Raw genomic sequence first — 54,958 nt, forward strand, 5'->3', positions numbered from 1 at the left:
CCCGATGCGCGCGGTTCGGTTGGGGTTTTTTATCTTTTTCTCTCAGAGGTTTTTTTTTGATTGCATGGGTCGGCGCGGTTCCGGCGCCCCCCCGTCTGTCAGTCGTTCCGCATCCTTCAGTTTTCCAGGACGCTGACACGCACGCTGTTTTCGTAGACGTCGACCTGGATCAGCGGCTCGCCATCGACGATGGCATGCTTGGTCGAGGAACTCATGGCGCCGCCGCGCTCCAGCATGCGTTGCAGATCGGCGCGCTGGTCATTGGTCCTGAACCAGCCATCACCCTCGTCGTCGCTGTCGCGGCGGTGGAACTTGTGCCAGTTGGCGCGGTCCTGCCGCACCATTTGCGCGGCATTGTCCAGCGCGTAGCCGTCACTCGCCTGATGGTCCCGATCGGAAATACGCGCGACATAGGATCCCAACATGTCGTCGGCATAAGCCGCACCGGCGCCAAGCAATGAAGCCAGCAGAAGCCCTGCCGCGGTAACGGCTTTGAATTTTCTCATGATCTAACCCCCTTGCCCCTAACGATGAAATCCCGTCTCCCGGGGCCGCTCGACGCGATAGCGTCCAGCGGCTGACATAAAACTGAAACGGCCTGGCAATGGTGCGCCGGGCGCCAGACGGCAGTCAAGCCACGCATCAATGCCAGGCGATCGTGAGCCGAAGCTATTTGGAATAGCCATTGGGAGGCATCCGCTGACCGGGCGCCGGCGCCGGGGCGTTCGGCGGAGCGGATTGGTTCTCGGCATTGCCCGACGGGGCTGCGGAGGCGGTGGCCGTTGCCGGCACAGTGCCTGCCGCTGGCTCGGTGCCTGTGGCTGGCGCAGCAGCTGCGGCGGGTTCGGCGGTTGGCGTCGGTGCCGAGAAGGCAGGACCGGCAATGCCGCCGCGAATGACCATCGGGCTTGGCTGGAAGCCATGCCTGGCCTCCGGCTTGTCCGGGATCGCCGCCACCTTTTCATCGGTGACGCCGGGCTGGGCATCACCGACCGCCACCACCGACTTTGCATCACTGGCCATAGGTGCGCCCAGCTTGATGATCGACGGTGTCGAGGATGACGCGCCCGGGAAAACGAGAGACGAGGCCTGAGCCCCGCCGGTTGCCACCGCAAGAACTATACCCAGCAGGATACGCACAGACACGATGACCTCTCCCTTTGCCCAGAGACGGCACAATAGCAGGCCCGAATTGATACCGGCTTTCGTGGAAGCATAGCATTTTAGGAATTGATAAATCGCCAAAGCCCAGGCTTGTCCGACAACCCTTGCCATAACAGTCGACTTGCCCAACGGCCGCCATCGTACTACGCACCCGCATCTGTGAGGTGACGAGAGTGGCTGAAATTCTTGCCGTCGGCGAGGCGATGGAGCAGGCGCTGGCGCTGCTCAGGGGTGGCGATGTCGTCGCCATCCCGACGGAAACCGTCTACGGGCTGGCCGGCGATGCCACCAACGGCATCGGTGTGGCGCGCATCTTCGAAGCCAAGGGACGGCCGCGCTTCAACCCGCTTATCGCCCACGTCGGCGATATGGCGATGGCAGAGCGCCACGCGCTGTTCGATCCGCTGTCGAAGAGGCTGGCGCTGACATTCTGGCCCGGTCCGCTGACGCTGGTGCTGCCGCAACGGCCCGGCAACGGCATCCATCCGCTGGTCACCGCCGGGCTCGATACGATTGCCTTGCGCATGCCGAGGGGCTTTGGCGCTGACCTGATCGCCAGGCTCGGCCACCCGCTTGCCGCGCCCAGCGCCAATTCATCCGGCAAAATCAGCGCAACGACCGCGCAAGCGGTGGCGGCGGATCTCGGCCCGCGGATCAAGCTGGTCGTCGATGGCGGCGCAACCCCGGTCGGGCTGGAATCGACCATTATCAAGGTCGAGGGCGCAGTATTGCGGCTGCTGAGGCCCGGTGGCATCGCCGCCGAGGAGATCGAGGCGGCCGTCGGCATGGAGCTGTTGCGCGGCGGTGCAACCGACATCGAGGCGCCAGGAATGCTTGGCTCGCACTATGCGCCGGGCGCTGCGATGCGGCTCAACGCCGGGACGGTCGGTGCCGGCGAAGCCCTGCTCGGCTTCGGCGGCCAACGGGCGGCAGGCTGGCGAAACGCCGCCGCTTTCCTCAATTTATCCGAAACCGGAGACCTGCGCGAGGCGGCGAGCAACCTGTTCGCTTTTATGCAAGAGCTTGACCGCAGCGGCGCGCGGACCATCGCCGTCGAGCCGGTTCCCTTCGACGGTCTGGGCGAGGCGATCAACGATCGGCTTTCGCGTGCCGCCGCGCCTCGTGACATCTAGCTGCCCACAACATAGTTTTCCGCATGACCGAAAATTCAGCCAAATTGGATCCCGCTCTCATTGATCGCTTCGCGGCGATCGTCGGTGACAAATATGCGCTGCGTGACGAGCAGGATATCGCGCCTTACCTCATTGAGCGGCGCGGGCTCTGGCACGGCGTGACATCGCTGGTGCTGCGGCCGGGCAGCGTCGACGAGGTCAGCCGGATCATGCGGCTGGCGACCGAGACAGGAACGCCGGTCGTGCCGCAAAGCGGCAACACCGGGCTGGGCGGTGCCCAAGTGCCGGACCGGTCCGGCCGCGAGATCATCCTGTCGCTTTCGCGGCTGAACCGCATCCGCGAGATCGACGTCCTGTCCAACACGGTGACGGTCGAGGCTGGTGTCATCTTGCAGACGCTGCAGGAGGCGGCCGATGCCGCCGAGCGGCTATTTCCGCTGTCGCTGGCCGCGCAGGGCTCCTGCCAGGTCGGCGGCAACCTGTCGTCCAATGCGGGCGGCACCGGCGTGCTTGCCTATGGCAATGCGCGCGAACTCTGCCTCGGCGTCGAGGTGGTGCTGCCGACCGGCGAGGTGTTCGATGATCTGCGCAAGCTGAAGAAGGACAACACCGGCTACGATTTGAAGAACCTGTTCGTCGGCGCCGAAGGCACGCTCGGTGTCATCACCGCCGCCGTGCTCAAACTGTTTCCGAAGCCGAAGGGTCGTGAGGTGGCCTTCGTCGGCCTGTCGTCGCCCGACGCCGCACTTTCCCTGTTCAGCCTGGCGATGGACCGCGCTGGTGCTGCACTGACCGCTTTCGAACTGATCGGCAAGCGGCCATATGATTTCACGCTCGCGCATGCCCAGGGCGTGACGCGGCCGCTGATCGAGGATTGGCCATGGTATGTGCTGATGCAGATTTCGTCGGGTCGTTCATCGGAAGATTCGAGAGCTTTGATCGAGGACGTGCTCTCGGCCGGCCTTGAACAGGGTTTCGTCGGCGACGCCGTCATCGCGGCGAGTCTCGGGCAGGGGGATGCGTTCTGGAATTTCCGCGAGGTGTTGCCCGAGGCGCAGAAACCAGAGGGAGCCTCGATCAAGCACGACATTTCGGTGCCCATCGCATCGATCCCGCGCTTCATCGAAGAAGCCGCCGCCGCGGTGGCGTCGGTGAGCGCCGGGGCCCGCGTGGTCTGCTTCGGCCATATGGGCGATGGCAATCTCCATTATAACATCTCGCGGCCTGTCGAGGGCGACGACGAGGCGTTTCTTGCCCTCTATCATCCGATGAACAAGGCTGTGCACGACGTGGTGCGCAGCCTGCACGGTTCGATCTCGGCCGAACACGGCATCGGCCAGTTGAAGCGCGATGAACTGATCGCCACCGCGCCACCGATAGCGATCGATCTGATGCGCAGGGTGAAGGCCGCGTTCGACCCGGCCGGCATCATGAATCCCGGTAAGGTTATCTGATCCTTTCAATATCTTGTGGCTGGTGGCATTCCGATAACCATCCCTGAGATCAGCAAAATTTAACCGACTTTCTTAAGCGGGGCGGTAAGGAGCCCACGCTACTGTCTCCATACAAGCGAGGCTGGAAAAACCGGCCCGGAGAGAACCGGACACCGGCTCTCAGGAGACAGACAGGAAGGCAATCCATGAACACCGGACTGAAGCCAGTCTGGGCGGGACGCAACATGCGTCTCGACCCATTTCGCCTGCCGCAAGTGGTGAGCTACGCGACCCGCGACGATTACGGTGACGTGACCTTCACCATCGATCAGCGTGGCGCCGTGATCCGCCGCATGCTCGAGATGAGCGGCTTGCCCGCGATCATCGTTCTGCCCGCCAATGCATTCCGCGGCGTTGCCGCCCGCGCCATGGAGGACCCGGACGGCAATGTCACGGTGACCCTGGAACTCCTGCACAACGATCCGATGCTGTCGGTGCCTCTGCTGGTTGCCGACGATCTCGACGATGTCGCCGCCGACTGGCGCGCCTGGGCCGACGCCTACCGTCTGCCGATGCTGCTGATCGAATCGGACGGCGTTGCCCGTACACTGGAAGAATCGCTTGGCGCCGCCATCAAGACGCTGCCGCCGCAGGATCGCCGCAAGGGCCGCGTTTCCAATACGCGCCGCCCGCGCTTCCTCGCTCGCCGCAGGGCAGGCGCCCTCGGTCTCAGGCTGGTCATCGACGGCCAGGAAATCATTTCGCGGGAGTAGGAAGGGACCCTTCCTCCTTCCACAAGGGAACGGAAAAGGTAAGAAGCCGCTACACCAGCGGCTTCAGCGCCACCCACACAGCGCCGCCGATCAGGCCGAGGAAGATCAGCCAGCCGACCTGGTTGTTCGACCTGAACAGCCGCAGGCATTGGTCCGGATTGTCGATATCCAGAACCGCGATCTGCCGGGCCATATGTGCACCGGCGGCGATCAGTCCAGCCAGCGCCACCACCGGAGCCTGCGCCGACGCGAAGGCGATGGCAAAGCAGATCAGCGCGCCGCCATAGAGTCCTGCCAGCCACGATTTGGTGTTGTCGCCGAACAAGCGTGCCGTCGAGCGCACGCCGACAATGGCGTCATCTTCCTTGTCTTGATGCGCGTAGATCGTGTCGTAGCCGATCACCCACAGGATCGAGCCGATATAGAGCATGATTGCAGGCCCATCGAGATCGCCGAACTCGACCGCCCACCCCATAAGCGCGCCCCAGGAAAAGGCAAGGCCGAGTACAAGTTGCGGCCAATTGGTTATCCGCTTCATGAATGGATAGATGGCGATGATTGCCAGTGAGCAGATGCCGAGCAGGATGGCGAAGCTGTTGAACTGTATGAGCACCGCGAGGCCGACCAGCGCCTGCAGCGCAACAAACAGCCACGCCCGCCGGCGCGTCGCCTTGCCCGACGGCAGCGGCCGCGAGCGCGTGCGTTCGACCTGGTTGTCGATGTCCTGATCGACGAGATCGTTGTAGGTGCAGCCGGCGCCGCGCATGGCGATGGCGCCGGCCAGGAACAGCACGAGATACCAAGGCGCCGGCAGCAGCGACAGCAGCGGGTCGCCGGGGCGCGGATAGGCGCTCGCCGCAAGGGCCGCAGACCACCAGCACGGCCACAGCAGCAACTGCCAGCCGATCGGCCTGTCCCACCGGGCAAGTTGCGCATAGGGCCATAACGAGCGTGGCAGCACGCGATAGACCCAATGGCCGTTCGGCGCATCGGCGACACGGCCCTGGGCCGCTTTCGACTGGATAGGTTCCATGTCCATGGAGTGGCAGCAGCGGCGGAAACCGTCAAGCGGCAAGCGCGGGAGCGGGGTCCGTCAGCCTTTCACGAGGCAAAGATGTCGCGGCTGGCGAACCACCCCTTCGCCACGTCGATGAAGGACAGCGCCGCATTCGACACGCGCTGATGCGAGTCATAGGTGAGCAGGATCCGCTGCATCGGCAGCGGATCGGACAGCGGCTTGCGGACAAGCGGCAGCCCGTCATAGCTGCGGTCGCCGTACGGACGGGTATAGCTGACCGCAACGCCGAAGCCGTTGGCCACCATGCTGCGCTGCAGTTCGAACGAGCTCGTCGTCATGTCGGCCACCGGCGACAGGCCGCGGCTGCGGAACAGGTCGAGCATGTGCTGCCAGCTGTGCGGCTGGTCCGTGGTGATCAGCGGATAGGCGGCCAGATCCGCAAGGCTGACCGATGGGCGATCCGCCAGGGCATGGCCTGCCGGCAACAGCGCATGCGGACGAAGTTCGCCCAGCAGGATGCGAGCGAAATGTGTCGGCAGGCTGAGGTCATAGGTGAGGCCGAGATCGATGGCCGCATCGCCGAGCCGTCGTCCCAGCGTCTCGAACGTCTCGTCGCGAACGACCACCTTGACGTCCGGATGACGTTCGGAGAAGGCGCGGAGCAGGGCCGGCGCGAAGAACGGCGCCAGGTCCTCGAAGCATCCCAACACCAGTTCTCCGCTGACAGCCGATTTGCCTGAACCCAGGCCGATGAGTTCGTCCGTCTCGGTGAGAACCTGTCTTGCCTTGGCCACGACGGCGCGACCGAACGATGTCGGTGACACGCCGCTTCCGCGCTGGCGGACGAACAGCTTCTGGCCGAAATTCTTCTCGACCGCGTCGATGGCCACCGAAATCGACGGCTGCGAGACGTTCAGCATCTTTGCCGCGCCCGTGACGCTGCCGTGACGCGCCACGGCGACAAGGTAGCGCAAATGGGTGAGGGTCACATTCATAGGTACAGTCTATGTGTCGGATGGAAAGTTATTATTTTACTGAATGAAGGCTGGTTGCGATAGTCGGTTCATTCCAAGAGGAGAACACCATGGCTTCCGCAATCGATACCCAGACAATCGATGCAAAGGTAACCGCCGACTATCAGCGTGACGGAGCGGTCTGCATCCGCGGCGCCTTCAAGGGCTGGGTCGACACGATTGCCGCCGGCATCGAGCGCAACATGCAGAACCGCAGCGCCGCCGCGTCTGACATCGCCAATGGTCGCGGCAGTTTCTTCGACGACTATTGCAACTGGGAGCGCATTCCCGAATTCGTCAGTGTGGTGCGGGAATCGCCCGCGGCGCAATGGGCGGCGGCGGTCATGCAGTCGCGCACCGCGCAGTTCTTCCACGACCATGTGCTGGTCAAGGAACCCGGCACGCAGAAGCCGACGCCCTGGCATCAGGATATTCCTTACTACTTTGTCGATGGCCAGCAGACGGTAAGCTTCTGGATTCCCATAGATCCGGTGAAGGAGGCGACGCTGCGGCTGATCGCCGGTTCGCACAAATGGAACAAGATGATCCTGCCGGTGCGCTGGCTCGACGACAGCAAATTTTATGCCGGCGATGGTGACTACCTGCCGGTGCCCGATCCCGACAAGGATCCGTCGATGAAGGTGCTCGAATGGGAAATGGAGCCGGGCGACGCAATTCTGTTCGACTTCAGGACCGCGCATGGCGCGCGCGGCAATCTGACGGCGGCGCGACGTCGGGCGTTGTCACTGCGCTGGGTTGGTGACGATGCGCGCTACGTCGAACGGCCGGGGCGCACCTCGCCGCCCTATCATGGCCATGGCATGCGGCCGGGGCAGAAATTGCGCGAGGACTGGTTTCCGGTCGTCTACCAGGGCTGAGTTCGAGCCAGAATATGGGCGCCGTGTTCGGCGCCCATATTCGGCTGGGGTAGCGTTCCCGTGCGCAAATTCCGATCAAAGCACCCTGATGCCTTGACCCGTCGTCCAGAGAGCAATAGCGGGTGCTCAAAGAGATCGGCATCAAGAGGTGGCCATGAACGTTCTTCTTCTCGGCTCCGGTGGCCGCGAACATGCGCTCGCCTGGAAGATCGCCGCGTCACCGCTACTGACCAGGCTCTACGCCGCTCCCGGCAATCCGGGTATCGGCGGCGAGGCCGAATTGGTGAAGCTGGATATAGCCGACCATGCCGCTGTAACCGTCTTCTGCAAGGAGAAAAAAATCGACCTCGTCGTCGTCGGCCCGGAAGGGCCGCTGGTCGCCGGCATTGCCGACGATTTGCGCGCGCAAGGCATTCGTGTCTTCGGCCCATCCAAGGCGGCCGCGCAACTGGAAGGTTCGAAGGGTTTTACCAAGGATCTCTGTGCTCGATACAACATCCCGACCGCTGCCTATGGGCGCTTCGGCGATCTCGCCTCCGCCAAGGCCTATGTCGAGAAGATGGGCGCGCCGATCGTCATCAAGGCCGACGGGCTCGCCGCAGGCAAGGGCGTCACGGTCGCTATGACGCTCGGCGAAGCGCAGGCCGCACTCGATGCCTGTTTCGACGGTTCCTTCGGTGCCGCCGGTGCGGAGGTGGTGGTCGAGGAGTTCATGACCGGCGAGGAGGCGAGCTTCTTCTGCCTCTGCGACGGCACTACGGCGCTGCCCTTCGGCACCGCACAGGATCACAAGCGCGTCGGCGATGGCGACACCGGCCCTAACACCGGCGGCATGGGCGCCTATTCGCCTGCCCCGGTGATGACGCCACAGATGGTCGAACGCACCATGCGCGAGATCGTCGAGCCGACCATGCGCGGCATGGCTGAACTTGGTGCGCCCTTCGCCGGCGTGCTGTTCGCCGGGCTGATGATATCGGACAAGGGCCCGAAGCTGATCGAATACAACACCCGGTTCGGCGATCCGGAATGCCAGGTGCTGATGATGCGGCTGAAGGACGATCTGCTGGTCCTGCTCAACGCGGCAACCGACGGGCAGCTTGCGCATACTTCGGTGCGTTGGCACGACGAGGCCGCACTTACCGTGGTGATGGCGGCCAGGGGCTATCCGGGCACGCCGGAAAAAGGGTCGGTCATCCGCGGCGTCGAAGACGCGGCGGGCGACGGTGTCCAGATCTTCCACGCCGGTACCGCCATCAATGGCGGCGCGCTGGTCGCCAATGGCGGGCGCGTCCTCAATGTCACGGCGACGGGAAGCACGGTCGGCGAGGCGCAGAGACGAGCCTACGCCGCGCTCGACCGCATCGACTGGCCGGATGGCTTCTGCCGCCGCGACATTGGCTGGCAGGCCGTGGCGCGCGAGCAGTCAAACTGAAGGTCTCTTTGGAGAGACGGCAGTCTACCGGTGGCCGCGGTCGATCTCGGTCGAAGCGGTGCTGAGTGGATCGGCGGCGGCAAAGGCGGCGTCGAGTTGCGCCGGAGAACGCTGTTCCGTCCGCTTCCAGGCGACATATTGGACAATGCCGAAGCCAGGCCGTCGCGGCACCGTCTTCACGACAGGCATGCGGAAGCCGCCGCGAAATTTCGTCCAGCGTGCGCCCAGTGCTGCCACCATCTCCTCGAAGGTCGGTGGCGCTGCTACCGAGGCGTAGGTGATGGTGACATTGCCGGCGAGGCCGGCCTCGCGTGAGACCGGCAGGGGTATCGAGGCGAGATAATCGGGCGGCACGTCGATGAGGCCGCCGAACGGCCATTGCGCACGCAGCGTGGCGGCGTCAGTCGGCGCGACATTGACGTCGATGTCCTTGGGCGTGCCGGCGACCCTGTAAGGGCAGCGGAACCGGCCGCAATTGGCTTGCGCCGAAAACTGCCACAGCGTGTAGCCCTGCCAGTTGCCCATCGGGAAATGCACGTCGATGTCGTTGACGTAGCGGGCGTACCAGAGCGGCAACCGCGACAGAAGTCTGTATCTGTAGCTGTTGTCGGCAATGTACTGGGCCGTCTTGCCGTTGGTGTAGATGACCGGGAAGCGGCCGATACGCCGATGCACCTGGCGCGCGAACTCCTCGGCATCGTCGAGCGACATCCATTGCGAAGGATCGTTGCCCTCGATGTCGAGGGCCATGAGATCGTCCGGTGCGGGCTCGGCGAAATCGAGGAAATTGTTGGCCTGCTCGACCGGATTGCCGGGGCGGGCGAGATGGTAGGCGCCCCATTTCAGGCCGAGTGACTTGGCGACCACCCGGCGGGTCTGGAACAGTTCGCGCGTCACTGCGTGGCGTTTCCACAATGCCTTGCAGAGTTTCACCTCGGTTTCGTCGCCCAAACAGAAATAGGGCGGCGGCATGCCGTCGGATGCCTTGCTGATGAAGCCAACGACCCGCTTGTCCGTGGCGAGCTGGGCCCAGTCGATGGAATTGTATTCGTAGGCGTCGACGACCAGGGCGCGATCGGCGTTCTTCCAGGGCTCGGAAAAATCCGAAGCCCTTGCCGCTATCGACAGCGCCATCGTCGCCGCGAAAGCGAGGAGCGCTGTGCGGCGAAGGAGGTGCGCCGTCCTTTGCAAACAGGGAATCCCCGTTGACCGAATACAAATCCTGGACCGCTATGGTTAAGGAAATGCTTTCAAGGCAATGCGGTGCGTCAGTCGAACAGCTTCAACGCCGTCGCTACCGATAGGAACATCGACAACGGGCGGTCGTGAAATGGCGTGAAACCATGTTTGCGATAAAAAGCCGCGGCCTTGTCGTCCTTGGCGTCGACGATCAGCGCGAAGCAGGCAGGAGCAGCTTGGGCGCAGCGCCGGAGCGCATCCACGATCAGTATCGATCCAACTCGTTGTCCCTGATATCGGGTATCGACTGCCAACCTTCCGATCAATATGGCGGGCAGGACTGGATAACGCGGCAGGCGTTTTGTCAGGTCTTGTGGCAGCGAAGCTATGGGCACGCTTGACGCTGCAAGAGTGTAATATCCGGCAATGAGATCGACATCACGATCTGCGGCGACAAAGCAGTTGCTGACTCGGCGTTTGACGTCCTGGCTCGCCTGCTCGCGTAGATAGTGGTCGAGTGCCAGCACGCCACAACTGAATGCCTTACGATCATACGATCCGCCCAGCGGCTCGATGATCAGATCTAGACTCACCGGGATTCGACGACAAGTCGCTTGTAGGCGTCGGCAGCTTTGCGCAGCGCTTCATTGGGTTCGGGTGGATTGAGAATGGCTTCTACCAGAGCGCGCTGGTCCTCAATGGACAGACGGATGATAGCAGTCTCCTCGATGGTGCGTTGTGCAGCTTCCTGCGCTGCGGAGACCACGAAGTCGCTGACGCTGCGGCCCTGGATTTCGGCGGCACGTTTCACCACACTCAGCATATCCGGTGAGATCCGAGCTTCGAGACGGGTGGTACGGGTCTGTTGGTTTGGCATCACGATCACCTCTAGCACGATATGTACGGGTTTTGACCGTACATATCAAGCGCCGCGTTCAGCGCCGGCTCCGGTCGGCTAGTTCTGATCTGTCGCCGGTTGATTTCATCCGGCATTGCTTGAATCTAATACGCGCCGCCGTGACTGCAAATCCGCGTGACAAAATTTGACGTTTACGTAAAAAGGAGATGGGAGACTCGCCCAGGAGCGGATGGTTTTGGGGCAGCACTGGCTGTAGGGTTCGCGCATAAGGAGAACGAACGGCATGTATCGGGCACCGGTCGAGGATATCGCGTTCACCCTGAAGCACGTGGCGGGCATGAAATCCGCCCTTGAGGCCGGCACCTTCGGCGATCTCGGCGAGGATCTGGTCGATGCCGTCGTTGCCGAAGCTGGCCGTTTCGCCACCGAGGAGGTGGCACCGCTCTACAAGATTGGCGACCAACAAGGTGCGGTGCTGAAGGGTGCCGCCGTCACCACGCCGCCCGGCTGGAAGGAGCTGTATCGCCGCTGGATCGACGGCGGCTGGAACGCGCTCTCCGGGCCTGAAGCCTATGGCGGCCAGGCGCTGCCCACCATGCTTGGCGTGGCGGCGCTCGAAATGTGGAACTCCGCCGCCATGGCCTTCGGCATCGGCCCGACGCTGACCATGGGCGCGGTCGAAGCGCTCGACAAACACGCCTCCGAAGACCTCAAGGCAAAATATCTCGAAAAGCTCGTGTCCGGCGAATGGATGGGCACGATGAACCTGACCGAACCGCAAGCGGGCTCGGACCTCGCCGCCTTGCGTGCCCGCGCCGAGCCGGCCGGCGACGGCAGCTACCGTATCTTCGGCCAGAAAATCTTCATTACCTATGGCGAGCACGATTTTACCGACAACATCATCCACCTGGTGTTGGCGCGGCTGCCCGATGCGCCGTCCGGCACGCGCGGCATTTCGCTGTTCCTGGTGCCGAAATTCCTGGTCGGCGACGATGGCTCGCTCGGTGCCCGCAACGACGTCTTCTGTTCCGGCCTCGAGCACAAGCTCGGCATCCATGCCTCGCCGACCTGCACAATGATCTATGGTGACGGCTTCCAGGGCGCGAAGCCGGGCGCGATCGGATGGCTGATCGGCGAGGAGAACAAGGGCCTCGCCTGCATGTTCACGATGATGAACAATGCGCGGCTGTGCGTCGGCATGCAGGGCGTCGCGGTCGCCGAGGCCGCAACGCAGAAGGCGGTTGCCTATGCCAACGACCGCCGCCAGGGCAAGGCGGCAAGCTACGTCGGTGCCGGCATGGCGCCGATTGTCCATCACCCCGACGTGCAGCGCAATCTCTTGACCATGAAGGCGCTGACGCAGGTCGCACGGGCGATCAGCTATTCCTGTGCCTACGCCATCGACCTGGCACGCATCTCGGACGGCGACGAGGCGGCGCATTGGCGCGACCGCGCCAACCTGCTGACGCCGCTGGCCAAGGCTTTCTCGACCGACGTTGGTGTCGAAGTTGCCTCGCTCGGCGTCCAGGTGCATGGCGGCATGGGCTTCATCGAGGAAACGGGCGCGGCCGCCCTCTACCGCGATGCTCGCATCGCACCGATCTATGAGGGCACCAACGGCATCCAGGCGATCGATCTGGTGATGCGCAAGCTGCCGCTCGGCGGTGGCGACCATGTGCATGGCTTCATCGCCGAACTGGCTGCGGTGGCAGGAGCGGTGCGAACCTCGAACCTGCAGGGTTTTGGCCGCACCGCCGATGCTCTCGACGCAGCACTTGCCGATCTGACGCAAGCGACGCGCTTTCTGCAAAAACTGTCGGCCGATGGCCGACCGGAAGAGGCGCTGGCAGGGGCTACGCCCTATCTCAGGCTGATCTCGCTTGCCGCCGGCGGCACCTATCTGGCGCAGGGCGCACTTGCCGATCAGGGCCGTATCGCTCTTTGCCGCTACTTCGCCGAAAACCTGATCGCCGAGGTCGGTGCCCTGAAGGTTCGCGTTGTCGAAGGCGCCGAGAGCCTTGCCGCCGCCGGCAAGACGCTGGTTTCTGCCTGACGTTCACAAGGAATAGACCGTGACAGACCACATCTTCGTCGAGCGCCAAGGCGCCATCCAGATCATCCGCATGAACCGGCCGGACAAGAAGAACGCGCTGACGCGCGCCATGTATGCGAAAATGTCAAAAACCCTGGCCGAAGGCGACGCCGATCCTGCGGTCCGCGTCCATGTCTTCCTGGGCGTGCCCGGCGCCTTCTCCTCCGGCAATGACCTTGCCGATTTCATGGTCGTCGCCACCGGCGGCGATGGCGGCACCGAGGTCTGGGACTTCCTGATGGCGCTGGCAAGGGTGGAGAAGCCCATCGTCTCCGGCGTCGACGGCATCGCGGTCGGCATCGGCACGACGCTCAATCTGCATTGCGACCTGACCTTCGCCACACCGCGCACAGTGTTCAGGACGCCTTTCGTCGACCTCGGTCTGGTGCCCGAGGCGGGATCCAGCCTTTTGGCGCCGCGAATCCTGGGACCGCAGGGAGCGTTTGCGCTGCTCGGCCTCGGCGAGGGCCTTTCGGCCGAACGGGCGAAGGTCGCCGGCTTGATCTACGAGGTGGTCGAGGAAGCAGCACTTGAAGCCGCAGTGCTGGCGGCGGCCGGCCAGATCGCGGCCAAGCCACCGCAGGCGCTGAAGATCGCCCGCGAGCTGATGCGTGGCTCGCGCGATGACCTCGTCGCCCGTATCGGCGAGGAGAGCGAGTATTTTCGCGAGCGGCTGAAATCGGACGAGGCGCGCGCCGCGCTGACGGCATTCATGACCAGGAAGAAGGCCTGAGCCTCTCTTTCACGGATAAAGCCTCGTCTTGCTCCAGCCGCCTTTCGCGTCACGGCTGAAGACGACACGGTCGTGTAGCCGGAATGGCCTGTCGTGCCAGAATTCGATCGTCTGAGGGACAATGCGAAAGCCCGACCAGTGCTTTGGCCTAGGGATCTCGCCGATTGCATGGCGCGCCGTGTATTCGGCCACCGCCTTCTCAAGGGCGAAACGGCTTTCCAGCGGCCGCGACTGTTTCGAGGCCCAGGCGCCGATGCGGCTGCCGCGCGGCCGCGTTGCGTAATAGGCGTCGGCCTCGGCGTCGCTGACGATCTCCACCGGTCCGCGAATGCGCACCTGCCGGCGCAGCGATTTCCAATGGAAGCACATCGCCGCCTTCATGCTGCCAAGAATTTCCTGGCCCTTGGCGCTCTCAAAATTCGTATAGAAGACAAACCCGCTCTCATCGAACCCCTTGAGCAGAACCATGCGCACATTCGGCATGCCGTCGGCATCGACGGTCGCCAGCGCCACGCCGTTGGGATCGTTCATTTCGCTCTTCGTGGCGTCCTCAAGCCATGCGGCAAAGAGGCGAAAGGGCTCCGCAGCCTCGGTAAAGTCACCGCTTGTTAACTCTGTGTCACTCATAGTTTTTCTCAATTTGTCACGTAGCCCAAATTATCACGAAGCCAGGGGGAGGTTGCCGATTGTCGCGTATTGCGCGAGCTTTTGACAGCAGGCAATGGGGCGTTATCGCTTCGGCCAGCACGAAAGTCGCGATCGTGGCAGTCGCGTTGCCGCTTGCCGCCTGTGGCGCCGGTGGCTTCAGCCTGGAAAAGGCCGAAGTCGACCGCTCCATCCTGACCAGCAGCACATCTGTCTCGGCCGTGCCAGCGAATTTGGATCGCGATTCCGACCAGACGACGATCGGCAACGCGGTGTCCTCGGCCGACATCGAACAGCTCGGCGGACAGGCAGTGCCGTGGGCCAATGCCGGCACCGGGTCACGCGGTTCCATCACCGGACTGGCGGAGTTGAAGGACAAGGGCCAGACATGCCGCCGTTTCAAGGTCTCACGCGAAAGCTTTGACGGCGTCGCCATGTTCGAAGGCGAACTGTGCCTGGCCAGCGCCGGCGGCTGGCGCATGCAGGACTTCAGGGCGCTCTGAGCGTGTTCTGAAAGTCGATTGGATCGGGCTCGGCGAATCTTTTTCGTCGCCCGGCGCGTTGCCAATCTTGCCGATATCCCGATATCGGCTGCGATCGGTTCCTTCCGGATCGACAAAAAACCCTCGCCAATCCTCAACCGCCGACTTTTGGAACAAGCTATGATCTTCCGCTTTTGATATGCTGCTCGAGCACTGGAATTTCTTCCTATGCGAGCGCAATATAGGGAGCAACCAGAGACTCAACTCTTCTCCAGGGCAGTAAGCATGCGCGACCCCTATGAGGTGCTGGGCGTTGCCAAGAACGCATCGGCCAAGGACATAAAATCGGCGTATCGGAAACTCGCCAAGAAGTATCATCCGGATCAGAATCCGAATGATCCCAAGGCGAAGGACCGATTTGCCGCGGCCAACCAGGCCTACGAGATCGTCGGCGACGAGAAGAATCGTGTCGCTTTCGATCGCGGCGAGATCGACGCCGACGGCAAGCCGCGATTCCAGGGCTTCGAGGGCGCTGCCGGTGGTGGCGATCCCTTCGGCGGATTTCGCCGGCAGCAAGGGCCTGGCGGTTCGCGATTCGAATTCCGCTCCGGCCGCCCGGGCGGCGATCCGTTCGACGGCAACAGCGACATCTTCAGCCAGATTTTCGGCGATGCTTTTTCTGGCGTGCGTGGCGCCGGGATGGGAGATCGCCGCCAGCCCGCGACCGCTGCCGATCTGAACGTGACGCTCGACGTTACCATCGAGGAGGCGGCGACCGCCGAAAAAGTGACGGCGATATTCCCCGACGGCCGCAAGGTGGCCGTCAAATTGCCGGCCTATGTCGAGGATGGCCAGACCATCCGGCTGAAGGGGCAGGGCGAGCAAGGGCCAGGCCTGCCGGGCGACGCGCTGGTCAAGATCCATCTTCGCCGGCATCCGCGCTACCGCATCGAGGGCCGCGACCTGCACGCCGATCTGCCGGTGACGCTGGCGGATGCCGTGCTCGGCGCCAAGGTTCCCGTCGATACACCGACCGGCCGGCTCGCGGTCAACATCCCCGCCTGGTCGAGCTCCGACAAGGTCCTGCGGCTGAAGGGCAGGGGCCTGCCGGAAAAGGCCGGCGGCCACGGCGATCTCTACGCCCATGTCCGGATCATGCTGCCGGAGGGCGGCGATAGCGCACTCGAAGCGCTGTTGCGCAGTCAAAAAGGCTGATCGGCGGCTCTTGTCCCCCGAACTGTCCAGTTTGAGCGCTTGAAGGGGCTCTGTGCCTGTGCGATAGGGCACTCCACAAAGCAGAAATCTTGCGGAGAGCGCTCACATGGCGGGTGGACAGGGCCTAATGGCCGGCAAGCGCGGCCTTATTCTTGGCGTCGCCAACAACAGGTCGATCGCCTATGGCATCGCCAAGGCCTGTGTCGACCACGGCGCCGAGATCGCGCTGACCTATCAGGGCGAGGCATTCAAAAAGCGTGTCGAGCCGCTGGCGGCGGAACTGGGCGCCTTTGTCGCCGGCCATTGCGACGTGACCGATCCGGCGAGCCTGGACGAGGTTTTCGCCAATGTCGCCAGGCACTGGGGCAAGCTTGATTTCCTCGTCCACGCCATTGCCTTCTCCGACAAGGACGAACTGACCGGCCGTTATGTCGAAACGACGCGCGACAATTTCCTGCGCACCATGGACATTTCGGTCTATTCCTTCACCACCATTGCCAAGCGCGCCGAGGCGCTGATGGCCAATGGCGGCTCGCTGCTGACCCTGACCTACTACGGCGCCGAAAAGGTGATGCCGCATTACAACGTCATGGGTGTCGCCAAGGCGGCGCTCGAGGCCAGCGTGCGCTACCTGGCCGTCGACCTCGGCGCAAAGAAGATCCGCGTCAACGCCATCTCGGCTGGCCCGATCAAGACGCTTGCCGCTTCCGGCATCGGCGATTTCCGCTACATTCTGAAGTGGAACGAGTATAATTCGCCGCTGAAGCAAACGGTGACGCAGGAGGAAGTCGGCGATTCCGGCGTTTATTTCCTGTCCGATCTGTCGCGCGGCGTCACCGGTGAAGTGCATCACGTCGATTCGGGCTACCACGTCGTCGGCATGAAGGCGGTCGATGCGCCTGATATCTCGACGGTCAAGGACTAACCCACCAACCGTCATCCGTCCCGATCCCGCACCGGAAGACTTGATGTACCCGCTGGTTTATATCGTGCGCCACGGCCAAACCGCGTGGAACGCCGAATTCCGGCTTCAGGGGCAGGCCGACACCGATCTCAACGCTCTTGGCCGCGAGCAGGCGACCCGAAACGGTCGTCGGCTAGCCGAACTGGTCCAAAATCCCGAAGATTTCGATTTCGTCGCCAGCCCCATGAAACGGACGCGCGAAACGATGCAGCGCATCCGCGTCGCGATGGAGCTTGATCCAGGCGCCTATCGAACGGATCCACGCCTCGTCGAAGTCAATTTCGGTGATTGGCAGGGATTTACCTTCCCCGAGCTCGAGGCGCGATATCCCGGAGCGGGCAGGACGCGCGCTCTGGACAAATGGAACTTTCGGCCACCCGGCGACGGCGCGGAGAGTTACCAGATGCTGCTCGAACGCGTGAGGCCATATTTCGACGCGATCGAACGCCAGACGATCTGCGTTACCCATGGCGGCGTCATGCGCGCCTTGTTTCGCTTCGTGCTCGATGTGGCAGAGGACGAGGCGGCGAACCTGGAAATACGGCACGATCGTTTGCTCAAGCTCGAAGGCAAGAGCCTGGAGTGGCTTTAGGGCACCAATTCCCTAGTTCGTGTCGCTGTCCGGTAACTGCATATCGGTGACGACATTCTCGCCATTGTTCACGTCATAAGCGATGACGATGTCCATGCCCGGCTTCAGCGCGTCTAGATAGGTCTCGGCATTCAGCTTGTAGGACTTGCCGTCATCCAACGTCAGCGTCAGCGCGTCCTTGTCGACCTTCTTGATCAAACCTTCGGTCTGGCCAGCGAAAGCAGCGGTTGAAAGCAGCAGTGTGGCGGCAATGGCGCCAATCAGGGTACGCATAGTCGTTCCTCTTTGTCATTGCACCGGCATGGCGGCGGGCGTTCAACGGCGGATGGAGCAGAGCAGAAACCAACCGAATGTGTCAAAACTAAATCCGCCAGATCACAGTTTGACCCCTGTGAAAAACGCCAATAGAAGCAGACTACAGCGCCGCGCGGCCTCATGGACGCGCAAAGGACGCTGTAGCACTTTTGATTGCGCATGATCCTTTCCGAACATCGCTTCGATTTCGGGGTCATGCGTCAAGCCGGCTCCGCTGCCGGGCAGGGTCATTCTATGTCTCACAACACGTTCGGTCACCTTTTCCGCGTCACCACCTGGGGTGAAAGCCATGGCCCGTCGCTCGGCTGCGTCGTCGATGGTTGTCCGCCCGGCATCCGCTTCACCCAAGCCGAGATTCAGGCTGAACTCGACAAGCGTCGGCCGGGACAGTCACGTTTCGTGACGCAACGTCGCGAACCAGATGAGGTGAAGGTGCTGTCCGGCTTCATCCTCGACGAGGACGGCGAGACCATGATCACCACCGGCACGCCGGTGTCGATGCTGATCGAGAATGTCGACCAGCGCTCGAAGGATTATGGCGAGATAGCCCGCCAATATCGGCCCGGCCATGCCGATTACACTTATGACGTCAAATACGGCGTGCGCGATTATCGTGGCGGCGGCCGCTCCTCGGCCCGCGAGACGGCCGCGCGGGTGGCAGCCGGTGCCTTGGCGCGCAAGGTTGTGCCCGGCGTGGTGGTGCGTGGCGCGCTGGTGTCGATGGGCGAAAAATCCATCGACCGCGCCAACTGGAACTGGAATTTCATCGGCGACGCGGAAAATCCGTTCTTCACCCCCGATCCGGCTTCCGTTCCCGTCTTCACTAGATATCTCGACGGCATCCGCAAGGCGGGGTCCTCGGTCGGTGCCGTGATCGAGATCGTCGCCGACGGCGTTCCGGCAGGCCTGGGCGCGCCGATCTACGCCAAGCTCGACCAGGACATCGCTTCTGGCCTGATGTCGATCAACGCGGTCAAGGGCGTCGAGATCGGCAACGGCTTCGAGGCCGCCCGCATCACCGGCGAGCAGAATGCCGACGAGATGCGCATGGGCAATGATGGCAAGCCGGTGTTCCTGTCCAACAATGCCGGCGGTATCCTTGGCGGCATCTCGACCGGCCAGGCGATCGTCGCCCGTTTCGCCGTCAAGCCGACCTCCTCGATCCTGACGCCGCGAAGATCGATCGACAAGGACGGCCACGACGTCGAGATCATGACCAGGGGCCGCCACGATCCATGCGTCGGCATCCGCGCCGTGCCGATTGGCGAGGCGATGGTTGCCTGTGCGATCGCCGACCACTATCTGCGGCATCGAGGACAGACGGGAAAGGGAATAGGGGAATAGGGGACTATGTTGCGCTCTTAGCCCGGCCAGCCAAATCTTTTTGCTTTTCCCTACTCCAGTACTGCTCTACTCCCTTATTCCCTGCGAGCGAAGCGAGCATTTATGCCTTACGACCAGAAGAAAATCGTCGAAGCCCTGCGCGCTTTCGAACGGGGCGAGATCGTCGTCGTCATGGACGATGACGGGCGCGAAAACGAGGGCGACCTGATTGTTGCCGCCGTCCATTGCACGCCGGAAAAGATGGCGTTCATCGTTCGCCATACCTCCGGCATCGTCTGCACGCCGATGCCGCGCGAGGAAGCCAAGCGGCTGAACCTTGCGCCGATGGTCGCCGACAATGATTCGGCCCACACCACCGCTTTCACGGTCAGCGTCGATTTCAAGCATGGCACCACCACGGGCATTTCGGCCGACGACCGCACGCTGACCGTGCGCAACCTCGCCAACGGCAATGTCGGCGCCTCCGATTTCGTCCGCCCAGGCCACATCTTTCCGCTGATCGCGCGCGAGGGCGGCGTGCTGATGCGTTCGGGTCATACCGAAGCGGCGGTCGATTTGTGCAAGCTCGCCGGCCTGCCGCCGATCGGCGTCATTTCCGAACTGGTCAATGACGACGGCACCGTCAAGCGCGGCCCGCAGGTCGCGGCCTTTGCCGAGGAGCATGGCCTGAAGCAGGTTTCGGTCGCCGACCTCATAGGATATCGGCAGCGCAAGGAAACGCTGGTCGAGCGCGTCGCCTGCTCGGAAATCGACACGCTCGGCGGCAAGGCGCAGGTCTTTACCTACACGCTGCCCTGGGACTCCATGCATCACGTTGCCATCGTCTTCGGCGACATCCGTGACGGCGAGGACGTGCCGGTGCGTCTGCATTCCGAGGATGTGGTGACGGATGTCTTCGGCACCAGCCATCGGCTCGACGCCATCATGAAGGCGATGGGCGAGCGCAGGCGCGGCGTTATCGTCTATCTGCGCGAAGGCTCTGTCGGCGTCGCCCATCAGGAGCGCAAGCGGCCGGCGAGCGGCGACCGCGAGGATCACGAAGAGGCCCGCCGCCGCGAAAACGAGTGGCGCGAGATCGGGCTCGGCGCGCAGATCCTTAAGGATCTCGGCATTTCCTCGATCAACCTGATCGCCTCGCGCGAACGCCACTATGTCGGCCTCGAAGGTTTCGGCATCCATATCGCCAAGACCGAGATTCTCTGATCCTTCGCCCGACAGCGCCCGGTTCCAAACCGGGCGCTCGACGATTATTCCGCAGGGATTGCGGCAGCTTCGCATCTGTCCAGGTCGCATTCCTGAGTGGCAAGCCTGCGCTGGCCAAGCAGCACCGTGGCCAGCGCGACTGTGCCTGAGGCAACCGAGACCCAGAACCCGTTCTGGGCGCCGAATGCGTCCACCACCGCACCGGCGGCGAAGGAACCAAGCGCCATGCCGATGCCGATCCCGGTCATCACCCAGGTGATGCCTTCGGTCAGCATTGCCTCCGGCACGTGTCGTTCAATCAGGCCGAAGGCGGTTATGAAGGTCGGCGAGATCGCAACGCCGCTGATGAACACGGTCAATGCCAGCAGAGGCACCGTGTCGGCGGTAAGCGGCAGCAGCGTGCCAAGCGCGACGAGGGCGACTGCGATGGCCAACTGGCGTTGCAGCGGCGTTTTTACGTTGAGTGCCCCGACGATGATGCCAAGCACGAACGACCCGAGCGCATAGACGCCGATGACCAAGCTCGCGGCCGCCGGTTGCCCCAGCTCTTTGGTGATCGCGACGGTACTCACTTCCGTCGTCGCGAAGGTTGCGCCGACGAAGATCAGGGCGAAGGTGATGATCTGAACCGGTCGCAGGCGGATTGCGGAGCCGCCAGAGCCCTGTTCCACCGGTCGCACTTGCGGCTCGGTCGAGCGTTGCAGAATGAAGGCTATCGATCCGAATACGAGAAATAACGTGCTCGCCACCATGCCCGCTTCCGGGAACAGCGCGGCACTCAAGCCCACCGACAGCGATGCCCCGGCTATGTAGACCAGTTCGTCGGCCGCCGACTCGAAGGCGAACGCGGTGTTCATCTGAGGCCGCCCGCGAAAAATCTCGGTCCAGCGCGCGCGCACCATTGCCGGGATGCTTGGCATCGCCGCCGCCAGCAGTGCCGACACGAACAGCATCCACACCGGCCAGTCTTGGTTGGCGGCCGCAACCAATACGACGAAAGCCAGCACCGAAATGATGGTGGTGGGCACTACGATCCGCGTCTGGCCAAGGCGATCCACCAGTCTCGATATCTGCGGCGCCAGGAAAGCGTTGGCGAGCGCGAATGTCGCGGCGACGGCGCCGGCCAGCCAATATTCGCCGCGCGTCTGCGACAGCATTGCCACGATACCGATTGGCGCCATGGCGATCGGCAGGCGCGCTATGAAGCCTGCGGCGGCAAAGCCCTTGGTTCCGGGGGCACGAAAGATCTCCGAATAGGGATTTTGCATGGGTTGGTTCCTCGACAAAGCACGATTCGACAATTACATACGATGCGTATGAATGTTAAATAGAGCATACGCCGCGTATGTCAATTGGCATACGGTTCGTATGTGGATAGGGCCAGGAGCCATGCACAAACCCCGCAAGGAGATGATTGCCGAGACGCGTGCCAAGCTGATCGCGGCAGCCCGCCATGCTTTCGGCACGATCGGCTATGCCGAAGCCTCGATGGATGATTTCACCGCATCGGCCGGGCTGACTCGCGGCGCGCTCTATCATCATTTCGGCGACAAGAAGGGCCTGCTGCAGGCGGTCATCACCGAAATCGACGGCGAGATGGCGGCACGCATCGATGAGGTCGCGTCGAGAGCGCCGACCCGCTGGCAGCATTTTGTCGACGAATGCACGACCTATATTGAGATGGCATTGGAGCCGGAAATCCAGCGCATCATGTTCCGGGATGGCCCGGCCGTTCTGGGGGATCCGGCACAATGGCCGAACGCCAATGCGTGCATCGCTTCAATGACCGGCCATCTGACGGCGCTTCAGGAGGAGGGGGTCGTAGTCTCCAGCCTCGACCCCGAAACTGCCTCGCGGCTGATCAATGGGGCGAGCAGCCAGGCGGCGCAACGGATCGCCAATTCGAACGACCCCGAAGCGACGTCGAAGAAGGTGGTGGTGGCGTTCAAGCAACTGCTCGAAGGCCTACTCAAAAGGCCAGGTTCGCAACCGAACTGAAATCCCATCGGTGGCCCGGCGCCGCGGCCGGCAATTGACAATCGCCGGGTTGGGTCCATCCTCTTTCACCACCTCTGAGGGGGAGATTCGGGGCATGTGGGATTTCGATATCGGCAGGTCGGTGTCCATCATGATGCGGACCTGGCCGTTCATTGTCTTTCGCATGATCGTCTATTTCGGCATCACACTGGCCTACATCATGGCGACCGGCACGGGCGCCTCCGTCGGCTATGGCGTCGGCCACATCTCCACCGATCCCGACGGGCCGATGTCCTTTGCCTTGTGGGGCGGGGTGGTCGGTTTCGGCATCGTCTCGATCGCCGTCTACTGGATCCGCGAATACATCCTCTATGTCGTCAAGGCCGGCCACATCGCCGTGATGGTCCATCTGATCGACGGCCGTGACATTCCCGGCGGCCAGGACCAGATCGCCTACGCCAAGGATATCGTCACCCAGCGTTTTGCCGAGGCCAACATCCTTTTCGTCGTCGATCAGCTGGTCAAGGGCGCCATCCGGGCCATCACCGGCCTGCTCGGCGGCATCGCCGCCTTCCTGCCGATCCCGGGTTTGAGCGGTCTGGTCTCCTTCATCAACACGGTGATCCGCCTGTCGCTGACCTATGTCGACGAGATCATCCTCGGCTACAACATTCGCATCAATTCGTCCTCGCCGTTCGAGACGGCGCGCCAAGGCGTCGTGCTCTATGCCCAGAACGGCAAGGTGATGGTCAAGAACGCCGTCTGGCTGGCGGTCATCATGTGGGGCGTATCCTTCGTTATCTTCCTGCTGATGCTGGCGCCGGCCGCCGCCATTCTTTTCCTGATGCCAGGGCAATTGGCGGGCTGGGCCTTCGTGCTAGCCATCGTCTTCGCCTGGGCCTTCAAGGCGGCGTTCATCGAGCCCTTCGCCATCGCTTGCCTGATGCAGGTCTATTTCAAGACCATCGCGGGCCAGGTGCCAGATCCGGCCTGGGACACCCGGCTGGCGGAGGCGTCGTCGAAGTTCAGGGAACTCAAGGACAAGGCGCTGGCCTCCTTTGGCGGCTCGCCCTGGGGACCGGCCGGCGCGACACCCTGATCAGCGAGGGCTCGACGGCGCGGCAGAAACGGTGTTGAGGCGCGCCACGGTCGATTTGAGCAGCACTTCACCTTGCCCGGAAAACGTCTCGCTCATGATCAGTTCCGGCAGCGGCAGCCGCCGTCCCCAGCCATGCGTTTCAAGGTCAGGTTTTGGCGCGAACTCCGAGACGCGGCCGACGCAGAGATAGGCGACCGGGGTCACATGCTCCGGAATTGAAAGCAGGCCTTTCAACGCTTGCGCCTCGATGATGCTGACCCAGCCGACACCGACGCCTTCGGCGCGCGCCGCCAGCCAGAAATTCTGCACCGCGCAGACCGTGCTGTAGAGGTCCATCTCCGGATTGTGCGAGCGTCCCAGTGGCGAACCCTTCGAACGCTCGCGATCGCAGGTGATGCAGATGTTGAGCGCGCTTTCGCAAATGCCTTCCAGCTTGAGTTTGCGGTAGAGCGCCTGCCGCTCTTCCGCAATGGCCGGCAGTTCCTGCTGGCGCGCCGCCAGGAACAGGTCGCGCACCTTTTCCCGTCGTTCGGCATCGCGAATGACGATAAAATTCCAAGGCTGCATGAAGCCGACCGACGGCGCGTGATGAGCGGCAAGCAGCAACCGCGCCAGCACCTCATCGTCGAGCGCGGTGGGCAGGAAATGGCTGCGGACGTCGCGCCGCGTGAACATGGCGCGATACACCGCATCGCGTGCATTCCGGTCAAATCCATCGCCAACAGCAGCGGTCGTGTGTTCAGGCATCGCTTGTCCCCTTGCGATTGCAATCGATGCCAACCGCCTGACCATGCGGATGACGATGCCTGCCAGGCCGGTCTTCTGGCTCGGGATCAACCCGCGTCCGGTGCCTTCCCGTCATCGACAGTGGCATATACCGGCGCGGTCCCCCTTACAGCGTTGGGCACGCCACGGAATTCAACCGTGTTCCCGATTCTCCCGCTTGCGGCGGGCACCAGGCAGTGCCACGGACCTTACGCCGAAGCGCGGACGACGCCAATGCCTGCAGCGACGCGAATGGACGCAGGCGCGATTTTCCCCAGTCATCGGCCGCCCGTGCATGGCCTTTGTCGATCCGGGTCACTAGATTAGGACGATGGCTACCCGTCTCTATACCCATCCGATCTTCCTTGAGCACCTCACGCCGCCCGGCCATCCCGAGCGGCCGGACCGCTTGCGCGCCATCGAGCGCGTGCTGGACGACGAGGCTTTTGCCGCGCTCGATCGTATCCAGGCGCCGGAAGGCGACGAGGCCACCATCCTCTATGCTCATCCCGCCGATTTCGTCGCCCGCGTGCGCGCCGCCATTCCTGACGAGGGAATCGCCCGCATCGACGCCGACACCACGGCCAGCCCGAAGAGCTGGCAGGCGGCGATCACCGCAATCGGTGCGGCCAACGCCGCCGTCGACGACGTCTTTGCAGGCCGCGCCGACAATGTCTTCGTCGCGGCGCGGCCGCCCGGCCACCATGCCGAAAAAACCACGGCGATGGGTTTTTGTCTGTTCAATACGGCGGCGATCGCGGCGCGTTATGCGCAGAAGAAGCATGGTATCGAGCGTGTTGCCGTCGTCGACTGGGACGTGCATCACGGCAACGGCACGCAGGATATTTTCTGGGACGATCCGTCGGTGCTCTATTGCTCGACGCACCAGATGCCGCTCTATCCCGGCACTGGCGCCAAGAACGAAACCGGTGCCGGCAACATTGTCAACGTACCGCTGGCGCCGCAGACCGGCAGCGAGGTGTTTCGCGATGCCTTCCTGTCGCGCGTGCTGCCGGCGCTCGACAATTTCGCGCCCGACCTGATCATCATTTCGGCCGGGTTCGACGCACATCACCGCGATCCGCTGGCCGAGATCAACCTGACCGAGGACGATTTCGACTGGGCGACCGGCCAGCTGATGCAGCGCGCCGCGCGTCACAGCGGCGACCGGCTCGTCAGCCTGCTCGAGGGTGGCTACGATCTGCAGGGATTGGCATTTTCGGTCGCCGCCCATGTCGGGCGACTGATGAAAGGATGAATGATGGCTGGTGAGATCAACGACGATGTCAAGGCGATGAGCTTCGAACAGGCACTCGATGCGCTGGAAAAGATCGTCGATGATCTTGAGCGTGGCGACGTGCCGCTCGACCAGTCGATCAAGATCTATGAACGCGGCGAGGCATTGAAGGCGCATTGCGACCGGCTGCTGAAGGCCGCCGAGGACAAGGTCGAGAAGATCAGGCTGTCGCGTGACGGCAAGCCGGTTGGAACAGAGCCGCTCGACGCGGACTGAGGCACCCAGCCGTCTCACCGATTTTTGGACACGATCATGATTGAACATAGAGTTCGTCTTGATTGAAACAGCTCGGGACAAGAGGAGATACGGAAACGATGTGCAGAAACATCAAGACCCTGTTCAATTTTGATCCGCCCGCGACCAACGACGAAGTTCGCGACGCGGCACTTCAGTTTGTCCGCAAGCTGAGCGGAACGACGCGGCCTTCGAAGCAGAACCAGCATGCCTTCGACCACGCGGTCGAAGCCATCGCGGCATCGGCGCGCGAACTGCTCGATTCACTCGAAACTCATCAGCATCCTCGCAATCGCGAGGAAGTGGCGGCCAAACTAAGGGCGAAATCGGCGATCCGGTTTGCCTGAAGCGTCCAGCTGCCTCTGGCGCTGACAAGGAGAGTGCATGAGCTTCTTCCCGGGGAAAGACCCAGAGGCCGGCGACGCCTTCGCCAGCGACCAGATCGAACTGATGGTCATCCCCAACGCCAAGGATATTGGCGGTTTCCAGGTTCGCCGCGCCTTGCCGACCGCCAAGAGGCGGTTGGTCGGCCCGTTCATCTTCTTCGACCGCATGGGCCCGGCTATCCTGCGCGCCGGCCAGGCGCTCGACGTACGCCCGCATCCGCATATCGGCCTGTCGACGGTCACCTATCTGTTCGACGGCAATATAAGGCATCGCGATTCACTCGGCACCGAAATGGTCATCCAGCCCGGTGACGTAAACCTGATGACCGCCGGCCGCGGCATCGTCCATTCTGAGCGCACCCCTGAAGAACTGCGCGGCGCGCCGATGTCGATTTCCGGCCTGCAGACCTGGTTGGCGCTGCCGGACGGCAAGGAAGAAGTAGCCCCGGTTTTCGAGAACACCACAGCACTCCGGTTGCCCGAGATCGACGCCGAGGGCGTTAGCGGCCGCATTGCCATTGGTGATTTCCAAGGGCTGCGATCCCCGGTCAGGGCCGACACAGAGACACTCTATGCCGATCTGCGCCTGGCGCCAGGCGCCAGCGTGAAGATCCCGGCCGATGCGGAAGAACGAGCCATCTACACACTGGAAGGCGAGGTCTCGATCTCGGGCGACGTTTTCCCGGCCGAACGGTTGCTGGTGTTTCGGCCCGGTGACGAGATCGTCGTATCGTCGCACACCGCAGCGCATTTCATGCTGTTCGGCGGCGCTTCGCTCGGCTCGCAGCGCTACATCTGGTGGAATTTCGTCTCATCGTCGAAGGAACGCATCGAGCAGGCCAAGCAGGAATGGAAGACGGGACGCTTCGATATTGTTCCAGGAGACGAGGAAGAGTTCATTCCGCTGCCGGAAAGCTGATGCATGTTGCCCAAAAGTGGCCCGGTTCTGGGAGAACGGCATGCATCAAAACAAGAACCACAGCCTGATCCGCGTCACTGACGTGCATTTACATTCTCCGGCCGGCGGCCTATTTCGCCAATGAACAGAAAGCCTGAGCACCCGTGAACGCAACGCCGCATACGCCGCTTCTCGACAAGGTCCGCATCCCAGCCGACCTGCGCACGCTTGCGGAAAGCGAGCTGCCGCAATTGGCGTCCGAGCTTCGCGCCGAGCTGATCGACGCCGTCTCCCACACCGGCGGCCATCTTGGCGCCGGCCTTGGCGTGGTCGAGCTGACGGTGGCGCTGCACTATGTCTTCAACACCCCCGATGACCGGCTGATCTGGGATGTCGGCCATCAGGCCTATCCGCACAAGATCCTGACCGGCCGCCGTGACCGCATCCGCACATTGCGCCAGGAGGGCGGCCTCTCGGGCTTCACCCGCCGCGCCGAGAGCGAGTACGATCCCTTCGGCGCCGCCCACTCCTCGACATCGATTTCGGCCGGCCTCGGCATGGCTGCCGCTCGCGATCTCTCCGGCGGCCGCAACAATGTCATCGCTGTCATCGGCGACGGCGCCATGTCGGCCGGCATGGCCTACGAGGCGATGAACAATGCCGGCGCGCTCGATGCGCGGCTGATCGTCATCCTCAACGACAACGACATGTCGATCGCGCCGCCGACCGGCGCGATGAGCGCCTATCTGGCGCGTCTGGCTTCGGGCAAGGCCTATATCGGCCTGCGCGATTTCGGCAAGAAACTGACGTCCTATCTCGGCAAACGCGCTGATCGCGCGATCACAAGGGCGGTCGAGCATGCACGCGGCTACGTTACCGGCGGTACGCTGTTCGAGGAGCTCGGTTTCTATCACATCGGCCCGATCGACGGTCACAATCTGGAGCATCTGATCCCGGTCCTGAAAAATGTCCGCGACAATGGCGAAGGCCCCGTGTTGATCCATGTCGTCACTCAGAAGGGCAAGGGCTACGCGCCGGCGGAAGCCGCCGCCGACAAATATCACGGCGTCAACAAATTCGATGTCATCACCGGCGCGCAGGCCAAGGCGCCCGCCAACGCGCCTGCCTACACCAAAGTGTTCGCCGAAAGCCTGGTAAGGGAAGGCCGCGAGGACGACCGTATCGTTGCCGTCACAGCCGCCATGCCGAGCGGCACCGGCCTCGACCTGTTCGGCGAGGCATTCCCGTCGCGGACCTTCGATGTCGGCATCGCCGAACAGCACGCGGTGACCTTCGCAGCCGGTCTTGCCACCGAAGGCTATAAGCCGTTCGCGGCGATCTATTCGACCTTCCTGCAGCGTGCCTACGACCAGGTCGTCCACGACGTCGCCATCCAGAAATTGCCGGTGCGGTTTCCCATCGACCGGGCTGGCTTCGTCGGAGCCGACGGCGCCACCCATTGCGGCGCTTTCGACACTACCTTCCTGGCAACCTTGCCGGGGTTTGTCGTCATGGCCGCTGCCGACGAGGCGGAGCTGCGCCATATGGTGCGCACCGCGGCGAGCTATGATGACGGCCCGATCGCCTTCCGCTATCCACGCGGCAACGGCGTCGGCGTGGACCTGCCGGAGCGCGGCTCGATTCTCGAAATCGGCAAGGGCCGCATCCTCAAGGAGGGCACCAAGGTGGCACTGCTGTCCTTCGGCACGCGTCTGCAGGATTGTCTGATCGCCGCCGAGGAGTTGGGTGCGGCCGGGCTTTCCACCACGGTCGCCGATGCCCGTTTCGCCAAGCCGCTTGACGAGGACCTGATGCGGCGGCTGGCCCGCTCGCATGAGGTGCTGGTGACGGTGGAGGAGGGCGCCGTCGGCGGCTTTGCCAGCCACGTGCTGCAGTTCCTGGCCCACGAAGGTCTCCTGGAAAGCGGCTTGAAGGTGCGCCCGCTGGTGCTGCCCGACGCGTTCACCGACCACGCCAAGCCGGAAAAGATGTACGCCGATGCCGGGCTCGACGCGGCCGGCATCGTGCGCACGGTCTTCGTCGCGCTCGGGCACAGCACCCACGCCCAGCGCGCCTGAATCAAAGTCTCAAAGACTTGATTCAGTTTGCCGGTCAACGATGTTAAGGCATTGTTTACGCTGCCGTTTGGCTTTTCACTTACCGTGTCTCTTGGCCGTTTTTCAACGGCGCCCTGCTAAACCGTTGATCAGGCAGGGAGACAACAACAATGAAAACGCTTCTGTGCGGCGTAGCGCTTTGCGCCGTCATCGTCGCGCCGGCCGCCGCCGAAACGCGCTATGATCGCAACCTGGAAAAGGCGGCCATGGGCATCGTCGCCGGCAAGATGGGCGACATCCGCGGCGGCTTTTCCTACAAGCAGGTGCCGCAGCTGGTGGTCGTGCCGGGCGTAGCGCCGGCCATGAGTGAACGCCCACGCGAGGAAGCCACGGGCAAGCCGGACGACGGTCTGTCGCCCGCCGTGGAACGGCAGGTTTCGCGAACCATTTTCTAAATTGGAGGCCAGAGGGCCTGGAGTTGCTAAAGAAGGCACGACGGGTGTCAGTCCATCGGCAGATGCCTTTCCATGGCGCTTGCCGTTATGCAGCCGATCTGAAAAGGTTATTCCTCGGCCAATACCGCTTGTTTCGACGGCTTCCCGGAGCGCCATGATTTCGTGGCGTGGCGGGCGCGGTCGGCCAAGATGGCGAGGCGTCCGCGCAGGCTTCGCCCACCCATCACTGATGACAAGATCACCGAATGCGTCGAAAAGCGGCGCTTGAAATCCTCGCCGCCGCAGAGAAAGTCGACCGTGGTCAAGCCCTGGTCAAGCGACCACTGGATATAGTCCATCATCAAGACCATTCCCGGCGAGGCTCGCTCGAAGGACGGGTCATAGGTCGTGACGAAAGCCATCATCGTCCCGCGCTGCTCGAAATTGATCGAGACGGCGATGATCGCGTCGTCACGTTCGAGCACGAAGATGCGCAGCAATCCGAGCTCGGCCAGGACGGAGACGAGTGCCGCCAGAGCGGTGGAGCCTTCGTCGAAGAGATCCGAAGCGCGGCCGTGCTTTGCCAGCCACAGCCGCTTCAGCGCCGCGACGCGCTCGAGCACCTGCTCGCGGTCTTCGTGCGCATCCATCAGGCGGAAGCGCAGCTTGCCGCCTTCCTCCATGAATTTGCGGCCACGGCGGTAGTTTTGCCGGGTTTTTTTCGATTGGCTTTCGAACCATTGCGCGCCGCCTTGCCAGGTGCCAACGACACGATGGCTGATCTCGCTGCGGTGGTTTGGCTGCAAGATCGTGCCGCGGCCTGGGACGGCGGAACCGAGCAGGGCGTGGAATTGGGCATCCGGCAACAAACGATTCAGATAGACGAGGTCGAAGCCACCATCGTCGAGAATGCGTTGCCAGAGCTGCGATAGAATCAACGGGTCGCAGTCGGGGGCGAGCAACACGTCGCCATAATCGCTGTGATCTTTCGCCGCCCATTCCAGGATACGGACACCGGAGCGCTTGAAGGTCGCAAGTGCAATGACGGCCTCGAGGCGCTTGCCGCTCCAGACCAACCCGATCCTGAGGCCGCGCCGGTCCTGATGCGGCGTCGTGCGCCACCAGGCCGAGATCCAGTCCGGATGCTGGAAAACAAGGCCGCCGGCGCGTTGCCAGAGCGCCGCCCAGGCCGGCGCTATTTCTGCCAGGCGCGCGGCCGAAGTCGCGACTTCGATCTGGTGCGTTTGCGGCAGCCGGCACACGACAGGCCCGTTCAAGGCTTGCCCCTTTGCGGCGATTGCCGTGACTCCGGCTTTTCAGTGCGGAGGTATCTGGCGATCAGCCGCCAAATCCGCTTCAGCGGCAGGATATAGAGGCCTGAGAGCGACTGGTAGTCGCGCACGTTGCGTTCGATCAAACCGAACTTGAAGTCCTCGTCCGGTTTGGGGACGCATAGCGTTCCGAACAGCCGGTCCCAGAACGAGAAGAGCAGCCCGAAGTTCTTGTCGTAGTGGCGCGGGTCCGTGCTGTGGTGCAACTGATGCCAGTGCGGGCATAAGATCAGGTTGTTCAGCGGCCCAAAGGAAATCTTGAAATGCGTGTGCCTGACGAAATCCATCATCAGGATGTTGCGTATGATGTAGACGTTGACGCCGAAGATCGTCAGTTCGACGAGGTTCAACGCGACCAGCGACCAGATGCCGAAGCAGATGCCGGGAATGACGCCGTCCCAGGCCCGGTTCATCAATTCGTCGAGCGGGTGGACGCGGTCCTTGGTTATGCCGACCATCACTTCGGCCGAATGGTGCACCTTGTGCAGTTCCCAGAGCACCGGATAGCGATGCTGGGCGACGTGATAGAGATAGTAAGAGATGTCGTAGGCGAGCAGCATTGTGATGGTGAATATCGCTACCGTCACCGGTCCTGCCGGACCGTCGATCAGAGGCGATTGGATCGGAAGGAAGGTCGTGAGGAGCCAGTTCGTCGCATAACCGACGGCGCTGACGAAGACGATGCCGGCAGGCAGCATGAGGAACGGCATCAGGGCCTTCCTCGTCACCCAGAACAGAAGGTCGGCTCTCGCCGAGGGATGAGTGACGACCTCGTGCGGGATCGCGAACTCGAAGAATTCTTTCCAGCTCTTTTTCTCGACCGTGCGCCAATAGGCGACGAGGGCGCTGACCAAAGCGGTCAGCAACAGAAGTCCGGTCGCCAGCAGACCGGCGCCGGAAATCCGGTCAAGCACCTTGTAGACGATTTCGCTGGCCATTTCCAAGATTGCCGCCTCTTCATCCCGTTTTGCGGGCTGTCGCAGTCATAACATTTTAGTCCTCAAGCAAGTGCGACGAGAACTGGTTAACGATCCATGAAATTTCCGGTGGCTTAAGACGAGAGAATTTCTGTCATGCCCATCTTCCTTGAAGTTGAGGCGCGTGATTGCCCAAGCACGAAGCGCCGTTTGCAGATCATTGTCGGAGGCGACATGCTTTCCTTCAATGCCGGGCAGTGCCCTTGCCATCGTCGTCGGCTTTCGCCATGAAGGCCGATGAATTCGCCTCTGCCAGCCAGCGCCCGCCAGCGGCTTGACGACCTGCTCGTCGAGCGCGGGCTGTTTGCCAGCCGCTCGCGTGCCCGCGACGCGGTCGAACGCGGCACGGTGACTGTCGACGGCGTCCTTGCCCGCAAGCCTGGTCAGAGCGTTTCGCCGCAATGTCTCATCGCCATCGACGACCCGGCGCAAGGCTATGTGTCGCGCGCGGCGCTCAAGCTGATCGGCGGGCTCGACCATTTCGGCCTCGATCCCGCCGGCTGTGAGGCACTCGACATCGGCGCCTCGACAGGCGGCTTTACCCAGGTCCTGCTGGAGCGCGGCGCTGCTCATGTCACCGCCATCGATGTCGGGCATGGTCAGGTGCACCCTGATGTCGGGGGAGACCCGCGTGTGACGGTGATCGAAGGCCTGAACGCCCGCGATCTCACCGCCGCCGATCTTGGCGGTCGTATACCGGATTTCATTGTCTCCGATGTCAGCTTCATCTCGCTGAAACTGGCGATGCCGCCGGCGCTTGGCCTTGCGAAGGCTGGCGCCAAAGCCATGTTTCTGGTCAAGCCTCAATTCGAGGCTGGTCGCGAAGCGATCGGCAAGGGTGGTCTGTTGAAAGATCCCTACGACGCCTCCCGTGTCGCCGGCCTGTTGCAGGATTGGCTCGATGCCGTCCCCGGCTGGCGGGCGCTGGGGCTGCATCTGTCACCGATCGAGGGCGGCGACGGCAATCGCGAATTCCTGCTCGGTGGGATCAAGGATCGATGAGCGCGCGCTTCAGCATCAGGAAACTTGGCGCTCAGGGGGACGGCATCGCCGAGACCGAGACAGGCGATCTGTTCATCCCCTTCACATTGCCCGGCGAAACGGTCACCGCTTCGCGCGAAAGGGATCGCGCCATGCTGGTGGCGGTGCTGGAAGCCTCGCCGTTGCGCATCGATCCCGCCTGCCGCCATTTCACCGAATGCGGCGGCTGCGCCCTCCAGCATTTCGAAGCCGAAGCCTATCGCCAGTGGAAACGCGAAAAGGTGGTGCACGCCTTGAAGGGTAAGGCCATCGATTGCGAGATCGGCGAACTGGTCGCCTGCGCGCCGCACACGCGCCGCCGTGTGGTGCTTGCCGCCCGGCGCACGAATGCAGGCATGCTGCTCGGCTTCCATCGCCATCTGTCACCGGAGATCATCTCCATCGAGGAATGTCCGATCTCGCTGCCGGAGATCGTCGCCGCGCTCGATCGCTTGAAGGCACTCGCCGAATTGGTCTGTGCCACCACCAAATCGTTCCGGATGACGGTCACCGTGACCGGTTCAGGCCTCGATGTCGCCGTCTATGAATCAGGCAAACTGGGCGAGAACCAGCGTCGGGTCGCTTCCAATTTCGTCATGGCCCAGGGATTTGCGCGGCTTTCGATCGACGACGAGATCATCATAGAGCCAAAAAAGCCGACGGTCATGTTCGGCGGCGTTGCCGTTGCCATTCCGCCGGGCGCCTTCCTGCAGGCCACCGAGGCCGCAGAACAGGCGATGGCCGATATCGTCGGCGGCCATCTGAAGCGTGCCAAGAAGGTGGCGGATCTCTTCGCCGGTTGCGGCAGCTTTGCCTTGCGGCTGGCAATGAAATCGGAAGTCCATGCGGTGGAGGGTGATACGGCAGCCCTTTCGGCGCTCGACCGGGGATCGCGCTTCGCCACCGGGCTGAAGCGGGTGACGGGCGAACGCCGCGACCTGTTCCGCCGGCCGCTGACGTTCAAGGAGTTGAATGGCTTCGACGGCGTGGTGTTCGACCCGCCGCGGGCGGGCGCCGAAGACCAGTCGAAGCAGATCGCCCGCTCGGATGTGCCGTACGTCGCTGCCGTGTCCTGCAATCCGGTGACGCTGGCGCGGGATTTGCGCATCCTGCTCGACGGTGGCTACACCTTGAAAAGCGTGACGCCGATCGACCAGTTCCTGTGGTCGCCGCACGTCGAGGCGGTGGCGCTGCTGGAGAAGCCGAAACGGCGACGGTAGATCATTCGCTGGTTCGGCGACGCCTTGCTTCCGCGAGCACGCCCGTTTCCATTTCTCTCAATGTTTTCGGCTTGCCACTGCTGGGCAGCGACCCGAACACATCCTCTGGCCGCATTGAGGGAAAGACCGGAACAGGCCGTGTGACCTGATCATCGGTTGAACTGGTGGCAACGGACTTTTCTCCAGTGGCCATCGCATCAGACCCGCGTGCCGCCCACCGTCATCTGGTTCATGCGCAAATGCGGCTGGCCGACGCCGACAGGCACGCCCTGTCCGGCCTTGCCGCACATGCCGATGCCGGTGTCGAGCTTCATATCGTTGCCGATCATCGAAACGCGGTGCATGGCATCCGGCCCGTTGCCGATCAGCATCGCGCCCTTGATCGGCTGCGTCACCTTGCCGTTCTCGATCATGTAGGCCTCGGTGCAGCCGAAGACGAATTTTCCCGAGGTGATGTCGACCTGACCACCGCCGAAGGAGACGGCATAGATGCCGTTCTTGACCGAGGCGATGATTTCGTCCGGCTCCATGTCGCCTGCCGTCATGTAGGTGTTGGTCATGCGCGGCATCGGCTGGTGGGCATAGCCTTCGCGCCGGCCGTTGCCGGTCGCCTTCATGCCCATCAGCCGGGCGTTCTGGCGATCCTGCATGTAGCCGACCAGTTTGCCGTCGTCGATCAGCACATTGCGGGCCGAAGGCGTACCTTCGTCATCGACTGTGAGCGAGCCGCGTCGCTCGGGCATGGTGCCGTCGTCAACGACGGTCACTCCCTTGGCGGCGACCTGCTGGCCGAGCAGGCCGGCGAAGGCCGAAGTCTTCTTGCGGTTGAAGTCGCCTTCCAGCCCATGGCCGACGGCCTCGTGCAGCATGACGCCCGGCCAGCCGCTCGACAGCACGATGTCGAAGGTGCCGGCCGGCGCCGGTATCGCCTCGAGATTGACCAGCGCTTGCCGGAGCGCCTCCCTGGCGGCGTGCTTCCAGCTGTCTTCGACCAGGAATTCGCCAAAGGCCTTGCGGCCACCCATACCGTAGGAGCCGCTCTCCTGGCGGTCGCCATTGCCGACCACGACAGAGACGTTGATGCGGACCAGCGGGCGGATATCGCGCACCACCTGGCCGTCGGCGCGCACGATCTCGACATGTTGCCAGGAGGCGGCAAGCGAGGCCGAAACCTGGCGCACGCGCGGATCCTCGGCGCGCAGCCAGGCGTCGATTTCCTGCAGCAGCTTTGCCTTGGCCTCGAAGGAAGGCGAGGGGATAGGGTTCTCCTCGCCATAGAGATGGCGGTTGGTGCGGGCGGGTGCGGCGGCAAGCGTGCCGGAATAACCACCCTTGACGGTTGAAACGGCGTCGGCCGCACGCAGCAGCGAGGCCTCGGAAAGATCGCTGGAATGCGCGTAACCGCTGGCTTCGCCGGCGACGGCACGCAGACCAAACCCCTGGTCGGTGTTGAAGTTGGCGGTCTTCAGCCGGCCGTTGTCGAACATCAGCGCTTCGCTCTCGCTGTATTCGAGAAACAGCTCGCCGTCGTCGGCGCCGCTGATGGTCTCAGCGACGATCTGCTTTATGCGATCGTCTGAAATGTCGAATTGGCCGATCAGGCTGTTCATGGCGCGTCCGTTCACAGGAGGAATGGGTCTTTGCCCCGATGTAGGCGCGAAGGCGCGTCGAGACAATCGTCCCGTCGCATTGCGAAGACAAATGCGCTCGCCGACAGGTCGGTCGACGTCACTTTTGGTGGATGAAGTCCTTGCGGTCGCTGGCCAACGAATCCCAGTTAGAAAGGTTTGCAGCAAGCACCAGCCTGTCAGGGCAGGGCGGCAAAACCGTCGGCGAACCCCTTGAGATCGACCGGGATGCCGATGCCTTCTTCCGGAGTCTGGAAAACGATGAAGGTGGCCGACGTGCCGGTCTTCAGCGTGTCGAGCAGCGGCTTTTCGAGAATGACCTCGGCATAGCAGCCGTCCTGGAAGCAGCGTACGAAATAGGCGCGGCCGATATCCTTGCCGTCGACATTGAGGCCGAGCCCGTTGGGCAAGAGTACGCCGAGCGGCGCCAGCACGCGCAGGATCTCCGCCTTGTTATCGGCGGTGCGCAGCACGACGACCGATAGCCCCATCTCCGGACGATCCTCGGCGACGACGTTCTGCATCATCACGCATTGTTCCGAGGTGGCGCCGGCTGGGGTGTCGCAGATGATCGACCACGCGCCATGCGTCGAGCGCACCGTGCCGCTCGGTTGCGCGGCGTTGGCCGTGCCGGACGAGCCGATACCAGACAGGGCGGCGAGAAAGATGACCTTCGCCCAGTTTCTCGAAAACCGAGAGTTTCTCGAAAGCCAAGGGGTCATGACGGCTCCATTGCGAATCACGGCACTTTAAGCCGCGCCAAAGCCAAGTAAAGGACGGGACAGCACCCGGTCTGCCCCGAAAAGGCCAATGCGGCGCTTTTCCCTGCCAATTTCGCCCGAATTGCGACGCCCGGCACGAGCGGTCCGCAGGAATGCTACCGTTGGCCCACCATAGGCGATTCGGGGCCTCCGCTGCTGCCTTCAAAGGCACTTCCGGGCTTGCGCGCAAAAATGCCGCACGGTTTCGCCCGCTCCTTTCTTGCGGAGGGAAAAAGAGTATGGTTTGAACCAGCTTGAGACTGTCGGGATTCCCGTCCCGGCATTGGCCGTTATTCTCGTGGGTACCGCAGCGAGAAACTGGGAGACGATGAGGGCGATGAGAAATTTCCTGGCAAGCGCCACGTTTCTAGCAAGTGCCAAGCTTCTAAGTGCTTGTGCCGCTATCACGTTTTTCGCCGGCACATCCGCCCGTGCCGACCAGCCCAAGGACTGGGAGACAACCTTCCAGGCACCGGCGACCGACATGATGCGGCAGATCGAGTGGTTCGGAAACTACACGATGTGGTTCATCGTCCCGATCACCATCCTGGTGCTGCTTCTCCTCGCCTATTGCATCGTGAGATTCCGCGCCAGTGCGAACCCGATCCCGTCCAAGACCAGCCACAACACGCTGATCGAGGTGATCTGGACTGTCGGCCCGGTCGTCGTTCTGCTCTGCCTCGCTATTCCCTCGTTCCAGCTGCTGACCGCGCAGTACACGCCGCCGGAAGAAGCAAAGCTGACCGTCAAGGCGACCGGCAACCAGTGGAACTGGGACTACGAATACCAGACCGAGAACACGCTCTCCTTCAATTCCGCGATCCTCCAGGACGGTGACCGCGCCGCCGCCGGCAAGGAGGACCGCAAGGAATATCCGCGCCTGCTGGCCGTCGACAACGAGATGGTGGTGCCGGTCAACACCATGACGCGCGTGCTTGTCACCGCGACCGACGTGATCCACTCCTTTGCCATGCCGTCGTTCGGCATCAAGATGGACGCAATTCCGGGCCGCACCAACGAGACCTGGTTCAAGGCGGAGAAGGAAGGCCTCTATTACGGCCAATGCTCGCAGCTCTGCGGCAAGGACCATGCCTTCATGCCGATCGCCATCCGCGTCGTCTCCGATGCGCAGTTCAAGACCTGGCTGGCGGCAGCCAAGACCGATCTGCCCGGCGCCAACAAGACGCTGATGGCCGAGGTCGACGGCCAAAACAAGGTAGCAGCCGCCGGCAACTGATGCCGCGGCCAGAAAAGATCAGGGAACGGAGCGGAACATGGCAGACGCTGCAGCTCACGACGGGCACGATCACAAGCCTTATCACGGCTGGGTGCGCTGGGTTTATTCGACCAACCACAAGGACATCGGTACGCTCTACCTGATCTTCGCGATCATGGCCGGTATCATCGGCGGTGCCTTGTCTGTCGCCATCCGCATGGAGTTGCAGGAGCCGGGCATCCAGATCTTCAGCGGTCTGGCGCAGATGGTCTACGGCATGAACGGTGACGCCGCGATCGACGGCGGCAAGAGCATGTACAATGCCTTCGCCACCGCGCACGCGCTGATCATGATCTTCTTCATGGTCATGCCGGCGCTGATCGGCGGTTTTGCCAACTGGATGGTGCCGATCATGATCGGCGCGCCAGACATGGCGTTCCCGCGCATGAACAACATCTCCTTCTGGCTGCTGCCGCCTGCTTTCATCCTGCTGCTCACCTCGATGTTCGTGCCGAGTGCGCCGGGTGCCTTCGGCGTCGGTGGCGGCTGGACGCTCTATCCGCCGCTGTCGACCTCGGGTCAGCCCGGACCCGCCATGGATCTGGCGATTCTGTCGATCCACATCGCCGGTGCGTCGTCGATCCTTGGCGCCATCAACTTCATCACCACCATCTTCAACATGCGCGCGCCCGGCATGACGCTGCACAAGATGCCGCTGTTTGCCTGGTCGGTGCTGATCACCGCCTTCCTGCTGCTGCTCTCGTTGCCGGTTCTGGCCGGCGGCATCACCATGCTGCTCACCGACCGCAATTTCGGCACGACCTTCTTTGCTCCCGATGGCGGCGGCGACCCAATTCTGTTCCAGCACCTTTTCTGGTTCTTCGGTCACCCGGAAGTCTACATCCTGATCCTGCCCGGCTTCGGCATCATCAGCCACGTCATATCGACTTTTTCGAAGAAGCCGGTGTTCGGTTATCTCGGCATGGCCTACGCCATGGTGGCGATCGGCGCCGTCGGCTTCATCGTCTGGGCGCACCACATGTACACGACCGGCCTGTCGCTCGACACGCAGCGCTATTTCGTCTTCGCCACCATGGTCATCGCGGTGCCGACGGGCGTGAAGATCTTCTCCTGGATCGCGACGATGTGGGGCGGGTCGATTTCGTTCAAGACGCCGATGCTGTGGGCGCTGGGCTTCATCTTCCTGTTCACCATCGGTGGCGTTACCGGCGTCCAGCTGGCCAATGCCGGCCTCGACCGCTCGCTGCATGACACCTATTTCGTCATTGCCCACTTCCACTATGTGCTGTCGCTCGGCGCGGTGTTCGCCATCTTCGCCGGTTGGTACTACTGGTTCCCGAAGATGACCGGCTACATGTACTCGCCGGTCATCGCCAACACGCACTTCTGGGTCACCTTCGTCGGCGTCAACTTGATCTTCTTCCCGCAGCATTTCCTCGGCCTCGCCGGCATGCCGCGCCGCACCATCGACTATCCGGACGCGTTTGCCGGCTGGAACTACGTGTCGTCCATCGGCTCTTATATCTCGGCCGTCGGCGTCCTGATCTTCCTCTATTGCGTGTTCGAGGCCTTCCAGAAGAAGCGGATCGCCGGCGCCAACCCGTGGGGCGAGGGTGCAACGACTCTCGAATGGCAGCTGCCTTCGCCGCCGCCTTTCCACCAGTGGGAACAGCTGCCGAAGATCAAGTAAGGCGGCTTCCCGCTCGAATACGAAACCGCCGGTTCGCCGGCGGTTTTGGCCAACGGAATAATGGACTTAAGTACGCATGGCCCTTGTCGACGACCCATTGATTGACGAAGCGGGCTTTCGCATGTCGGAAGCAACAGCGGGCGATTTCTTCGCCCTGCTGAAGCTGCGCGTCATGTCGCTGGTGGTGTTCACCGCCTTTGTCGGCATGGTCGCGGCGCCCGTGACCGTCAATCCGCTGCTGGCTGTGATCGCCATCCTGTCGATTGCCATTGGTGCTGGCGCCTCCGGGGCGCTGAATATGTGGTATGACGCCGACATCGATGCGGTGATGACCAGGACCGCCAGCCGTCAGGTTCCGTCCGGTCGCATCCAGGCGCATGAAGCGCTGAGCTTCGGTCTGGTGCTTTCGGTACTGTCGGTGATGACACTCGGCGTGCTGGTTAACTGGCTTGCAGCGACGCTGCTGGCCTTCACCATTTTCTTCTATGCCGTCGTCTACACGATGTGGCTGAAGCGCTGGACGCCGCAGAACATCGTCATTGGCGGGGCTGCCGGCGCCATCCCGCCGGTGATCGGCTGGGCCGCGGTGACCGGGACGGTCAGCCTGGAAAGCCTGATCCTGTTTCTGATCATCTTCCTGTGGACGCCGCCGCACTTCTGGGCGCTGGCGCTGTTCAAGTCCGAGGACTACGCCAAGGCCGGTATCCCGATGATGCCCAACGTCGCCGGACATGCTTCGACCCGTCGCCAGATCTTCGCTTACGCGCTGGTTCTGGCCCCTGTCGGTGTGCTGCCGTGGCTGCTTGGCTATACCACGCCGGTCTACGGCGTCGCCGCCGCGCTGCTTGGGCTGGGGTTTGTCTGGTACGCATGGAAAGTGCTTGCCATGGCCGACGACGACCGCGTCATGAAACCGGCCAAGGCCTTGTTCGCCTATTCGCTGCTTTATCTCTTCGCCATCTTCGCTGCCTATCTGGCCGACAGCGTTGTCGAACGCGCGCTTGCCATGGGCGGAGCATGACCATGATCGAAGAAAAGCTCGAACTGGTCACGCTGACCGAGCGGCAGAGGAAAGCCAGACGCAACCGTTCGGTCGCCATCGGTGTAGCGCTGGCCGTCCTGGTCGTCATTTTCTACATCGCGACGATCGTGAAGTTCGGCCACAATCTGTCAGGCACGATGTGATGAGCGTCGAGACGCCCAAAAGACCGGCCGGGAAGAGCGGCAACCTCGTCGTCGCGGCCGTCTGCCTTGCCTTCTTTACCGGCATGATCGGCATGGCCTATGCCGCGGTGCCGCTCTACAAGATGTTCTGCCAGGCGACGGGCTATGGCGGCACGACGCAGCGTGCCGAGAAACAGTATGCCGGCCGCGTGCTCGACCGTGAGATCACCGTCCGCTTCGATGCCAACATCGCCGGCGTGCCGTGGGACTTCCAGCCGGTCCAGCGCTCGGTGACCATGAAGATCGGCGAGACGGTGCAGGCGCACTACAAGGCCACCAACAAGTTCGATCGCCCCGTGACCGGCCGCGCCACCTTCAATGTGCAGCCGGAACTGGCGGGACCCTACTTCAACAAGGTCGAGTGCTTCTGCTTCACCGACACGACGCTGAAGCCCGGCGAGACCCTGGACATGCCGGTCCTGTTCTACGTGGATCCTGACATCGTCAACGTGTCAGAACTGAAGGACGTGAAGACGATCACTCTGTCCTATACGATGTTCCCGGTCGAGAAGACCAAGCCGGTAGCGTCGTCGGAGCCGGTTCAAGGCAAGAGCAAAACAATTTCGAATACCGAAGCAAATCTCGGGGGTTGATATGGCAGACGCGCACGCAAAACCACAGCATGACTATCATCTCGTCGACCCGAGTCCGTGGCCTTTCCTGGGATCGGTAGGAGCGCTCGTCACCGCCTTTGGCGGCGTCTGCCTGATGCAATATCTGAAGGGCGGCAGCTTCCCGATTTTCGGCCTCAACATCGCCAATCCGTGGCTGTTCTTCATCGGCATCGTGATCGTCCTCTACACCATGTTCGCCTGGTGGTCGGACACGATCAAGGAAGCGCATGAGGGCCATCACACGCGCGTCGTGTCGCTCCATCTGCGCTACGGCATGATCATGTTCATCGCCTCGGAGGTGATGTTCTTCGTTGCCTGGTTCTGGGCCTATTTCGACGCCAGCCTTTTCGCCGGCGAAGCCCAGCAATACGCCCGCACCGCGTTTACCGGCGGCGTCTGGCCGCCGAAGGGCATGGAGGTTCTCGATCCCTTCCATTTGCCGCTCTACAACACCGTCATCCTGCTCCTGTCAGGCACCACGGTAACCTGGGCGCACCACTCGCTCATTCATGGCGATCGCAAGGGACTGATCAACGGTCTGGTGCTGACCGTCGGCCTCGGCATGCTGTTCACCATGGTGCAGGCGTATGAGTACATGCACGCTCCCTTCGCCTTCAAGGATTCCATTTACGGCGCCACCTTCTTCATGGCGACCGGCTTCCACGGCTTCCATGTCATCATCGGCACCATCTTCTTGGCGGTCTGCCTGATCCGGGCGATAAAGGGTGATTTCACGCCCAAGCAGCATTTCGGCTTCGAGGCCGCAGCCTGGTACTGGCATTTCGTCGACGTGGTCTGGCTGTTCCTGTTCGCATCGATCTACGTCTGGGGATCGGTCGGCGCGGTGGTCGAAGCCCACTGATTCCCAATTGAGGGTTCGATTTCAAGAAGGCGGCCGCGGCGACGTGGCCGCCTTCTTCTTTTCGGCGCAATGATCGCCGATCGATGGACCATACGGCCGACAATTCCCTGTGCCATTTGCGCATTCGCGGTCATGATGTTGCCGAGCTGCTTCAATTGGTCGACTGGACCGACGGCTGCATTACGATTACGGATTCCGACATGAATGAAATCTGGGCAATGGTGGCCGATGGGACACCGATCGAGATCGAGCGGTAAGCAATGAGCGACGACGCTTCCATGGGCAAAGATAGGGCCATCTGGCCCCCGATCGACCCGATTTCGGCCGGCCTGCATGGCCGCTGTCCACGCTGCGGCGAAGGGCGGCTCTTCTCCGGTTTCCTCACCGTCGGCAAGCGCTGCGTCAATTGCGGCCTCGACTATTCCTACGCCGATGCCGGCGATGGGCCGGCGGTCTTCGTCATCCTGATCATCGGTTTCATCATTGTCGGGCTGGCGCTCTGGGTTGAAGTCACGCTGAGCCCGCCGCTGTGGCTGCATCTGCTGGTCTGGATTCCGCTGGCGGTCGTGCTGTGCCTGACGGCGCTGCGGCTGATCAAAGGCGTGCTGCTCACGCTGCAATACCGCAACAAGGCGGCCGAGGGCCGGCTGGATCGCGGCGAATGAGCGAGGCGTTCGTCAAAGCCAGCGGCCGCTCGCGGCCGGGATCGGCATTGCTGCTTGGCCTTGGCCTGGTGCTGTTGCTGATCTTGCTGGCGCTCGGCACCTGGCAGGTCCAGCGCCTGCACTGGAAGGAAGATCTTCTCCAGACCATCGACCAACGCACCCATTCAGAACCGCGGCCGCTGGCCGAAATCGAGAAGGAATTCGCCGCCACCGGGGACGTCGACTATACGCCAGTCACCGTCACCGGCATGTTCCTGCACCAGGGCGAACGGCATTTCTACGCGACCTGGGACGGTGAAGCCGGCTTCAATATCTATACGCCGCTTGCCCTGGACGATGGCCGCTTTGTCCTGATCAATCGCGGTTTCGTGCCCTACGATCTCAAGGATGCCGCCAAGCGCGCCAAGGGACAGGTGACGGGCAGGGTCACGATCACGGGACTTGCCCGCAACCCACTGCCGGCAAAGCCGTCGATGATGCTTCCCGACAATGACGCGGCGAAGAACATCTTCTACTGGAAGGATCGTGACGCGATGGCGGCGAGCGCCGGGCTGCCGGCGGGCGCCGCACTGGTGCCGATCTTCATCGATGCCGACAAGACGCCAAATCCGGGCGGATTGCCGGTCGGCGGCGTCACCATCATCGACCTGCCGAACAGCCATCTGCAATATGCGATGACCTGGTATGGGCTCGCCGCGGCGCTCGCCGCCGTGCTCATCCTACGGCTTCGCCGTTCCGCGAAAGAGGAATGAACGCGACCGACGGCCCCCCTCTCTACCGATGCCCTTGACAGGGCAGGGGTAGGCACCTCATTTCGGCTCTGATCAACCGGCCCGGATTCATGCTTCAAACAACGACCAAACCGCCCCTGACGATCCGGCTCTGCCAGCCGCGCGGCTTTTGCGCCGGCGTCGACCGGGCCATCCAGATTGTCGTACTGGCGCTGAAGAAGTATGGCGCGCCGGTCTATGTCCGCCACGAGATCGTGCACAACCGCTACGTCGTCGAGGGGCTGCAAAGCCTTGGCGCCGTCTTCATCGAGGAGCTCTCCGAGATCCCGGCCGAACACCGCCAGAGCCCGGTCGTGTTCTCGGCGCATGGCGTGCCGAAGTCGGTGCCGGCTGATGCCAAGGCGCGCAATCTGTTCTATCTGGATGCCACCTGCCCACTGGTGTCGAAGGTTCACAAGCAGGCGATGCGCCATCAGCGGCTCGGCCGCCATGTGCTCCTGATCGGCCATGCCGGACATCCCGAGGTGATCGGCACCATGGGCCAGTTGCCGGACGGCGCGGTGACGCTGATCGAGACTGAAGCCGACGCCGCAAAGCTCGCGCCTGCCGATCCGCAGGCGCTCGGTTTCGTTACCCAGACCACGCTGTCGGTCGAGGACACCGCCGGCATCATCCGCGCCTTGCAGGATCGCTTTCCAGCCCTGCAGGCTCCGGCGGCGGAATCGATCTGCTATGCCACCACCAATCGCCAAGAAGCGGTCAAGGAGACCGCTGCCGGCGCCGATCTCTATCTGATCGTCGGCGCGCCCAATTCCTCCAATTCGCGGCGTCTTGTCGAAGTGGCGGAACGTGCCGGCGCCTCGATGTCGCTTCTCGTGCAGCGCGCCGCCGAGATTCCGTGGAATGACATCGCCAACATTTCGACGCTCGGCCTATCGGCTGGCGCGTCGGCGCCAGAAATCATCGTCGACGAGATCATCGACGCGTTCCGGCAACGCTTCGATGTCACGATCGACCTGGCGATCACGGCCACGGAAACGGAGGATTTTCCGGTCATGCGGGTGCTGCGCGATGTCGAACTGACGCGGGCCGACATGGCCTTCGTCAATGGAGCCGCGTAAGGCAGATGGCGGTCTACACCGACGTTGCGGAAGGCGAACTCGGCGCGTTCCTGAAGCACTATCCGGTCGGCGATCTCCTGTCCTACAAAGGTATCGCCGAAGGTACCGAAAACTCCAACTTCCTCCTGCACACCTCCAGCGGCTCCTACATCCTGACGCTTTACGAAAAGCGGGTCGAGAAGGCGGATCTGCCGTTTTTTCTCGGCCTGATGGGCCATCTCGCAAAAAAGGGCGTTTCCTGCCCGCTGCCGGTGACTGCGGATGACGGCAGCGTCATCGGCACCCTCGCCGGCCGGCCAGCGGTCATCATCACCTTCCTCGAAGGGCTTTCGCTGCGGCGGCCGACATCGGCGCATTGCGCCGAGGTCGGCAAGGCGTTGGCGCAGTTGCATCTGGCTGGTGCCGACTTTTCGATGACCCGTCCGAATGCACTGGCCATCGACGGCTGGCGCAAGCTCTGGAACGCATCCCGTGACCGCGCCGATGAAGTCGAGCCAGGCCTTGCGGCCGAGGTCGATGCCGACTTCGCCGATTTCGAGCGAAATTGGCCGAAAGATCTGCCGCAAGGCATCATCCATGCCGATCTTTTCCCGGACAACGTTTTCTTCCTCGGCGAAAAGCTCTCCGGCCTGATCGATTTCTATTTCGCCTGCAACGACCTCTATGCCTATGACGTCGCCACCTGCCTCAATGCCTGGTGCTTCGAGAAGGATTTTTCCTTCAACCTCACAAAGGGCAGGGCGTTGCTTGCGGGCTATCAGAGCGTGCGTCCCTTGAGCGACCAGGAAAAGCTGGCTCTGCCGTTGCTGGCGCGCGGTTCGGCGCTGCGCTTCATGGTGACCCGGCTGTACGACTGGCTAACCGTGCCCGATGGCGGGCTGGTGATGAAGCGCGATCCGACCGAGTATATCCGCAGGATGCGGTTTCATCGGGCGATCAGATCTCCTTCGGAATATGGATTGGCCGAATATGGGGTATCATGAGCAAACAGGTTGAAATTTTCACCGACGGCGCCTGTTCGGGCAACCCCGGCCCCGGCGGCTGGGGCGCGATCCTTCGCTTCAACGGCACCACCAAGGAGCTTTCCGGCGGCGAGGCCGAGACGACCAACAACCGCATGGAACTTCTCGCTGCCATCTCGGCGCTGAACGCGCTGAAGGAACCTTGCGCGGTCGAGCTTCACACCGACAGCAAATATGTCATGGACGGCATCTCCAAGTGGATCCACGGCTGGAAAAAGAACGGCTGGAAGACCGCCGACAAGAAGCCTGTGAAGAACGGTGAGCTCTGGCAGGCGCTCGATGAAGCCAACCGGCGCCACAAGGTCACCTGGAACTGGGTCAGGGGCCATGCCGGCCATATCGAAAACGAGCGTGCCGACGAACTCGCGCGCGAAGGCATGGCGCCATTCAAGAAAAGTCCGTTCAAGCCTGTGGCAGCGCCAGAGCCGGCTGCGCAGGCAAAACAGCCGGCTGTCGCAAAGGTGCGGCGCTCAACCCAGAGCTATTGAATTCCTGGAGCGGGGCGGCAGTTCACCGTCTCCGTGAAACGGTGAACTGCTCTATCGTATCAGCAGCGCTGTGCCCCAAAGACCGAGCGCAAACACCGTGTGCGATACCAAATTGAGGGCCCGGATTTGCATCGGATTGGGTCGCTTCGATGCGGCCCAGCCAGCGCCCATCCCGGGCGCCAGCAGGAACCAGCCGGCACCGACGGTGACGATGCCGAGGATGAAGGCCGGCAGGAAGGTCGGCGCGGCAAGCCAGCCTCCTCCGGCCAGCACCACCAGGATGACGCCGTAGACGATGCCGACAAGATAATGAAAGGCCCAGCCCAGCGTCTGTTCATGCGCGTAGGGCGCTGCATTGCCGATATCGTCGTGGAAGACCTTGTCGCGGAGGTGCCAGACCCATCGCCCGGCCGGCCCCCAGTTCGGCCGTGGCTGGCCGAACGCCTTGTGCAGGAAGACGGCCCAGAGATCCATCAGCACGGTGGCGCCGATGCCAATCGCGATGCCACGCCAGAAGATCTCAAACATCGCTAGGGTCCCCCAGTGGCAGTCCCTGGAATACAGGCGCGATCGCCGCCCTGAAGTTCAGAGCTGCCCCAGAATATGAGCCGCGCCGGACTCGTCGACACCGGGCTTGGTCTCGACATTAAGCGCGGTCACCTTGCCGTCGTCGACGATCATTGAGAAGCGCCTTGAGCGCAGCCCCATGTCGTTGCTGATGTAGTCGAGGCCGGTCGCCTTGGCAAAATCGCCACTGCCGTCGGCGAGGAAAAGGATCTTGCCCTCACTGCCAGTGAAGTGCGCCCAGGCACCCATGACGTGGACGTCGTTGACCGAAACGACGGCGATTGTGTCGACGCCGCGCGCCAGGATGGCGTCATGGTTCTCGATATAGCCGGGCAAATGGTTGTTGCTGCAGGTCGGCGTGAAGGCGCCGGGAACCCCAAACAGCACGACTTTCTTGCCGGAGAAGATCTCGGCCCCGGTGATCGACTTCGCGCCATCGGCGGTCATCGTCTTGAAGGTCACGTCGGGCAGCTTGTCGCCAACGGAAATGGTCATGAATTCCTCGCTTGGGAAAATCGGGAAGGACGGGTCTTTGCGTAGCGAACTCAACGGCGTCCCGCAACCGTTTGGAGACGCTGGATCAAGGGAAAGGCAGAAGCCCTTCGACCGCACCCACCGAACTCGTCAGCGTGTAGTGAAGCCCACCATCCGTGGGCGTCGCCGACGGGCGATCGAGGATCGGCACGGTGAAGATCAGCTTGCCGTCCTTTTCGCTGCGGGCAGGGGCGCCGAACATGTAATCCCGTTCGCCGGCAACGAAGAAATCCGCCGCCTCGGGATCGCCGGGAAGACTCGCCTCGACAATCAGCGTTTCGTGGTCGCCCGGCAGGACTTTGATGCCGAAATCGGACCTGGCGGGCGCCGGCAATGCCGCAAAACTTGCCTTCACCAGCGCCGCGTCCTCGGCATTGTCCGGGTCGGAGGCAGGATCAACGGTCAGCCGCGTCTGCACCGGGACGCAGATCGTTTCGCAAATGCCGAGAAAGATGTCGGCATCGATCACCGCCGGCTGGTTCGGCGTGGCCAGTGTGAATGTCACTGGCAGCGAAACCGGATGGTTGTAGCCTGCCCATTTGCCATAGCCGTCGTCGTGGCGCTGGGGAGCAGGAAACGACAGAGCGGCGTCGGCGATGTTGGTGCTGGCTGAGATGTCGAGTTGCGGCGGCACGCCCGCATCTCCCGGATCGCGCCAGTAGGTTTTCCAGCCGGGCTTGAGCGCTATGTCGAGAACGCCCTGGATGCGGCCGGCGTCGTCGGGTTGGCCTGATGTCACCAGCCGGACCTTGCCGCCTTCGCTGTTGTACCAGGCGGATGAAGAGGCGGCGGCGGGAAGTGCGGTTGCCAATCCGATGGCGGCGCCGAGCAGCAGGATTTTCAAGCTTCGCATGGCGGTGATTTGATCGTCCGTTCGTGGCCGCGCAATGATTTCATGGTGTTGCCAGTATCATATTTGCGTGACCTCGAGGGGAGAATGCTCGGCCCCGCCGCATGGGCTTTGGTCGAATCCCGCACAGTGCATCTTTTCGGCGCTTTGGAAACGCGTTACGCTGCCTTTCATGGACTTGTTGCGCCACAAGAAGACGGTCGCGAGCCGCGGCTTTCTCGACGATCAGTTCCTGATTGCCATGCCCGGCATGAAGGACGACCGTTTCACGCGCTCGGTCATCTATATCTGCGCGCACTCAGATGAAGGCGCCATGGGGCTGATCATCAACCAGACGCAGCAGATGTTGTTTCCGGATCTGCTCGTGCAACTGGGCATCATGAACGAACACGAGGCGATCCGCCTGCCGGCGCAAGCCCGTGACTTCGTCGTGCGCAATGGCGGGCCCGTGGATCGCAGTCGCGGCTTTGTCCTGCATTCGGGCGACTACCGGGTGGAATCCTCGCTGACCGTTTCGGACGACATCTGCCTGACCGCGACCGTCGACATATTGCGCGCCATATCGTCCGGGCGCGGTCCTCGTCACGCGCTGATGGCGCTCGGCTATTCCGGCTGGGGCGCCGGCCAACTGGAGACCGAGATCGCCGAGAATGGTTGGCTGACTTGCCCGGCCAATGCCGAGCTTCTGTTCGACACCGACATCGAGCGCAAATACGACCGGATTCTCGCTGCGATCGGCATCGATCTCGCCCATCTCAGCCTCGCCGCCGGACACGCCTAAGCTTCTCACGCTTGCGTCAGCGGATACTGCTCCTTGAGCGTCTTCAGCACCTGGTCGCCTGGCATTGGCGCGCCGAACATGAAGCTCTGCACGTATTCGCAGCCCATCTGGCGCAATTCCAGCGCATCGCTGTCGTCCGAAATGCCTTCGGCGACGACAGACAGGCCGAGTTCATGCGCCATGTTGACCATCGATTTGAGCAGCACCGCGCGCTTGGGTGTCTTGTCGTCGACGAAGCTCTTGTCGATCTTGATGGTGTCGAAAGGGAAACGCGTCAGATAGGCCAATGAGGAATAGCCGGTACCGAAATCGTCCAGAGACAGGCCGATGCCGAGCTGCTTCAGCTTGGTCAGAACATGGGCCGTCTGCTCGGGATTGTCCATGACGAGCGATTCGGTGAGCTCAAGCCGGAAGCAGCGCGGCTTCAGGTTTGCGCGGGCGATCACGGAGCGGACGTCGCTGACCAGGTCGCGGCGGATCAACTGGCGGCTGGACAGGTTGACCGAGACCGACAGCGGCGCGTCGCCGATCTGCTTTTGCCAGCTGGCGAGGTCTTCCGCCGCCTGCTGCATGGCGAACAGGCCGAGTTGCACGATCAACCCGCAGCTCTCGGCGACCGGGATGAAATCCGCCGGTGGGATCATGCCGCGGCGCGGATGGTCCCAGCGCAGCAGGGCTTCGAAGCCTGCGACGCTGCCATCCTCCAGCCGCACGATCGGCTGGTAGGCGAGCGTGAACTCGCGCCGCTCGATGGCGCGGCGCAGGTCGGATTCGAACTGCAGCCGATCGGTGCCGACGGTGCGGAAGGCTGGCCGGAACGGCTCGATCCTGTCGCCGCCGAAGCGCTTGGCCTGATGCATGGCCAACTCGGCATCCTTGACCATGTCCTCGGCCGACATTTGCGGCGAGTTCCAGGTGATCAGTCCGATCGAGGCCGTCAGCACGATCTCGCGTTTGGCGAAGGTGATCGGATTGTTGATGGCATGCTTGATGGCGTCCGCGACTGCGGCGATGCGGGCGGGATCCTGTTCGGAAAGCAGCATCAGCGCGAACTGGTCGCCGGCAAAGCGCGACAGCGAATCCTTCGGCTTCAAGAGCCGGTGGAGGCGGCGCGCGATGGTCAAAAGGATGGTGTCGCCGGCAGAAATGCCGAGCCCGTCATTGACCTGCTTGAAACGGTCGATGTCGATGACGAAAACGGTCGGGCGCACCTTCTCTTCGGTGCGGGCGATCGAGATGATCGCTTCCAGCCGGTTCATCAGCAATTCGCGGTTCGGCAGGCCGGTCAGATTGTCGTGCACGGCATCGTGCAGCAGCCTTTCCTCGGATTTCTTCTGCTCGGTGACGTCGACCATGGTGCCGACGCAGCGGATGACTTCGCCGTCCGACCCGATCACCGGACGCGCGCGGAGCGAGAACCAATGATAATGGCCGTCGGCGCCGCGCAGTCGGAAGTTCTGTGACACCCGGCCGCGCCGGTGTTCGAGCACCACGTCGAGCGTGGTGCGGAACGTGTCGCGGTCGTCGGCATGCAGCACCGGCAGCCAGTTGCGTGCGGCGCCACCGAGGCTGTTGGGCGCCAGGCCGAGTTGGATGCTGACATCGGGCCTGGTGACGACGCGGTCGCGCAGCACGTCCCAATCCCAAACCGTGTCGCCCGATCCGGCCACCGCCAGCGCCTGCCGTTCGAGATCGGAGAACAGGCCCTGATGCAGCGCGCCGCCGGCAAAGGCATGCTGCATGACGGTGAAGCCGATCAACAGGATGATCAGGATCAGCCCGCCGCCCAAGGCCGGCTGGGCGATATCGTTGTCGAGCATGCCGGTGATCGCCATCCACGATCCGCACAGCCACAACAACACCATGACCCAACTGGGCACCAGCATGATGGCGCGGTCGTAGCCGCGTATGCCGAGGAAGATGATCAGGCCGAGCCCGGTCAGCGCGGTGGCGGCGAAGGACAGCCTGGCGATGCCGGCGGCGACCGCCGGGTCGACGATGGCGACGCCGGCGATCAGCAACAGTCCGAGGATCCAGACCAGTGCGCCGTAGCTGAAATGGCCGTGCCATCGGTTGAGGTTGAGGTAGGCGAACAGGAACACCACGAAGGTTCCGGCCAGCGCCACCTCCGTTCCCGCCCGCCACATCTGCTCGTTGCCGGGTGATATCTCGATGATCTTGTTGAGGAAGCCGAAATCGACGCAGATATAGGCCAGCACCGCCCAGGCAAGTGCCGCGGTCGCCGGGAACATCGAGGTTCCCTTGACCACGAACAGGATGGTCAGGAACAGCGCCAGCAGGCCGGCAATGCCGATGACGATGCCGCGAAACAGCGTGTAGGAATTGACCGAGTCCTTGTAGGATTCCGGATCCCAGAGATAGACCTGCGGCAGCTTCGGCGAGGCCAGCTCGGCGATGAAGGTAATGACCGTGCCTGGGTTCAGCGTCACCCGGAACACGTCGGCGTCGGGGCTGGTCTGGCGGTCGAGCGCGAAGCCTTCGCTGGGCGTGATGGCGGCGATGCGGGTCGAGCCGAGATCCGGCCAGAAGATGCCGGAATTCACCAGGCGGAAATGCGGTGCGACGATCAGCCTGTCGAGCTGCTGGTCGGTGGTGTTGGCCAGCGCGAACACCGCCCAGTCGCCGGTCGAACGCGCGTCATTGGCCTCGACCTCGATGCGCCGCACGATGCCGTCCGGACCCGGAGCAGTCGACACCTGGAAATTCTCGCCCTGGTTCCGGTAGATCTCGACGGCACCGGAAAGGTCGAGCGCGACGTCGTCGCGGGCAATCTTGATCGGCTCGACTGCGAAGGCAGAGTTCGCCGCGCACAGCGTCAGCATTGTCGCGAGGACAAAGGCGAACAGCAGCCCGTTTCGCAGGAAATTCGTCAAAAAAATCAGTCCTTCGTTCCAACGCACGGCGGATCGTCCGCGATCCGGGCATAGAGGTAGTGGTCCTGCCAGATGCCGTTGATCCTGAGATAGGATCGCAGAAGTCCTTCGCGCCGGAATCCGGCTTTTTCAAGCACGCGGATCGACCTGATATTGTCGGGAATACAGGCCGCTTCGATCCGGTGCAACCTCAGCGTATCGAAGGCGAAGCGGGTCACCACCTTGACCGCATCGGTCATCAGACCGCGGCCGCCAAAGCGTTCGCCGATCCAGTAGCCGACATGGCCGCTTTGCGAGACGCCATGGCGTATGTTGCCGAGCGTGATGCCGCCCGCCAGTTTGCCACTGCTCCCTTCGAAGATGAAGAAGGCGATGGCCGTCCCCTGCGCATAGTCTTCGCGGTAGCGGCTGATGCGAAGCCGCCACGCATTGCGGTCGAGTTCGTCGGGAGTCCAGCGCGGCTCCCAAGGTTCCAGGAAGGCGCGGCTTTCACCGCGCACCGCCGCCCACTCGCGGTAATCATTGGTGAATGGCACGCGCAGTGTGACGCGGTCGCCTTTCAGCGCCGGCAGGTCACGGCGGAAGAAAGGGAGCGCGAACATGGCGCTTTGAGGGGCTTAGACGGCGAGCTTGCGGGCCGTGGTCTGCGTGCCTGCGAGCGATTCGAGGATCGTCTCGTATGGCGCCAGTGTGCCCACGGGCCCGACAGCGGTAAGCGTCGGCTTGGTCGAGAACAATCGCGACGACAGATCGGTCAGCCGCTCGATCGTCAGCGCCGCCAGCCGTTCCATCAATTCCTCCTTGGCGATCGGCCGGCCGAACAGAAGCAGTTGCCGTGCGATCTGCGAAGCCCGGCTGGCCGGGCTTTCGGCGGACATGATCAGCCCGGCGCGATATTGGGCACGCGCACGGTCGAGTTCTTCCTGCAGGATGTTCTCGCCGGCCTTCTGCAGTTCGTCGATGATGACAGGGACCAGTTCGGCGATATCGCTCTGGCCGGTGGCAGCATGGACGCCGAAGACGCCTGTGTCGGAAAAGCCCCAATGGAAGGCATAGACCGAATAGCACAGGCCGCGTTTTTCGCGGACCTCCTGGAACAGGCGCGACGACATGCCGCCGCCGAGGATCATCGACAGCACCTGCGAGGCATAGAAGTCGCGCACATGATAGGCGCGGCCTTCAAACCCAAGCACGATCTGCGCGTCCATCAAGTCGCGGTCCTCGCGGAAATCGCCGCCGATATATTGCGCATATTGGGGGATGGTGCTGTCGGCCTTGCTGCGGAAGCCGCCGAGCTGCTTTTCGACCTCGCGTACGAACTTGTCGTGCTTGATGTCGCCGGCAGCGACAATCACCATGCGTTCGGCGCCATATTGCCTTTCGATGAAATCGTGCAACTGCCTTGAGGTGAAGGATTTGACGGTTTCCGGCGTGCCCAGGATCGAGCGTCCGATCGTCTGGTGGCGAAACGCCGTCTCCGTGAAACGGTCGAAGACGATGTCGTCGGGCGTGTCGTGCGCGGCGCCGATCTCCTGCAGGATCACATGCTGCTCGCGTTCGAGTTCCTGTGGGTCGAATTCGGACTCCTGCAGGATGTCGGCAAGAATGTCGACGGCCAGCGGCACATCGTCGGAGAGCACCCTGGCATAGTAGGAGGTGGTTTCGACGCTGGTGGCGGCGTTGATCTCACCGCCGACGTCCTCGATCTCCGAGGCTATTTCGAAGGCGCTTCGCCTATTGGTACCCTTGAACGCCATATGTTCGAGCAGATGGGCCATGCCATGCTCGTTGTCACGTTCATTGCGAGCACCCGACTTGACCCAGGCTCCAAGGGCAACCGATTCGATACTTTGAAGGGTTTCGGTGGCGACTGTCAGGCCGTTCGACAGACGGCTTACCTCAACACCCATATGGCTACTACTCCCTAACGCGCCGCCCGCGCGCGGCGGCCGACGTAATCTTCCACCATTTTCAGGTCGGATGGAAGTACCGTGTATTTTTCCTCGGATGTCATCAACCCACCTAGCCATGCGGGCAGTGTGGGCGACACGCCGCTGGCGGCTTCGACGGCGGCCGGAAACTTTGCCGGGTGGGCGGTGCCCAGTACCACCATCGGCACGGCGCCTGACGCCTTGCCCGCCGCGACATGCACGGCTGCCGCGGTGTGCGGATCGAGCAGGTAGTTGCTGGCCGCGAGCGTCGAGCGGATGGTGGCGGCGACTTCGTCCATATCAGCCCGGCCTGCATCGAATTCGGACCGCATCCCGGCGATTTGCTGGGTTTCGATGGTGAAAGCGCCGGACTGCTTCAGGCCGTCCATGTAGCGCCGCACCGTCGCGGCGTTACGGCCTGAGGCCTCGAACAGCAAGCGTTCGAAATTGGACGACACCTGGATGTCCATCGACGGCGACGTGGTCGCAAAGACGCCTTTGGTGCGATATTCGCCGGTCGCGAAGGTCCGCGCCAGGATGTCGTTGTCGTTGGTGGCGATGACCAGCCGTTCGATCGGCAAGCCCATCTTTTTGGCTGCGTAGCCAGCGAAGATATCCCCGAAATTGCCGGTCGGCACCGTGAAGGAGACCGGCCTGTCCGGCGCGCCGAGCGACAGCGCCGAGGAAAAATAATAGACGATCTGGGCCATGATACGGGCCCAGTTGATCGAATTGACGCCGGAAAGCGCAACCCGGTCGCGAAAGCCGTGATCGTTGAACATGTCCTTGAGCAGGCCTTGGCAATCGTCGAAATTGCCTTCGATCGCCAGCGCGTGGACGTTCTCAGCCGTCGATGTCGTCATCTGCCGCTGCTGCACCGGCGAGACGCGGCCGTGCGGGAAAAGGATGAAGATGTCGGTGCGGCTGCGCCCGGCAAACGCATCGATTGCCGCCCCACCGGTATCGCCCGAGGTGGCACCGACGATGGTGGCGTGCTGATCGCGTTCGGTAAGCACGTGGTCCATCAGCCGGGCCAGAAGCTGCATCGCCACGTCCTTGAAGGCAAGCGTCGGCCCGTGGAAGAGCTCCAGGATGAAGGTGTTGGGGCCGGTTTGCACCAGCGGGCAGACGGCCTCGTGGCGGAAGGTGGCGTAGGCTTCGCGCACCAGCCGTTCGAAGACCGATGCCGGGATCTC

General features: G+C 62.7%; 58 protein-coding genes, 1 pseudogene and 1 riboswitch (1 of these 60 cut by a window edge). Of the genes and pseudogenes, 36 read left to right on the plus strand and 23 right to left on the minus strand.

Annotated features, from left to right (window positions below; all coding sequences use genetic code 11):
• Nucleotides 1-116: 116 nt before the first annotated feature.
• Both NKH57_RS10840 and NKH57_RS10845 read right to left on the minus strand, forming a co-directional pair.
• On the minus strand, nt 117-506 hold the full coding sequence (locus tag NKH57_RS10840; protein WP_352944093.1) for a hypothetical protein: 390 nt from the start codon (nt 504-506) through the stop codon (nt 117-119).
• 163 nt (nt 507-669) lie between these two features.
• Complete coding sequence (locus NKH57_RS10845) at nt 670-1,146, minus strand: hypothetical protein (RefSeq protein ID WP_352944095.1); 477 nt, start codon at nt 1,144-1,146, stop codon at nt 670-672.
• Between the two features lie 191 nt (nt 1,147-1,337).
• Here NKH57_RS10845 and NKH57_RS10850 point away from each other — a divergent pair, with 191 nt between their 5' ends.
• The 3 genes from NKH57_RS10850 (at nt 1,338) to NKH57_RS10860 (ending at nt 4,503) form a co-directional block, all read left to right on the plus strand.
• Nucleotides 1,338-2,297 (plus strand): L-threonylcarbamoyladenylate synthase, encoded by a 960-nt coding sequence (locus NKH57_RS10850; RefSeq protein ID WP_352944097.1) that lies wholly within the window; start codon nt 1,338-1,340, stop codon nt 2,295-2,297.
• A gap of 23 nt (nt 2,298-2,320) precedes the next feature.
• Nucleotides 2,321-3,751, plus strand: coding sequence for an FAD-binding oxidoreductase (locus NKH57_RS10855; RefSeq protein ID WP_352944099.1), 1,431 nt, complete (start codon nt 2,321-2,323; stop codon nt 3,749-3,751).
• Nucleotides 3,752-3,936: 185 nt separating this feature from the next.
• Complete coding sequence (locus NKH57_RS10860; protein ID WP_352944101.1) at nt 3,937-4,503, plus strand: DUF6101 family protein; 567 nt, start codon at nt 3,937-3,939, stop codon at nt 4,501-4,503.
• A 49-nt stretch (nt 4,504-4,552) separates the two neighbouring features.
• Here NKH57_RS10860 and ubiA read toward each other — a convergent pair whose 3' ends face one another.
• The gene (ubiA, locus tag NKH57_RS10865) at nt 4,553-5,536 is read right to left on the minus strand and encodes a 4-hydroxybenzoate octaprenyltransferase (RefSeq protein WP_352600751.1); all 984 of its coding nucleotides are present in this window, start codon (nt 5,534-5,536) and stop codon (nt 4,553-4,555) included.
• Nucleotides 5,537-5,604: 68 nt separating this feature from the next.
• Nucleotides 5,605-6,516 carry a LysR family transcriptional regulator gene (locus NKH57_RS10870; protein WP_352729094.1) on the minus strand — a complete coding sequence of 304 codons (912 nt, stop codon included), beginning with the start codon at nt 6,514-6,516 and terminating at the stop codon, nt 5,605-5,607.
• 89 nt (nt 6,517-6,605) lie between these two features.
• Here NKH57_RS10870 and NKH57_RS10875 point away from each other — a divergent pair, with 89 nt between their 5' ends.
• The gene (locus NKH57_RS10875; RefSeq protein ID WP_352944103.1) at nt 6,606-7,412 is read left to right on the plus strand and encodes a phytanoyl-CoA dioxygenase family protein; all 807 of its coding nucleotides are present in this window, start codon (nt 6,606-6,608) and stop codon (nt 7,410-7,412) included.
• A gap of 154 nt (nt 7,413-7,566) precedes the next feature.
• The gene (gene purD, locus NKH57_RS10880; RefSeq protein WP_352944105.1) at nt 7,567-8,844 is read left to right on the plus strand and encodes a phosphoribosylamine--glycine ligase; all 1,278 of its coding nucleotides are present in this window, start codon (nt 7,567-7,569) and stop codon (nt 8,842-8,844) included.
• Nucleotides 8,845-8,868: 24 nt separating this feature from the next.
• On the opposite strand, the gene NKH57_RS10885 is transcribed toward purD, so the two are convergent.
• The 3 genes from NKH57_RS10885 to NKH57_RS10895 all read right to left on the minus strand — a co-directional run bounded on the left by NKH57_RS10885 (nt 8,869) and on the right by NKH57_RS10895 (nt 10,900).
• On the minus strand, nt 8,869-10,035 hold the full coding sequence (locus NKH57_RS10885) for a glycoside hydrolase family 25 protein (RefSeq protein ID WP_502907276.1): 1,167 nt from the start codon (nt 10,033-10,035) through the stop codon (nt 8,869-8,871).
• A 77-nt stretch (nt 10,036-10,112) separates the two neighbouring features.
• Nucleotides 10,113-10,616 carry a GNAT family N-acetyltransferase gene (locus tag NKH57_RS10890; protein ID WP_023759097.1) on the minus strand — a complete coding sequence of 168 codons (504 nt, stop codon included), beginning with the start codon at nt 10,614-10,616 and terminating at the stop codon, nt 10,113-10,115.
• Nucleotides 10,613-10,900: a type II toxin-antitoxin system TacA family antitoxin gene (locus tag NKH57_RS10895; protein ID WP_023759098.1), complete on the minus strand. Its 288-nt coding sequence runs from the start codon at nt 10,898-10,900 to the stop codon at nt 10,613-10,615. The genes NKH57_RS10890 and NKH57_RS10895 overlap by 4 nt, the downstream gene beginning before the upstream one ends.
• Nucleotides 10,901-11,165: 265 nt before the next feature.
• Here NKH57_RS10895 and NKH57_RS10900 point away from each other — a divergent pair, with 265 nt between their 5' ends.
• Nucleotides 11,166-12,935: an acyl-CoA dehydrogenase family protein gene (locus NKH57_RS10900; RefSeq protein WP_352944107.1), complete on the plus strand. Its 1,770-nt coding sequence runs from the start codon at nt 11,166-11,168 to the stop codon at nt 12,933-12,935.
• Between the two features lie 19 nt (nt 12,936-12,954).
• Complete coding sequence (locus NKH57_RS10905) at nt 12,955-13,707, plus strand: crotonase/enoyl-CoA hydratase family protein (protein ID WP_352944109.1); 753 nt, start codon at nt 12,955-12,957, stop codon at nt 13,705-13,707.
• A 9-nt stretch (nt 13,708-13,716) separates the two neighbouring features.
• On the opposite strand, the gene pdxH is transcribed toward NKH57_RS10905, so the two are convergent.
• On the minus strand, nt 13,717-14,334 hold the full coding sequence (pdxH, locus tag NKH57_RS10910; RefSeq protein WP_352944111.1) for a pyridoxamine 5'-phosphate oxidase: 618 nt from the start codon (nt 14,332-14,334) through the stop codon (nt 13,717-13,719).
• Nucleotides 14,335-14,393: 59 nt separating this feature from the next.
• On the opposite strand from pdxH, the gene NKH57_RS10915 reads away from it, so the two are divergent.
• From NKH57_RS10915 to NKH57_RS10930, 4 genes are all read left to right on the plus strand, one after another.
• Nucleotides 14,394-14,855, plus strand: coding sequence for an RT0821/Lpp0805 family surface protein (locus NKH57_RS10915; RefSeq protein ID WP_352944113.1), 462 nt, complete (start codon nt 14,394-14,396; stop codon nt 14,853-14,855).
• 264 nt (nt 14,856-15,119) lie between these two features.
• Nucleotides 15,120-16,049: a DnaJ C-terminal domain-containing protein gene (locus NKH57_RS10920; RefSeq protein WP_023759104.1), complete on the plus strand. Its 930-nt coding sequence runs from the start codon at nt 15,120-15,122 to the stop codon at nt 16,047-16,049.
• 106 nt (nt 16,050-16,155) lie between these two features.
• Complete coding sequence (fabI, locus tag NKH57_RS10925) at nt 16,156-16,974, plus strand: enoyl-ACP reductase FabI (protein ID WP_023759105.1); 819 nt, start codon at nt 16,156-16,158, stop codon at nt 16,972-16,974.
• 43 nt (nt 16,975-17,017) lie between these two features.
• Entirely contained in the window at nt 17,018-17,605 is a 588-nt protein-coding gene (locus tag NKH57_RS10930; protein ID WP_023759106.1) for a histidine phosphatase family protein, read from the plus strand.
• Nucleotides 17,606-17,617: 12 nt separating this feature from the next.
• Here NKH57_RS10930 and NKH57_RS10935 read toward each other — a convergent pair whose 3' ends face one another.
• Together NKH57_RS10935 and NKH57_RS10940 are read right to left on the minus strand one after the other, a co-directional pair.
• Complete coding sequence (locus NKH57_RS10935) at nt 17,618-17,878, minus strand: DUF1344 domain-containing protein (protein WP_352944116.1); 261 nt, start codon at nt 17,876-17,878, stop codon at nt 17,618-17,620.
• A gap of 102 nt (nt 17,879-17,980) precedes the next feature.
• The gene (locus NKH57_RS10940; RefSeq protein WP_156938534.1) at nt 17,981-18,151 is read right to left on the minus strand and encodes a hypothetical protein; all 171 of its coding nucleotides are present in this window, start codon (nt 18,149-18,151) and stop codon (nt 17,981-17,983) included.
• Between the two features lie 3 nt (nt 18,152-18,154).
• On the opposite strand from NKH57_RS10940, the gene aroC reads away from it, so the two are divergent.
• Both aroC and ribB read left to right on the plus strand, forming a co-directional pair.
• Nucleotides 18,155-19,264 carry a chorismate synthase gene (gene aroC, locus NKH57_RS10945; protein WP_352944118.1) on the plus strand — a complete coding sequence of 370 codons (1,110 nt, stop codon included), beginning with the start codon at nt 18,155-18,157 and terminating at the stop codon, nt 19,262-19,264.
• Nucleotides 19,265-19,366: 102 nt separating this feature from the next.
• The gene (gene ribB / locus NKH57_RS10950) at nt 19,367-20,467 is read left to right on the plus strand and encodes a 3,4-dihydroxy-2-butanone-4-phosphate synthase (protein WP_352487348.1); all 1,101 of its coding nucleotides are present in this window, start codon (nt 19,367-19,369) and stop codon (nt 20,465-20,467) included.
• Between the two features lie 44 nt (nt 20,468-20,511).
• Here the strand turns inward: ribB and NKH57_RS10955 are convergent, their stop codons facing one another.
• Nucleotides 20,512-21,735 carry an MFS transporter gene (locus NKH57_RS10955; protein ID WP_352944120.1) on the minus strand — a complete coding sequence of 408 codons (1,224 nt, stop codon included), beginning with the start codon at nt 21,733-21,735 and terminating at the stop codon, nt 20,512-20,514.
• 121 nt (nt 21,736-21,856) lie between these two features.
• On the opposite strand from NKH57_RS10955, the gene NKH57_RS10960 reads away from it, so the two are divergent.
• Together NKH57_RS10960 and NKH57_RS10965 are read left to right on the plus strand one after the other, a co-directional pair.
• Nucleotides 21,857-22,465, plus strand: coding sequence for a TetR/AcrR family transcriptional regulator (locus NKH57_RS10960; protein WP_352831242.1), 609 nt, complete (start codon nt 21,857-21,859; stop codon nt 22,463-22,465).
• 94 nt (nt 22,466-22,559) lie between these two features.
• Nucleotides 22,560-23,543: a hypothetical protein gene (locus NKH57_RS10965; protein WP_352944122.1), complete on the plus strand. Its 984-nt coding sequence runs from the start codon at nt 22,560-22,562 to the stop codon at nt 23,541-23,543.
• Here the strand turns inward: NKH57_RS10965 and bluB are convergent, their stop codons facing one another.
• Nucleotides 23,544-24,290, minus strand: coding sequence for a 5,6-dimethylbenzimidazole synthase (gene bluB, locus NKH57_RS10970; protein ID WP_352944124.1), 747 nt, complete (start codon nt 24,288-24,290; stop codon nt 23,544-23,546). It abuts the gene before it with no gap.
• Nucleotides 24,291-24,338: 48 nt separating this feature from the next.
• Nucleotides 24,339-24,518, minus strand: a riboswitch (cobalamin riboswitch).
• Nucleotides 24,519-24,639: 121 nt separating this feature from the next.
• On the opposite strand from bluB, the gene NKH57_RS10975 reads away from it, so the two are divergent.
• From NKH57_RS10975 to NKH57_RS11000, 6 genes are all read left to right on the plus strand, one after another.
• Nucleotides 24,640-25,566, plus strand: coding sequence for a histone deacetylase family protein (locus tag NKH57_RS10975; protein WP_352831240.1), 927 nt, complete (start codon nt 24,640-24,642; stop codon nt 25,564-25,566).
• Between the two features lie 3 nt (nt 25,567-25,569).
• The gene (locus NKH57_RS10980; RefSeq protein ID WP_352944126.1) at nt 25,570-25,821 is read left to right on the plus strand and encodes an exodeoxyribonuclease VII small subunit; all 252 of its coding nucleotides are present in this window, start codon (nt 25,570-25,572) and stop codon (nt 25,819-25,821) included.
• 98 nt (nt 25,822-25,919) lie between these two features.
• Entirely contained in the window at nt 25,920-26,186 is a 267-nt protein-coding gene (locus NKH57_RS10985) for a DUF2277 domain-containing protein (RefSeq protein WP_023759114.1), read from the plus strand.
• A 37-nt stretch (nt 26,187-26,223) separates the two neighbouring features.
• On the plus strand, nt 26,224-27,144 hold the full coding sequence (locus NKH57_RS10990) for a pirin family protein (RefSeq protein WP_352944128.1): 921 nt from the start codon (nt 26,224-26,226) through the stop codon (nt 27,142-27,144).
• Nucleotides 27,145-27,287: 143 nt separating this feature from the next.
• A complete protein-coding gene (dxs, locus tag NKH57_RS10995; protein ID WP_352944130.1) occupies nt 27,288-29,201 on the plus strand; it encodes a 1-deoxy-D-xylulose-5-phosphate synthase in 1,914 nt (637 codons plus the stop codon).
• A gap of 149 nt (nt 29,202-29,350) precedes the next feature.
• The gene (locus tag NKH57_RS11000; protein ID WP_352944132.1) at nt 29,351-29,635 is read left to right on the plus strand and encodes a hypothetical protein; all 285 of its coding nucleotides are present in this window, start codon (nt 29,351-29,353) and stop codon (nt 29,633-29,635) included.
• A 107-nt stretch (nt 29,636-29,742) separates the two neighbouring features.
• Here NKH57_RS11000 and NKH57_RS11005 read toward each other — a convergent pair whose 3' ends face one another.
• Together NKH57_RS11005 and NKH57_RS11010 are read right to left on the minus strand one after the other, a co-directional pair.
• Nucleotides 29,743-30,891: a GNAT family N-acetyltransferase gene (locus NKH57_RS11005; protein ID WP_352944134.1), complete on the minus strand. Its 1,149-nt coding sequence runs from the start codon at nt 30,889-30,891 to the stop codon at nt 29,743-29,745.
• A complete protein-coding gene (locus NKH57_RS11010) occupies nt 30,888-31,883 on the minus strand; it encodes a sterol desaturase family protein (RefSeq protein WP_352944136.1) in 996 nt (331 codons plus the stop codon). Before NKH57_RS11010 ends, NKH57_RS11005 begins: the two co-directional genes overlap by 4 nt.
• A gap of 276 nt (nt 31,884-32,159) precedes the next feature.
• On the opposite strand from NKH57_RS11010, the gene NKH57_RS11015 reads away from it, so the two are divergent.
• Both NKH57_RS11015 and NKH57_RS11020 read left to right on the plus strand, forming a co-directional pair.
• Nucleotides 32,160-32,924: a TlyA family RNA methyltransferase gene (locus NKH57_RS11015; protein WP_352944138.1), complete on the plus strand. Its 765-nt coding sequence runs from the start codon at nt 32,160-32,162 to the stop codon at nt 32,922-32,924.
• Nucleotides 32,921-34,162 carry a class I SAM-dependent RNA methyltransferase gene (locus tag NKH57_RS11020; RefSeq protein ID WP_352944140.1) on the plus strand — a complete coding sequence of 414 codons (1,242 nt, stop codon included), beginning with the start codon at nt 32,921-32,923 and terminating at the stop codon, nt 34,160-34,162. Before NKH57_RS11015 ends, NKH57_RS11020 begins: the two co-directional genes overlap by 4 nt.
• Nucleotides 34,163-34,359: 197 nt before the next feature.
• Here the strand turns inward: NKH57_RS11020 and tldD are convergent, their stop codons facing one another.
• Nucleotides 34,360-35,772 (minus strand): metalloprotease TldD, encoded by a 1,413-nt coding sequence (gene tldD / locus NKH57_RS11025; protein ID WP_352944142.1) that lies wholly within the window; start codon nt 35,770-35,772, stop codon nt 34,360-34,362.
• A gap of 197 nt (nt 35,773-35,969) precedes the next feature.
• Nucleotides 35,970-36,512: an invasion associated locus B family protein gene (locus NKH57_RS11030; protein ID WP_352944144.1), complete on the minus strand. Its 543-nt coding sequence runs from the start codon at nt 36,510-36,512 to the stop codon at nt 35,970-35,972.
• A gap of 376 nt (nt 36,513-36,888) precedes the next feature.
• Between NKH57_RS11030 and coxB the strand changes: the two genes are divergently transcribed.
• The 12 genes and pseudogenes from coxB (at nt 36,889) to rnhA (ending at nt 46,205) form a co-directional block, all read left to right on the plus strand.
• A complete protein-coding gene (gene coxB, locus NKH57_RS11035; protein WP_352944146.1) occupies nt 36,889-37,788 on the plus strand; it encodes a cytochrome c oxidase subunit II in 900 nt (299 codons plus the stop codon).
• A gap of 37 nt (nt 37,789-37,825) precedes the next feature.
• Entirely contained in the window at nt 37,826-39,478 is a 1,653-nt protein-coding gene (gene ctaD, locus NKH57_RS11040) for a cytochrome c oxidase subunit I (protein ID WP_023759128.1), read from the plus strand.
• A gap of 76 nt (nt 39,479-39,554) precedes the next feature.
• Nucleotides 39,555-40,499: a heme o synthase gene (locus NKH57_RS11045; protein WP_352944148.1), complete on the plus strand. Its 945-nt coding sequence runs from the start codon at nt 39,555-39,557 to the stop codon at nt 40,497-40,499.
• On the plus strand, nt 40,496-40,663 hold the full coding sequence (locus NKH57_RS11050; protein ID WP_023759130.1) for a cytochrome c oxidase system small membrane protein: 168 nt from the start codon (nt 40,496-40,498) through the stop codon (nt 40,661-40,663). The genes NKH57_RS11045 and NKH57_RS11050 overlap by 4 nt, the downstream gene beginning before the upstream one ends.
• Complete coding sequence (locus NKH57_RS11055) at nt 40,663-41,295, plus strand: cytochrome c oxidase assembly protein (RefSeq protein ID WP_352944150.1); 633 nt, start codon at nt 40,663-40,665, stop codon at nt 41,293-41,295. The genes NKH57_RS11050 and NKH57_RS11055 overlap by 1 nt, the downstream gene beginning before the upstream one ends.
• Nucleotide 41,296: 1 nt before the next feature.
• Nucleotides 41,297-42,178: a cytochrome c oxidase subunit 3 gene (locus NKH57_RS11060; protein WP_352944152.1), complete on the plus strand. Its 882-nt coding sequence runs from the start codon at nt 41,297-41,299 to the stop codon at nt 42,176-42,178.
• Between the two features lie 146 nt (nt 42,179-42,324).
• A pseudogene (locus tag NKH57_RS11065) lies at nt 42,325-42,435 on the plus strand (L,D-transpeptidase family protein); the annotation flags it as partial.
• Nucleotides 42,436-42,456: 21 nt separating this feature from the next.
• A complete protein-coding gene (locus NKH57_RS11070) occupies nt 42,457-42,843 on the plus strand; it encodes a DUF983 domain-containing protein (RefSeq protein ID WP_352944154.1) in 387 nt (128 codons plus the stop codon).
• Nucleotides 42,840-43,595, plus strand: a complete 756-nt coding sequence (locus NKH57_RS11075; protein WP_352944156.1) for an SURF1 family protein — start codon at nt 42,840-42,842, stop codon at nt 43,593-43,595. Before NKH57_RS11070 ends, NKH57_RS11075 begins: the two co-directional genes overlap by 4 nt.
• Before the next feature lie 89 nt (nt 43,596-43,684).
• On the plus strand, nt 43,685-44,695 hold the full coding sequence (gene ispH, locus NKH57_RS11080) for a 4-hydroxy-3-methylbut-2-enyl diphosphate reductase (RefSeq protein WP_352944158.1): 1,011 nt from the start codon (nt 43,685-43,687) through the stop codon (nt 44,693-44,695).
• Nucleotides 44,696-44,700: 5 nt separating this feature from the next.
• On the plus strand, nt 44,701-45,678 hold the full coding sequence (locus NKH57_RS11085) for a homoserine kinase (protein WP_352944160.1): 978 nt from the start codon (nt 44,701-44,703) through the stop codon (nt 45,676-45,678).
• Complete coding sequence (rnhA, locus tag NKH57_RS11090; protein WP_352944162.1) at nt 45,675-46,205, plus strand: ribonuclease HI; 531 nt, start codon at nt 45,675-45,677, stop codon at nt 46,203-46,205. The genes NKH57_RS11085 and rnhA overlap by 4 nt, the downstream gene beginning before the upstream one ends.
• A gap of 51 nt (nt 46,206-46,256) precedes the next feature.
• Here the strand turns inward: rnhA and NKH57_RS11095 are convergent, their stop codons facing one another.
• The 3 genes from NKH57_RS11095 to NKH57_RS11105 all read right to left on the minus strand — a co-directional run bounded on the left by NKH57_RS11095 (nt 46,257) and on the right by NKH57_RS11105 (nt 48,159).
• Complete coding sequence (locus NKH57_RS11095; protein ID WP_352944164.1) at nt 46,257-46,733, minus strand: DUF2938 domain-containing protein; 477 nt, start codon at nt 46,731-46,733, stop codon at nt 46,257-46,259.
• A 57-nt stretch (nt 46,734-46,790) separates the two neighbouring features.
• On the minus strand, nt 46,791-47,267 hold the full coding sequence (locus NKH57_RS11100; RefSeq protein WP_352944166.1) for a peroxiredoxin: 477 nt from the start codon (nt 47,265-47,267) through the stop codon (nt 46,791-46,793).
• An 85-nt stretch (nt 47,268-47,352) separates the two neighbouring features.
• The gene (locus NKH57_RS11105) at nt 47,353-48,159 is read right to left on the minus strand and encodes a protein-disulfide reductase DsbD domain-containing protein (RefSeq protein WP_352944168.1); all 807 of its coding nucleotides are present in this window, start codon (nt 48,157-48,159) and stop codon (nt 47,353-47,355) included.
• A 169-nt stretch (nt 48,160-48,328) separates the two neighbouring features.
• Here NKH57_RS11105 and NKH57_RS11110 point away from each other — a divergent pair, with 169 nt between their 5' ends.
• Entirely contained in the window at nt 48,329-48,937 is a 609-nt protein-coding gene (locus NKH57_RS11110; protein ID WP_352944170.1) for a YqgE/AlgH family protein, read from the plus strand.
• Between the two features lie 5 nt (nt 48,938-48,942).
• On the opposite strand, the gene NKH57_RS11115 is transcribed toward NKH57_RS11110, so the two are convergent.
• The 4 genes in view from NKH57_RS11115 to thrC are tightly spaced (at most 15 nt apart) and all read right to left on the minus strand, a layout consistent with a single transcriptional unit that may run on beyond the window.
• Entirely contained in the window at nt 48,943-51,831 is a 2,889-nt protein-coding gene (locus NKH57_RS11115) for an EAL domain-containing protein (RefSeq protein WP_352831207.1), read from the minus strand.
• Between the two features lie 5 nt (nt 51,832-51,836).
• Nucleotides 51,837-52,433, minus strand: coding sequence for a GNAT family N-acetyltransferase (locus tag NKH57_RS11120; protein WP_023759145.1), 597 nt, complete (start codon nt 52,431-52,433; stop codon nt 51,837-51,839).
• Between the two features lie 15 nt (nt 52,434-52,448).
• Entirely contained in the window at nt 52,449-53,741 is a 1,293-nt protein-coding gene (locus NKH57_RS11125; RefSeq protein WP_352944173.1) for a M16 family metallopeptidase, read from the minus strand.
• A gap of 14 nt (nt 53,742-53,755) precedes the next feature.
• A protein-coding gene (gene thrC / locus NKH57_RS11130) for a threonine synthase (RefSeq protein ID WP_352944175.1) crosses the window boundary here: on the minus strand, nt 53,756-54,958 show its 3' portion. 195 nt of this gene lie beyond the right edge of the window; the window shows 1,203 of its 1,398 coding nt (coding positions 196-1,398); the start codon falls outside the window, past its right edge; it ends in the stop codon at nt 53,756-53,758.

Origin of the sequence: Mesorhizobium sp. M1050, assembly GCF_040318715.1 — a bacterium.
GTDB lineage: Bacteria > Pseudomonadota > Alphaproteobacteria > Rhizobiales > Rhizobiaceae > Mesorhizobium.

Excerpts from the sequence above, each read along its gene's own strand:
- NKH57_RS11125 (WP_352944173.1), bottom strand. The coding sequence starts at position 53,741 with ATGGGTGTTGAGGTAAGCCGTCTGTCGAACGGCCTGACAGTCGCCACC.
- NKH57_RS10965 (WP_352944122.1), top strand. The coding sequence starts at position 22,560 with ATGTGGGATTTCGATATCGGCAGGTCGGTGTCCATCATGATGCGGACC.
- NKH57_RS11030 (WP_352944144.1), bottom strand. The coding sequence starts at position 36,512 with ATGACCCCTTGGCTTTCGAGAAACTCTCGGTTTTCGAGAAACTGGGCG.
- rnhA (WP_352944162.1), top strand. The coding sequence starts at position 45,675 with ATGAGCAAACAGGTTGAAATTTTCACCGACGGCGCCTGTTCGGGCAAC.
- NKH57_RS11105 (WP_352944168.1), bottom strand. The coding sequence starts at position 48,159 with ATGCGAAGCTTGAAAATCCTGCTGCTCGGCGCCGCCATCGGATTGGCA.
- fabI (WP_023759105.1), top strand. The coding sequence starts at position 16,156 with ATGGCGGGTGGACAGGGCCTAATGGCCGGCAAGCGCGGCCTTATTCTT.
- coxB (WP_352944146.1), top strand. The coding sequence starts at position 36,889 with ATGAGAAATTTCCTGGCAAGCGCCACGTTTCTAGCAAGTGCCAAGCTT.
- NKH57_RS11095 (WP_352944164.1), bottom strand. The coding sequence starts at position 46,733 with ATGTTTGAGATCTTCTGGCGTGGCATCGCGATTGGCATCGGCGCCACC.
- NKH57_RS10960 (WP_352831242.1), top strand. The coding sequence starts at position 21,857 with ATGCACAAACCCCGCAAGGAGATGATTGCCGAGACGCGTGCCAAGCTG.
- NKH57_RS10985 (WP_023759114.1), top strand. The coding sequence starts at position 25,920 with ATGTGCAGAAACATCAAGACCCTGTTCAATTTTGATCCGCCCGCGACC.
- NKH57_RS11085 (WP_352944160.1), top strand. The coding sequence starts at position 44,701 with ATGGCGGTCTACACCGACGTTGCGGAAGGCGAACTCGGCGCGTTCCTG.
- NKH57_RS10980 (WP_352944126.1), top strand. The coding sequence starts at position 25,570 with ATGGCTGGTGAGATCAACGACGATGTCAAGGCGATGAGCTTCGAACAG.
- NKH57_RS10935 (WP_352944116.1), bottom strand. The coding sequence starts at position 17,878 with ATGCGTACCCTGATTGGCGCCATTGCCGCCACACTGCTGCTTTCAACC.
- NKH57_RS10990 (WP_352944128.1), top strand. The coding sequence starts at position 26,224 with ATGAGCTTCTTCCCGGGGAAAGACCCAGAGGCCGGCGACGCCTTCGCC.
- NKH57_RS10930 (WP_023759106.1), top strand. The coding sequence starts at position 17,018 with ATGTACCCGCTGGTTTATATCGTGCGCCACGGCCAAACCGCGTGGAAC.
- NKH57_RS11070 (WP_352944154.1), top strand. The coding sequence starts at position 42,457 with ATGGGCAAAGATAGGGCCATCTGGCCCCCGATCGACCCGATTTCGGCC.
- NKH57_RS10975 (WP_352831240.1), top strand. The coding sequence starts at position 24,640 with ATGGCTACCCGTCTCTATACCCATCCGATCTTCCTTGAGCACCTCACG.
- purD (WP_352944105.1), top strand. The coding sequence starts at position 7,567 with ATGAACGTTCTTCTTCTCGGCTCCGGTGGCCGCGAACATGCGCTCGCC.
- NKH57_RS10955 (WP_352944120.1), bottom strand. The coding sequence starts at position 21,735 with ATGCAAAATCCCTATTCGGAGATCTTTCGTGCCCCCGGAACCAAGGGC.
- ubiA (WP_352600751.1), bottom strand. The coding sequence starts at position 5,536 with ATGGAACCTATCCAGTCGAAAGCGGCCCAGGGCCGTGTCGCCGATGCG.
- NKH57_RS11100 (WP_352944166.1), bottom strand. The coding sequence starts at position 47,267 with ATGACCATTTCCGTTGGCGACAAGCTGCCCGACGTGACCTTCAAGACG.
- NKH57_RS11045 (WP_352944148.1), top strand. The coding sequence starts at position 39,555 with ATGGCCCTTGTCGACGACCCATTGATTGACGAAGCGGGCTTTCGCATG.
- NKH57_RS11120 (WP_023759145.1), bottom strand. The coding sequence starts at position 52,433 with ATGTTCGCGCTCCCTTTCTTCCGCCGTGACCTGCCGGCGCTGAAAGGC.
- NKH57_RS11020 (WP_352944140.1), top strand. The coding sequence starts at position 32,921 with ATGAGCGCGCGCTTCAGCATCAGGAAACTTGGCGCTCAGGGGGACGGC.
- bluB (WP_352944124.1), bottom strand. The coding sequence starts at position 24,290 with ATGCCTGAACACACGACCGCTGCTGTTGGCGATGGATTTGACCGGAAT.
- NKH57_RS10860 (WP_352944101.1), top strand. The coding sequence starts at position 3,937 with ATGAACACCGGACTGAAGCCAGTCTGGGCGGGACGCAACATGCGTCTC.
- ispH (WP_352944158.1), top strand. The coding sequence starts at position 43,685 with ATGCTTCAAACAACGACCAAACCGCCCCTGACGATCCGGCTCTGCCAG.
- pdxH (WP_352944111.1), bottom strand. The coding sequence starts at position 14,334 with ATGAGTGACACAGAGTTAACAAGCGGTGACTTTACCGAGGCTGCGGAG.
- NKH57_RS10875 (WP_352944103.1), top strand. The coding sequence starts at position 6,606 with ATGGCTTCCGCAATCGATACCCAGACAATCGATGCAAAGGTAACCGCC.
- NKH57_RS11015 (WP_352944138.1), top strand. The coding sequence starts at position 32,160 with ATGAATTCGCCTCTGCCAGCCAGCGCCCGCCAGCGGCTTGACGACCTG.
- ctaD (WP_023759128.1), top strand. The coding sequence starts at position 37,826 with ATGGCAGACGCTGCAGCTCACGACGGGCACGATCACAAGCCTTATCAC.
- tldD (WP_352944142.1), bottom strand. The coding sequence starts at position 35,772 with ATGAACAGCCTGATCGGCCAATTCGACATTTCAGACGATCGCATAAAG.
- NKH57_RS11055 (WP_352944150.1), top strand. The coding sequence starts at position 40,663 with ATGAGCGTCGAGACGCCCAAAAGACCGGCCGGGAAGAGCGGCAACCTC.
- NKH57_RS11060 (WP_352944152.1), top strand. The coding sequence starts at position 41,297 with ATGGCAGACGCGCACGCAAAACCACAGCATGACTATCATCTCGTCGAC.
- NKH57_RS10855 (WP_352944099.1), top strand. The coding sequence starts at position 2,321 with ATGACCGAAAATTCAGCCAAATTGGATCCCGCTCTCATTGATCGCTTC.
- NKH57_RS10920 (WP_023759104.1), top strand. The coding sequence starts at position 15,120 with ATGCGCGACCCCTATGAGGTGCTGGGCGTTGCCAAGAACGCATCGGCC.
- NKH57_RS10840 (WP_352944093.1), bottom strand. The coding sequence starts at position 506 with ATGAGAAAATTCAAAGCCGTTACCGCGGCAGGGCTTCTGCTGGCTTCA.
- NKH57_RS11010 (WP_352944136.1), bottom strand. The coding sequence starts at position 31,883 with ATGGCCAGCGAAATCGTCTACAAGGTGCTTGACCGGATTTCCGGCGCC.
- NKH57_RS10900 (WP_352944107.1), top strand. The coding sequence starts at position 11,166 with ATGTATCGGGCACCGGTCGAGGATATCGCGTTCACCCTGAAGCACGTG.
- NKH57_RS11075 (WP_352944156.1), top strand. The coding sequence starts at position 42,840 with ATGAGCGAGGCGTTCGTCAAAGCCAGCGGCCGCTCGCGGCCGGGATCG.
- aroC (WP_352944118.1), top strand. The coding sequence starts at position 18,155 with ATGTCTCACAACACGTTCGGTCACCTTTTCCGCGTCACCACCTGGGGT.
- NKH57_RS11110 (WP_352944170.1), top strand. The coding sequence starts at position 48,329 with ATGGACTTGTTGCGCCACAAGAAGACGGTCGCGAGCCGCGGCTTTCTC.
- NKH57_RS10940 (WP_156938534.1), bottom strand. The coding sequence starts at position 18,151 with ATGACCCTGCCCGGCAGCGGAGCCGGCTTGACGCATGACCCCGAAATC.
- NKH57_RS11050 (WP_023759130.1), top strand. The coding sequence starts at position 40,496 with ATGACCATGATCGAAGAAAAGCTCGAACTGGTCACGCTGACCGAGCGG.
- NKH57_RS11000 (WP_352944132.1), top strand. The coding sequence starts at position 29,351 with ATGAAAACGCTTCTGTGCGGCGTAGCGCTTTGCGCCGTCATCGTCGCG.
- NKH57_RS10870 (WP_352729094.1), bottom strand. The coding sequence starts at position 6,516 with ATGAATGTGACCCTCACCCATTTGCGCTACCTTGTCGCCGTGGCGCGT.
- NKH57_RS10895 (WP_023759098.1), bottom strand. The coding sequence starts at position 10,900 with ATGCCAAACCAACAGACCCGTACCACCCGTCTCGAAGCTCGGATCTCA.
- ribB (WP_352487348.1), top strand. The coding sequence starts at position 19,367 with ATGCCTTACGACCAGAAGAAAATCGTCGAAGCCCTGCGCGCTTTCGAA.